The sequence below is a fragment of the Variovorax sp. Varisp46 genome (assembly GCF_059491885.1).
On sequence record NZ_CP168515.1, the window covers coordinates 5744032 to 5800414 of the forward strand.

47 protein-coding genes and 2 pseudogenes (2 of these 49 running past the window's edge) are annotated in these 56383 nt (G+C 67.8%); 22 read left to right on the top strand and 27 right to left on the bottom strand.

The annotated features are described in order from the left end of the window. Positions 1-474 carry the 3' portion of an RNA polymerase factor sigma-54 gene (rpoN, locus tag ACEN9N_RS27160; RefSeq protein WP_413315469.1) on the top strand. Its footprint begins 1104 nt before the window's first position, so 474 of the gene's 1578 nt are visible here — the last part of the coding sequence; its start codon lies beyond the left edge, outside the window; its stop codon occupies positions 472-474. A gap of 19 nt (positions 475-493) precedes the next feature. After that, positions 494-2179, top strand: a complete 1686-nt coding sequence (locus ACEN9N_RS27165) for a phospholipase D family protein (RefSeq protein WP_495654953.1) — start codon at positions 494-496, stop codon at positions 2177-2179. A gap of 37 nt (positions 2180-2216) precedes the next feature. On the opposite strand, the gene ACEN9N_RS27170 is transcribed toward ACEN9N_RS27165, so the two are convergent. The 4 genes from ACEN9N_RS27170 to ACEN9N_RS27185 form a co-directional block, all read right to left on the bottom strand. Then, positions 2217-2861, bottom strand: a complete 645-nt coding sequence (locus tag ACEN9N_RS27170; protein ID WP_007829878.1) for a YceI family protein — start codon at positions 2859-2861, stop codon at positions 2217-2219. 56 nt (positions 2862-2917) lie between these two features. Further along, positions 2918-3511, bottom strand: coding sequence for a YceI family protein (locus ACEN9N_RS27175; protein WP_007829880.1), 594 nt, complete (start codon positions 3509-3511; stop codon positions 2918-2920). Then, on the bottom strand, positions 3508-4092 hold the full coding sequence (locus tag ACEN9N_RS27180) for a cytochrome b (RefSeq protein ID WP_478179959.1): 585 nt from the start codon (positions 4090-4092) through the stop codon (positions 3508-3510). Before ACEN9N_RS27180 ends, ACEN9N_RS27175 begins: the two co-directional genes overlap by 4 nt. Before the next feature lie 91 nt (positions 4093-4183). Further along, positions 4184-5974, bottom strand: coding sequence for a sensor histidine kinase (locus ACEN9N_RS27185; RefSeq protein WP_495654954.1), 1791 nt, complete (start codon positions 5972-5974; stop codon positions 4184-4186). An 82-nt stretch (positions 5975-6056) separates the two neighbouring features. Between ACEN9N_RS27185 and ACEN9N_RS27190 the strand changes: the two genes are divergently transcribed. Then, positions 6057-7295, top strand: a complete 1239-nt coding sequence (locus tag ACEN9N_RS27190) for a THUMP domain-containing class I SAM-dependent RNA methyltransferase (protein ID WP_413315300.1) — start codon at positions 6057-6059, stop codon at positions 7293-7295. Here the strand turns inward: ACEN9N_RS27190 and ACEN9N_RS27195 are convergent. After that, positions 7281-7748: a surface-adhesin E family protein gene (locus ACEN9N_RS27195; protein ID WP_495654955.1), complete on the bottom strand. Its 468-nt coding sequence runs from the start codon at positions 7746-7748 to the stop codon at positions 7281-7283. The two genes, ACEN9N_RS27190 and ACEN9N_RS27195, sit on opposite strands and share 15 nt — an antisense overlap. 112 nt (positions 7749-7860) lie before the next feature. On the opposite strand from ACEN9N_RS27195, the gene ACEN9N_RS27200 reads away from it, so the two are divergent. After that, entirely contained in the window at positions 7861-8289 is a 429-nt protein-coding gene (locus tag ACEN9N_RS27200; RefSeq protein WP_495654956.1) for a PIN domain-containing protein, read from the top strand. Here the strand turns inward: ACEN9N_RS27200 and ACEN9N_RS27205 are convergent. Both ACEN9N_RS27205 and ACEN9N_RS27210 read right to left on the bottom strand, forming a co-directional pair. Then, the gene (locus tag ACEN9N_RS27205) at positions 8286-9203 is read right to left on the bottom strand and encodes a BUD32 family EKC/KEOPS complex subunit (RefSeq protein WP_056588688.1); all 918 of its coding nucleotides are present in this window, start codon (positions 9201-9203) and stop codon (positions 8286-8288) included. The genes ACEN9N_RS27200 and ACEN9N_RS27205 overlap by 4 nt on opposite strands. Next, complete coding sequence (locus tag ACEN9N_RS27210) at positions 9200-10897, bottom strand: FMN-binding glutamate synthase family protein (protein WP_007829896.1); 1698 nt, start codon at positions 10895-10897, stop codon at positions 9200-9202. The genes ACEN9N_RS27205 and ACEN9N_RS27210 overlap by 4 nt, the downstream gene beginning before the upstream one ends. Before the next feature lie 55 nt (positions 10898-10952). Between ACEN9N_RS27210 and ACEN9N_RS27215 the strand changes: the two genes are divergently transcribed. Then, positions 10953-11744, top strand: a complete 792-nt coding sequence (locus ACEN9N_RS27215) for a UPF0149 family protein (protein ID WP_007829898.1) — start codon at positions 10953-10955, stop codon at positions 11742-11744. Positions 11745-11876: 132 nt separating this feature from the next. Here the strand turns inward: ACEN9N_RS27215 and ACEN9N_RS27220 are convergent, their stop codons facing one another. Genes ACEN9N_RS27220 through ACEN9N_RS27235 form a run of 4 tightly spaced genes read right to left on the bottom strand, consistent with a single transcriptional unit; the run spans position 11877 to position 13775 of the window. Then, the gene (locus ACEN9N_RS27220; RefSeq protein WP_007829899.1) at positions 11877-12194 is read right to left on the bottom strand and encodes a GNAT family N-acetyltransferase; all 318 of its coding nucleotides are present in this window, start codon (positions 12192-12194) and stop codon (positions 11877-11879) included. Beyond that, positions 12191-12685, bottom strand: coding sequence for a nuclear transport factor 2 family protein (locus tag ACEN9N_RS27225; RefSeq protein WP_007829901.1), 495 nt, complete (start codon positions 12683-12685; stop codon positions 12191-12193). The genes ACEN9N_RS27220 and ACEN9N_RS27225 overlap by 4 nt, the downstream gene beginning before the upstream one ends. A gap of 29 nt (positions 12686-12714) precedes the next feature. After that, complete coding sequence (locus ACEN9N_RS27230; protein WP_495654957.1) at positions 12715-13254, bottom strand: CinA family protein; 540 nt, start codon at positions 13252-13254, stop codon at positions 12715-12717. Beyond that, a complete protein-coding gene (locus ACEN9N_RS27235; RefSeq protein WP_007829904.1) occupies positions 13248-13775 on the bottom strand; it encodes a phosphatidylglycerophosphatase A family protein in 528 nt (175 codons plus the stop codon). The genes ACEN9N_RS27230 and ACEN9N_RS27235 overlap by 7 nt, the downstream gene beginning before the upstream one ends. Positions 13776-13947: 172 nt before the next feature. Here ACEN9N_RS27235 and ACEN9N_RS27240 point away from each other — a divergent pair, with 172 nt between their 5' ends. Both ACEN9N_RS27240 and ACEN9N_RS27245 read left to right on the top strand, forming a co-directional pair. Next, positions 13948-15399, top strand: coding sequence for an MFS transporter (locus tag ACEN9N_RS27240; protein ID WP_495654958.1), 1452 nt, complete (start codon positions 13948-13950; stop codon positions 15397-15399). Positions 15400-15435: 36 nt separating this feature from the next. Next, positions 15436-16146, top strand: coding sequence for a DUF3053 domain-containing protein (locus ACEN9N_RS27245; protein WP_495654959.1), 711 nt, complete (start codon positions 15436-15438; stop codon positions 16144-16146). A 20-nt stretch (positions 16147-16166) separates the two neighbouring features. Here ACEN9N_RS27245 and thiL read toward each other — a convergent pair whose 3' ends face one another. Beyond that, entirely contained in the window at positions 16167-17123 is a 957-nt protein-coding gene (gene thiL, locus ACEN9N_RS27250; protein WP_007829915.1) for a thiamine-phosphate kinase, read from the bottom strand. 122 nt (positions 17124-17245) lie between these two features. Here thiL and ACEN9N_RS27255 point away from each other — a divergent pair, with 122 nt between their 5' ends. Then, positions 17246-18199, top strand: coding sequence for a hypothetical protein (locus ACEN9N_RS27255; RefSeq protein WP_495654960.1), 954 nt, complete (start codon positions 17246-17248; stop codon positions 18197-18199). Beyond that, positions 18196-18420, top strand: a complete 225-nt coding sequence (locus ACEN9N_RS27260; RefSeq protein WP_007829918.1) for a hypothetical protein — start codon at positions 18196-18198, stop codon at positions 18418-18420. Before ACEN9N_RS27255 ends, ACEN9N_RS27260 begins: the two co-directional genes overlap by 4 nt. Positions 18421-18460: 40 nt before the next feature. Here the strand turns inward: ACEN9N_RS27260 and ACEN9N_RS27265 are convergent, their stop codons facing one another. The 3 genes from ACEN9N_RS27265 to apaG all read right to left on the bottom strand — a co-directional run bounded on the left by ACEN9N_RS27265 (position 18461) and on the right by apaG (position 21487). Then, positions 18461-19675: a YbdK family carboxylate-amine ligase gene (locus tag ACEN9N_RS27265; protein ID WP_007829920.1), complete on the bottom strand. Its 1215-nt coding sequence runs from the start codon at positions 19673-19675 to the stop codon at positions 18461-18463. Then, positions 19672-20943, bottom strand: a complete 1272-nt coding sequence (locus tag ACEN9N_RS27270; protein ID WP_007829922.1) for a cation:proton antiporter — start codon at positions 20941-20943, stop codon at positions 19672-19674. The genes ACEN9N_RS27265 and ACEN9N_RS27270 overlap by 4 nt, the downstream gene beginning before the upstream one ends. 148 nt (positions 20944-21091) lie before the next feature. Beyond that, positions 21092-21487, bottom strand: coding sequence for a Co2+/Mg2+ efflux facilitator ApaG/CorD (apaG, locus tag ACEN9N_RS27275; RefSeq protein WP_007829924.1), 396 nt, complete (start codon positions 21485-21487; stop codon positions 21092-21094). A gap of 59 nt (positions 21488-21546) precedes the next feature. On the opposite strand from apaG, the gene rpe reads away from it, so the two are divergent. Continuing rightward, positions 21547-22242 (top strand): ribulose-phosphate 3-epimerase, encoded by a 696-nt coding sequence (rpe, locus tag ACEN9N_RS27280; protein ID WP_495654961.1) that lies wholly within the window; start codon positions 21547-21549, stop codon positions 22240-22242. On the opposite strand, the gene ACEN9N_RS27285 is transcribed toward rpe, so the two are convergent. Then, positions 22232-22504, bottom strand: coding sequence for a hypothetical protein (locus ACEN9N_RS27285; protein WP_007829926.1), 273 nt, complete (start codon positions 22502-22504; stop codon positions 22232-22234). The two genes, rpe and ACEN9N_RS27285, sit on opposite strands and share 11 nt — an antisense overlap. Before the next feature lie 149 nt (positions 22505-22653). On the opposite strand from ACEN9N_RS27285, the gene ACEN9N_RS27290 reads away from it, so the two are divergent. The 3 genes from ACEN9N_RS27290 (at position 22654) to ligD (ending at position 27256) form a co-directional block, all read left to right on the top strand. Continuing rightward, positions 22654-23655: a succinylglutamate desuccinylase/aspartoacylase family protein gene (locus ACEN9N_RS27290; protein WP_495654962.1), complete on the top strand. Its 1002-nt coding sequence runs from the start codon at positions 22654-22656 to the stop codon at positions 23653-23655. A 73-nt stretch (positions 23656-23728) separates the two neighbouring features. Continuing rightward, entirely contained in the window at positions 23729-24697 is a 969-nt protein-coding gene (ku, locus tag ACEN9N_RS27295) for a non-homologous end joining protein Ku (RefSeq protein ID WP_495654963.1), read from the top strand. A gap of 15 nt (positions 24698-24712) precedes the next feature. Next, positions 24713-27256: a DNA ligase D gene (ligD, locus tag ACEN9N_RS27300; protein WP_495654964.1), complete on the top strand. Its 2544-nt coding sequence runs from the start codon at positions 24713-24715 to the stop codon at positions 27254-27256. 7 nt (positions 27257-27263) lie between these two features. Here the strand turns inward: ligD and ACEN9N_RS27305 are convergent, their stop codons facing one another. After that, positions 27264-28082, bottom strand: coding sequence for a transglutaminase-like domain-containing protein (locus ACEN9N_RS27305; protein ID WP_007829931.1), 819 nt, complete (start codon positions 28080-28082; stop codon positions 27264-27266). A 229-nt stretch (positions 28083-28311) separates the two neighbouring features. Here ACEN9N_RS27305 and ACEN9N_RS27310 point away from each other — a divergent pair, with 229 nt between their 5' ends. The 3 genes and pseudogenes from ACEN9N_RS27310 to ACEN9N_RS27320 form a co-directional block, all read left to right on the top strand. Continuing rightward, positions 28312-28461, top strand: coding sequence for a hypothetical protein (locus tag ACEN9N_RS27310; protein WP_007829937.1), 150 nt, complete (start codon positions 28312-28314; stop codon positions 28459-28461). A 35-nt stretch (positions 28462-28496) separates the two neighbouring features. Next, a complete protein-coding gene (locus ACEN9N_RS27315; protein ID WP_495654965.1) occupies positions 28497-30692 on the top strand; it encodes a catalase in 2196 nt (731 codons plus the stop codon). 195 nt (positions 30693-30887) lie between these two features. Further along, positions 30888-31145: pseudogene (locus ACEN9N_RS27320) on the top strand (helix-turn-helix domain-containing protein); the annotation flags it as partial. 189 nt (positions 31146-31334) lie between these two features. On the opposite strand, the gene ACEN9N_RS27325 reads toward ACEN9N_RS27320, so the two are convergent. The 4 genes from ACEN9N_RS27325 to ACEN9N_RS27340 form a co-directional block, all read right to left on the bottom strand. Beyond that, a complete protein-coding gene (locus ACEN9N_RS27325) occupies positions 31335-32000 on the bottom strand; it encodes a tetratricopeptide repeat protein (RefSeq protein ID WP_495654966.1) in 666 nt (221 codons plus the stop codon). Positions 32001-32028: 28 nt separating this feature from the next. Next, positions 32029-33567 (bottom strand): RHS repeat-associated core domain-containing protein, encoded by a 1539-nt coding sequence (locus tag ACEN9N_RS27330; RefSeq protein WP_495654967.1) that lies wholly within the window; start codon positions 33565-33567, stop codon positions 32029-32031. Between the two features lie 390 nt (positions 33568-33957). Next, complete coding sequence (locus tag ACEN9N_RS27335; RefSeq protein WP_495654968.1) at positions 33958-34113, bottom strand: hypothetical protein; 156 nt, start codon at positions 34111-34113, stop codon at positions 33958-33960. Positions 34114-34204: 91 nt separating this feature from the next. Beyond that, positions 34205-34564, bottom strand: coding sequence for a hypothetical protein (locus tag ACEN9N_RS27340; protein WP_495654969.1), 360 nt, complete (start codon positions 34562-34564; stop codon positions 34205-34207). Positions 34565-35044: 480 nt separating this feature from the next. Here ACEN9N_RS27340 and ACEN9N_RS27345 point away from each other — a divergent pair. Both ACEN9N_RS27345 and ACEN9N_RS27350 read left to right on the top strand, forming a co-directional pair. Continuing rightward, positions 35045-36147 (top strand): IS3 family transposase gene (locus ACEN9N_RS27345; protein ID WP_495654336.1). Its coding sequence is split into 2 segments (ribosomal slippage): positions 35045-35303 and positions 35303-36147, totalling 1104 coding nucleotides; the frame shifts between segments, so codons are not numbered across the junction. A gap of 52 nt (positions 36148-36199) precedes the next feature. After that, complete coding sequence (locus tag ACEN9N_RS27350) at positions 36200-36376, top strand: hypothetical protein (protein WP_495654970.1); 177 nt, start codon at positions 36200-36202, stop codon at positions 36374-36376. A gap of 58 nt (positions 36377-36434) precedes the next feature. Here ACEN9N_RS27350 and ACEN9N_RS27355 read toward each other — a convergent pair whose 3' ends face one another. Both ACEN9N_RS27355 and ACEN9N_RS27360 read right to left on the bottom strand, forming a co-directional pair. Continuing rightward, positions 36435-36638 carry a hypothetical protein gene (locus ACEN9N_RS27355; RefSeq protein WP_413334873.1) on the bottom strand — a complete coding sequence of 68 codons (204 nt, stop codon included), beginning with the start codon at positions 36636-36638 and terminating at the stop codon, positions 36435-36437. Positions 36639-36646: 8 nt separating this feature from the next. Further along, positions 36647-40915, bottom strand: coding sequence for an RHS repeat-associated core domain-containing protein (locus tag ACEN9N_RS27360; RefSeq protein ID WP_495654971.1), 4269 nt, complete (start codon positions 40913-40915; stop codon positions 36647-36649). 856 nt (positions 40916-41771) lie between these two features. Between ACEN9N_RS27360 and ACEN9N_RS27365 the strand changes: the two genes are divergently transcribed. From ACEN9N_RS27365 to ACEN9N_RS27375, 3 genes are all read left to right on the top strand, one after another. Continuing rightward, positions 41772-43796, top strand: coding sequence for a CHAT domain-containing protein (locus ACEN9N_RS27365; protein WP_495654972.1), 2025 nt, complete (start codon positions 41772-41774; stop codon positions 43794-43796). A gap of 139 nt (positions 43797-43935) precedes the next feature. Continuing rightward, on the top strand, positions 43936-45645 hold the full coding sequence (locus ACEN9N_RS27370; protein WP_495654973.1) for a ShlB/FhaC/HecB family hemolysin secretion/activation protein: 1710 nt from the start codon (positions 43936-43938) through the stop codon (positions 45643-45645). A 7-nt stretch (positions 45646-45652) separates the two neighbouring features. Next, entirely contained in the window at positions 45653-51460 is a 5808-nt protein-coding gene (locus tag ACEN9N_RS27375; protein WP_495654974.1) for a two-partner secretion domain-containing protein, read from the top strand. Positions 51461-51470: 10 nt separating this feature from the next. Here ACEN9N_RS27375 and ACEN9N_RS27380 read toward each other — a convergent pair whose 3' ends face one another. After that, positions 51471-52103 (bottom strand): cysteine hydrolase family protein, encoded by a 633-nt coding sequence (locus ACEN9N_RS27380; protein WP_495654975.1) that lies wholly within the window; start codon positions 52101-52103, stop codon positions 51471-51473. A gap of 100 nt (positions 52104-52203) precedes the next feature. On the opposite strand from ACEN9N_RS27380, the pseudogene ACEN9N_RS27385 reads away from it, so the two are divergent. After that, positions 52204-53158, top strand: a pseudogene (locus ACEN9N_RS27385) (GlxA family transcriptional regulator). Between the two features lie 26 nt (positions 53159-53184). Here the strand turns inward: ACEN9N_RS27385 and ACEN9N_RS27390 are convergent. From ACEN9N_RS27390 to ACEN9N_RS27400, 3 genes are all read right to left on the bottom strand, one after another. Then, positions 53185-54054 (bottom strand): FkbM family methyltransferase, encoded by an 870-nt coding sequence (locus tag ACEN9N_RS27390; RefSeq protein ID WP_495654976.1) that lies wholly within the window; start codon positions 54052-54054, stop codon positions 53185-53187. A gap of 132 nt (positions 54055-54186) precedes the next feature. After that, complete coding sequence (locus tag ACEN9N_RS27395; protein ID WP_495654977.1) at positions 54187-56160, bottom strand: ATP-binding response regulator; 1974 nt, start codon at positions 56158-56160, stop codon at positions 54187-54189. After that, a protein-coding gene (locus ACEN9N_RS27400; protein WP_495654978.1) for an ABC transporter substrate binding protein crosses the window boundary here: on the bottom strand, positions 56157-56383 show its final stretch. It continues 841 nt past the right edge of the window; 227 of the gene's 1068 nt are visible here — the last part of the coding sequence; its start codon lies beyond the right edge, outside the window; it ends in the stop codon at positions 56157-56159. Before ACEN9N_RS27400 ends, ACEN9N_RS27395 begins: the two co-directional genes overlap by 4 nt.

Consider the following 56383-nt stretch of genomic DNA (forward strand, 5'->3'; position numbering starts at 1 on the left):
TCGCAGCGGCTGCAGGAGGCGCGCTGGTTCATCAAGAACATCCAGCAGCGTTTCGACACCATCCTGCGCGTGAGCAACGCCATCGTCGAGCGGCAGAAGAGCTACTTCGTGCATGGCGAACTCGCGATGCGCCCGCTGGTGCTGCGCGAGATCGCCGACGAGCTGGGCCTGCACGAATCGACCATCTCGCGCGTGACCACCGCCAAGTACATGGCCACGCCGTTCGGCACCGTCGAGCTCAAGTACTTCTTCGGCTCGGCGCTGGGCACCGAGACGGGCGGCAATGCGTCGAGCACCGCGGTGCGCGCGCTGATCAAGCAGTTCGTGAGTTCCGAGAGCATCAAGAAGCCGCTGTCGGACAGCCAGATCTCCGAGATGCTGAAAGAGCAGGGCATCGAGTGCGCACGGCGCACCGTGGCCAAGTACCGCGAGGCGCTGCGCATCGCGCCCGCGAACCTGCGCAAAGCCCTGTAACTTGGCACACCCCCAGGCTATGCGCACTTCGTGTCGCTTCGCCAACCCCCTTGCAGGGGGCAACACCTGCGGCCCGGCGGAGCCGGTTCCGCGGTGTTCCCCGAACGGACCTGGACCGTATTGGCGCTGGGGCCTGGCGCTGTTGTTCGCGGCTTTCGCACTGCTCGCCACCGGCTGCGCCACCCTGCCCGACGAGGCCCCGCGCGCACCCACCAAGGCCATGGCCGTCTCGGCCGACACCGCCCTCGGCAAGCTCGCGCTGGCCTCGCAGCCCGACCCCGACCTGAGCGGTTTTCGCCTGATGCCCGGTGGCGACTTCGCCTTCGACACCCGCATCCAGCTGGCCCGCCGTGCCCAGCGCACGCTCGACGTGCAGTACTACCAGATCGAGAACGACGAGACCGGTCGCTACCTGCTGCGCACCCTGCGCGACGCCGCCCAGCGCGGCGTGCGTGTGCGGGTGCTGATGGACGATCTCTACACCTCGGGCGAGGACGAACTGCTGCTCGGCTTTGCCGCCACGCCCAACGTCGAACTGCGCCTGTTCAACCCGTTCCCGGCCGGGCGCGCGAGCATCCTGAAGCGCTTCACCGCCTCGCTGTTCGACTTCAGCCGCGTCAACCGGCGCATGCACAACAAGCTGTTCATCGCCGACGGCGCGATGGCGGTGGCGGGCGGGCGCAACATCGGCAACCAGTACTTCACGCGCACCGCGGGCGAGAATTTTCTCGACCTCGACACCTTCGTCACCGGTGCGCTGATCCCGCGGCTGGGCAGCCTGTTCGACCAGTACTGGAACAGCATCTACGTGCGGCCGATCCAGTCGGTGGTGCGCAGCGAGTTGTCGGCCGAAGAGCTGCAGCGCCGCTTCGACGCGGTCACCGGCCCCGACACCACTCCACCGCCGCCGAAGCCCGCGCCCAACGACCTGCTCGGCTACAGCCCGATGGTGGAAGACCTGAACGCCGGCAAGCTCGGCCTGATCTGGACCACCGCCGAGGCCTATGCCGATTCGCCCGAGCGCGTGATCGGCAAGACCGCCTCCTACGGCGGCGTGCCGCTGCTCGACGTCGACAGCGTGCGCTACAACGTGGTCGAGCAGATGCGCCGCGCACGCTCCGAAGTGACCATCGTCTCGCCCTACCTGATCCCGGGCGCCACGGGGCTGGAGGTGATGCGCGAGATCCGCAACCGCAACGTGAAGATCAGCGTCGTCACCAATTCGCTGGCCGCCACCGACGAGCCGCTGGTGCACACCGCCTACCGCCGCTACCGGCCCGACATGCTCAAGCTCGGCGCCGACCTCTACGAGCTGAGCTCCACGCGCACCCGGCGCAGCGTGCGGCTGGGCCTGTTCGGCACCTCGGTGGGCAGGCTGCATGCCAAGTCGGCCGTGATCGACCGGCGCACGCTGTTCGTCGGCTCGATGAATTTCGACCCGCGCTCGGAGTCGGCCAACACCGAGATCGGGCTGATCATCCACAGCGCCGAGATGGCGCAGCAGGCGCTGAAACTCATCGACGTGCTCAAGCAGCAGGGCGCCTACCGGCTGCGCTTTGCCGAAGGCAGCAACGAGTCACGCATCGAATGGGTCAGCGAGGATGCCGGCAAGCTCACCGTGCTGACCGAGGAGCCCGACTCCAGTTTCTGGGGCCGGGTCATGCTCGAATTGCTGGCGCCGCTGACGCCGGAGAGCCTGCTCTAGCTGGTGCTCGTGGCGCCGGCGAGGCCGGGCAGCGGTGTCATTGCACGTTGACCGCTTCGACCTGCACCAGCAGCTTCACCTTGTTCTCGAAGCCGAAGTTCAGCCCCCAGGTGATGCCCCAGTCGCTGCGCTCCACCGTGGTCTCGAAGTCGCCGCCGCACACCTGGCGGTTGATCAGCGGGCTCAGGTAGCAGTTGAAGCGCACGGCCTTCAGCGTCACAGGCCTGGTCTGGCCCATCAGCGTGAGCGTGCCGGGCACGTCGGTCACCTTGCCGCCGCTGAAATCGATGCGGTCGGCCACGAAGCGGCCGATCGGAAACTCGGCCACGTTGAAGAAATCCTTGCTCTGCACATGGCGGTTGAGCAGGTCGACGCCGGTGTTGATGGAGCTGATGTCCATCGTGATGTCGACCTTGCCGCTGGCGCCGGTGCCGTCAATCTGCACGGAGCCGTCCTTGGTGCTGAAGCGCCCGCGGTTGGTGGTGGTGCCGTAGTGCCCCATCTCGTACATCACGAAGGTGTGAGTCGGATCGATCACGTAGTTGGCGTTCTTCGCCGGCCCGCCCGCGGGCTTGGCGGCCACGGCCGGGGCGAATTCCGTTGGCAGTTGCTGTTGCTGCGCCGTGGCGCTGCCGGTGAATGCGGCGGCCGACAGGGCCGCGGCGAGAAGGAGCTTTTTCATGGCGTTGGATGCGGGAGGAAAGAGGAAAGTGAGTGAAGGGCGGACAGCCTGGCGCTTCACAGCGGCCCGAAGCCCGTGAGCGTGAACCTGAAGCGCACCTGCACGTCGTTGCCGACCGTCGAGGTGTCGGTCCATTCGCCTTCGCCCACCTTGTAGTCGAGCCGCTGGATCGTGAAGCTCCCCGTGGCAACCGCCTCCTTGCCGCCGGCCGCGGCGATGCTGACGGGCACCGTCACGTATTTGGCGATGCCCTTGATGGTGAGCTTGCCCGCCATCTCGAACTTGCCGTCGCCCAGCGCCTTGATGGCGCTCGACTGGAAGCTTGCCTGCGGGAAGTGCGCGGCGTCGAACCACGGCTGCTTGGGCAGTTCCGCATCGCTCATCGGGACGCCGAAGCCGGCGCTGGCCGTGTCGATCTGCAGCGCGACGGTGCCGCCCTCGGGCTTCTTCGGGTCGAAGGCCACCTGCGCGTCGAATTTCTTGAACGTGCCTTCCACGGGCACGCCCATCTGCTTGCTGACGAAGACGATCTGGCTCTTGTCGGCCACGAGCTTTGCCGCTGCGGGCTCGGCGCCGGCCGGCAGCGCCAGGGTGGCGAAAGCCAGCGCCGCGAGCGACGGCGCGAGACGGAAAAACAGGCGCTTGATCATCGAGCAGGTTCCTTGCGTGGCCGGGGCCACATGCGTTTGAGAAGACCGTCGCGGTCGATCCAGTGGTGCTTGAGCACCGCCGCCACGTGCAGCAGCGTGACGCCCGCCAGCACGAAGGCGCAGTTGCGGTGCAGCGGCTGCAGCACCGCCTCGGCGAAGGCGTGGTCGACCGGCACGAAGTCGGGCAGCGGCAGCACGCCGAACCACGCCACCGGCATGCCCATGGCCGAGCTGTAGGCCCACCCGGACAGCGGCACCGCGAAGAACAGCAGGTACATCAGCGTGTGGCTGATGCGGTAGCTCGCCAGCTGGAGCGCCGACATGCCCGGCGGGAGCGCCGGTGGACGATGCCCGAGCCGCCACAGCAGCCGCAGCGCCGACAGCGCGAGGATGGTGACGCCCGCCCACTTGTGCCAGCTGTAGATCTTCAGGCGCAGCGGCGAGAACGGCAGCCCCGTCATGTAGAGCCCTACGCCGAACGAGCCCACGATCAGGGCCGCAAGCAGCCAGTGCAGCGCCATCGTGAACGGGTCGTAGCGCGCGTCGGCTGCGAGGGGGGATGAGGATGTGTCGGAGGACATCGTGAGCAGGACAGGCGGCCTGTGCGCGGAGCATATATCGGAAGCGATGACATCACCGCACGGCCCGTGCCAGCCCGTCGCCCTGCCGGCCTCAGCCCTGCGACGGCTGTTGCGCCCTCAGCAGCACCCCGCGCAGTTCGTCCGGCTGCACCGGCTTGCGCAGCGCATGCCAGCCACGCTCGGTGGCGAGCCGCTGGGTGGCTTCGTTGATGTCGGCCGAAATCAGCGCGATCGCCAGCGACGGCTTCTGCCGCTGCAGCTTGTCGGCCAGCGCGATGCCGTCGAGCGCACCCGGCAGGCGGATGTCGCACAGCGCCGCGTCGAGCGCGCGCAGGTCGGCCAGCGCCAGCGCCTCGGCGGCGCTGGCATAGACGCGCGGCTCCACGTCCCATTGCCGCAGCAGGGCACTGAGACTGTCGGCCACCACCGTGTTGTCTTCCACCACCAGCACTGCGAGCCCGGGGCGCAGCGTGTGCGTTGCATCGGCGCCGTCGCCCTGCGGCACGGAAGCAGGGCGCGCCGCCACCATCGCGCCGTCGGGCGCGGCAGGCAGCTCGAAGCTGAACACCGACCCCCGCCCCGGCGCCGAGCGAAGCGACACCGCAATGCCGAGCTGCGCCGCCAGCCGCCGCACGATCGCCAAGCCCAGCCCGTGGCCGCGCTGCAGGTTGCGCTCGACGTTGCCGATCTGCTCGAAGTCGTCGAACACGCGCTGCTGCGCGTCGGCCGCGATGCCGATGCCGCTGTCGCGCACCTCGACGCGCCAGGCCCGACCGGTGCCGCGCCGGCGCGCCCGCACCGCCAGCAGCACGCGTCCGCGCGGCGTGAACTTGACGGCGTTGTCGACCAGGTTGGCGAGCACGCGGCGCACCGACACGGTGTCGCTCCAGGCGATGGCGTCGTGCGGGCAGCGCACCAGCACCCGGCCGTCGCCTGCCTGCCGCGCCAGCCCCAGCAGCAGCGGCGCCAGAGCCACTGCCGCCGGACGCAGCGGATCGACCGCGGCCTCGATGCGGCCGATTTCGAGCAGCTGGTTGGTCAGCCCTTCGAGCGCCTGCTGCGCGCGCGCCAGCGAGCCCACGGTGTACTGAACCGCCTCCATGTCCGCGCCGCTGTTCAGCTGCTGGCGCAGCACTTCGGCCTGCAGGCCGATGGCCATCACCGGCTGGCGCAGGTCGTGGTTGGCGGCAGAGAAGAAGCGCAGCCGCTCGGCCTGCGCCTGCTCGGAGGCGCGCAGGCCGGCCAGCGCCTGTTCGCGCAGCGTGCGCTCGTTGAGCCGCAGGCCGATGTTCTCCTCGAGCTGGCGCGAGCGCTCGGCCACCAGCTTCCACATCATCGCGATCAGCCCGATGCCGATGACCGCCACGGCCATCATCACCGGCGCACCCAGCCAGAGGCCTGTGACGATGATCGGCGCCAGCAGCAGCGTGATCGCCAACTGCGTGGCCGGCGTATAGAACGACACCGAGAAGGCCGACGACAGCGTCATGCCCATCAGGATCAGGCCCAGCAGCAGCTGCAGGTCGGCGCGCGCAGGGTCGAACAGCAGCACGCCGGCCAGCCCGTGCGCCAGTTCCCAGATGGCCGTGCGCAGCGTGTGCGTGCGCTGTTCCTCGCGCAGGGTTTCGGGCGTGAAGGGCTCGGGCAGGCGCTGCGGGAAGAAGCCGCGCATCACCGTCACCCCGGTGACCAGTGCGATCCACACCAGCGCGCGCGGCACCGAGTATTGCCAGGCGAAGAGCGCCGCCACGCCGCAGTTCAGCAGGTATTGCACCAGCAGCACCGGGCCGATGGGCCGGATGGACAGCCGCAGCACCTCGCACTGGATCGCGAAGCGGTCGCTGCTGCCGGTGGGGGCCGGGGATGCGGGGGTGGGAGTCATCGGCAAATCGACTATATAGAGAAGGTGCGTGACGCGGCGACAATGGAGTCCCCTAGTCGGGCTTCCCGATGGCCAATTTTTTGTGAACGATCTCTCTCTTTTCCTGCCTTGCGCCGCCGGCGTCGAGGAATTCCTCGCCCAGGAGGTGCACGCCCTGACCGGCCGCGCCGGGCAAGACCTGCTCACGCTGCGCGGCGGCGTGCGGGTTCGCGCCGACTGGCGCGACGCCCTGAAGCTCAACCTGCACAGCCGGCTCGCGCAGCGCGTGCTGGTCGAGCTGGCCCACGCGCCCTACCGCAACGAGAACGACCTCTACGCCATCGCCAACGGCGTGGCCTGGGAGATCTGGTTCACGCCGAAGCAGACCTTCAAGATCGAGACCACTGCCCAGCACAGCCCGCTGCAGAGCCTGAACTTCGCCACCCTGCGCATCAAGGACGCCATTGCCGACCGCTTCCGCGCCAAGGCGAACGGCGTGCGCCCGAGCATCGAGACCCAGTGGCCCGACTGCCGCGTGTTCGCGCACCTGACCACCGACACCTGCACGCTGTACATCGACACCTCGGGCGAGCCGCTGTTCAAGCGCGGCTGGCGCCAGGACAAGGGCGACGCCCCGCTGAAGGAAACCCTGGCCGCCGCCATGCTGGCCGCCAGCGGCTGGTGGAACCCCGAGACCGGCGAAGTGTCCACGCAGCCGCTGTACGACCCCTGCTGCGGCAGCGGCACCATCGCCATCGAGGCGGCGCAGATCGCGCGCGGCATCGCGGCCGGGTCGCTGCGGCGCTTCGGGTTCGAGAAACTGTTGCCGTTCCAGGCGCATGTCTGGAACGCGATCCGGCAGGAAGCCGAGACCGCCGTGCGCGAAGGCAGCGTGGCGATCTTCGGCTCCGACGTGTCGCACCGCATGGTCGACTTCGCCGAACGCAATGCCGAGCGCGCCGGTGTGGCGCAAGCGGTCGAGTTCCGCGGCGGCGATGCCTTGCAGCGCATGCCCCCGGCCGAAGGCGGCGTGATCGTGCTCAACCCGCCGTACGGCGAGCGCATCGAAGTGGGCGGCGTGGCCGGCACGGGCCGTTCCGGCGCGCGCGAATCGGCGCAGACCGCGCAGGGCGAGGGGGGCGACGGCGGCGAGTTCTTCCCGCAACTCGCCACCCACTGGAAGAAGAACTACGCCGGCTGGACCGCCTGGGTGCTGACGCCCGACCTGAAGCTGCCCAGGCAGATGCGGCTGAAGGAGTCGCGCCGCGTGCCGATGTGGAACGGGCCGATCGAGTGCCGGCTGTTCCGCTTCGACATGGTCGCGGGCTCAGCGCGGAAGTAGCGCGCCTTCGGGCCGCGGCTGCTCCCTGGCGGCTTCCTTGGGCCGGACGGCGCAGGCCGCGTTGACCGTGCGCATGACGATATCGCGCGCGCCGGCCAGCGTCAGGGGATGGATGTCGTCCTCTTCGAAATGCCTCACCGCGACGGGCTCGCCGACGAAGTCCGGATGGCCGAAGTAGGTGGTGCTCACGTAGCGCGCGCTGCGGGTCTCGCAATCGACCTTGGCACGGGCCTGGAAAGAGCGGAACCGGATGCCCTCGCGTTCCGTGCGGTCCTCCGGCAGGCTCATGCGCAGGCTCACGAGCCGGTTCGATCCTTCCACCTCGACGCTGGTCGGCTCCACCTGCACGTAGCTGCTGGCGGCATCGCCGGGCGTGCCCGACAGGGTCAGCCACTCGGCCCGCACTCCCGTGGATGCGAGCACGACGAGACAGAGCAGCGGGAGACGTTTCATGAAGGAAGGGCGGGGGTGGGCAGGCAACGGCCCATTTTCGCCGGGCGGGCCGACAAGGGCCTGACTCCGGCCCTGCATGGTGCAACATCGGCGATATTCCCCCGCACATTCCATGACCCTGACAGAATCCGGCCCCGTCGTCATCGACACCAACATCACGCTCGACCTGCTGGTCTTCGAAGATCCCGCCTGGAGACCGCTGACCGTGCGGCTTGCCGCAGGCGAACTGCACTGGCTGGCCTCGGCCGCCATGCGCACCGAGCTCGAACGCGTGCTGGGCTACCCGCTGATCGCCCGGCGCATGGCGCAGCGCGGGCTGGAAGCGCCGGCGGTGCTGGCCGATTTCGATGCGCGGGTGCGGATGGTGGAAGGCACTCCGCCGCGCGCGCCCTGCGTGTGCAGCGACCCCGACGACCAGGTGTTCATCGACCTGGCCGTGGCGCACGGCGCACTGCTGCTGAGCAAGGACCGGGCGGTGCTGTCGATGAAGAAGCGGCTGGCACTGCGCGGTGTGGCGGTGCAGGCGGCGTTCGCACCTTAGTTCGGGAGCGCGGGCGGCGCCAGGTGCCACTGCCCCAGCAACCGCGCCACCGCCCGCACCCGCTGCGTATCCCGTCCCCATCGCCGGCTCGCCGGCAGCTTCTGCGCCCACTTCATGCGCCGGGCTGCATTCGCGATGCGCTCGCGCACCTCTTCGTTCACGCCGGCCAGCGCCGCATGCCAGTGCTGCCCCGCGGCCTGCGGCGCGGCGGCTTCCAGCATCATGGCCGTGGAGTGCAGGTAGCTCAGCCAGTCGCGCGCCTGGCATTCGGCCAGCGTCATGACCTCGGCCGGGTCGTCCTCGAAGTCGATGTAGCCGATCACGCCGTCGGGGCACTGCACGAGGTTGCGGTCGAAGGCCTGGCTCAGGTGCTGGCCGCGCATGTGCACGGCGGCAATCGCGGCAAGGCCTTCGCGCCACACGGCCAGCAGCGCGGCTGGGCCGGCGGCGGCGGCCTGGTCGAGCCGCTCCTGCAGCACGACCGTCGCGCGGCCGCTTTCGCCCAGGTCCGAGATCAGCAGGCCATCCGGCTGCTGCGCCAGCACCACCGGCACGCGCAGGCCCGCGGCCGCGAGCTGCTTGAGCCGCCGAGCCTCGGTCGCGATGGCCGCCTCGCCGCCCGGGTTGGGCACCGGCTTGATGATGTCCAGCCCCGCCATGCGCGCGACGGCCGCCATCACGCGGTAGCCCCATTTGCCGTGCCGGGGCCCGGCCTTCTTGAGCCACACGCGTTCGCTGCCGAAGCGGTGGCTCGCCACGTTCTTCTCCTGCCGCGGCAGGGTGGTGCGCAGGAACTCTGCGTAGTCGCCGGGTGCCGGCGGGTTCGGCAGGAGCGCGTCCAGGGGCGCGGGCGCCGAAGCTGCGCCCTTGCGCGATTGCAGGCGCCCATTGGCGCCTCGTCTCAAAGGATTCATGCGGCCAGTGCGAAGCCCGCCACCAGCCCGTGCGGGGCCTGCGTCACGGGTTGGAAGCTCTCTGCGCTGGCCAGCGGCCAGTAGGTTCGGAAAACATTGTGCTGCTCGTCGAGCGGGCCGAGCAGGGCGCCCGGCTGCACCTGCATCACCAGGTTGCTCAACAGGCGCACCTCGGTGTCGGAGATGCGGCGCACGATGTGGTGCGCGGTGATCTGCTGTGGATGGTCGAGGCCCGCAGCCTGCACCAGCTCCTGCAGCGCATGCAGCGTGCTGCGGTGGAAGTTGCGCACCCGGTCGGCCTTGGTGGGCACCACCAGCGCCTGCTGGCGCAGCGGGTCCTGCGTGGTCACGCCCGTGGGGCAATGGCCGGTGTGGCAGCTCTGTGCCTGGATGCAGCCCAGCGCCATCATGAAGCCGCGCGCCGCGTTGCACCAGTCGGCGCCCAGCGCCATCATGCGGGCCACGTCGAAGGCGGTGATCACCTTGGCGGCGCAGCCGATCTTGATGCGGTGGCGCAGGTTCACGCCGATCAGCGTGTTGTGCACCAGCAGCAGGCCTTCCTGCAGCGGCGCGCCCACGTGGTCGCTGAATTCGACCGGTGCCGCCCCGGTGCCGCCCTCTGCGCCGTCGACCACGATGAAGTCGGGCGTGATGCCGGTGGCCTGCATCGCCTTGACGATGCCGAACCATTCCCAAGGGTGGCCCAGGCAGAACTTGAAGCCCGTCGGCTTGCCGCCCGACAGCTCGCGCAGCCGGGCGATGAAATGCATCATCTCGGTCGGCGTGGAGAACGCGCTGTGCGAAGAAGGCGAGATGCAATCCACGCCCACCGGCACGCCCCGCGCCGCCGCAATCTCGGGTGTGACCTTGGGGGCGGGCAGCACGCCGCCGTGCCCGGGCTTGGCGCCCTGGCTCAGCTTGATCTCGATCATCTTCACCTGCGGGTCGCGCGCGTTGGCGGTGAAGCGTTCCTCGTTGAAGCTGCCGTCGTCGTTGCGGCAGCCGAAGTAGCCCGAGCCGATTTCCCAGATCAGGTCGCCGCCATGCACGCGGTGGTGCTGCGAGATCGAGCCCTCGCCGGTGTCGTGCGCAAAGCCGCCCATCTGCGCGCCCTTGTTGAGCGCGAGGATCGCATTGGCCGACAGCGCGCCGAAGCTCATGGCGGAGATGTTGAACACACTGGCGCTATAGGGCTGTGTACAGAGCTGCTCCGGATTGGCGCCGACCGGCTGCGGCGTGCCGCCGATCACGATGCGGAAGTCGTGGTTCGCGAGCTTCGTGGGCTGCATCGAATGGTTGATCCACTCATAGCCCGCGATGGTCACGTTCAGCTGGGTGCCGAAGGGCCGGTTGTCCGGGTCGCCCTTGGCGCGCTGGTACACCAGCGAGCGCTGGGCGCGCGAGAACGGCGCGGCTTCGGAGTCGCTCTCGATGAAGTACTGCCGCATCTCGGGGCGGATGAATTCCAGCAGAAAGCGCAGGTGGCCGATGACCGGGTAGTTGCGCAGGATCGCGTGGCGCGCCTGCCGCAGGTCGTGCACGCCGGTACCCGTGAGCACCGCGAACACGGCCACACCGGTCCAGGCCAGCCACAGGTGCGGCGACACCAGCACGAACGCCAGGCAGGCCGCCAGACCGGCCACGCACAGGGCGAAGGCGCTGTAGCGCGCCGGAAACGGAATAATCGTGGGCATAGAAGTAGTCTCGACCGGAGCCTGCTGCATCATAGAGGGCTGCCCCGAACTTGCCATGACGACCATTCCCGACTCCATTTCGCCTTCCGAGGCCCCCGCCGCAGCCCGTACACCCCTCGGCCCCGACGATTTCGACGCTCTCGACCAGGCGCTCGACGCCATGCGTGAGCACGACGAGGAAATCCCCCAGTGGGAGTTCTGCGAAGGCTTCATGGCCGCGCTGATCTGCACCCGCCGGCCCATCATGCCCTCCGAATACTGGCCCGTGCTGCTGGGCGACAGCTTCTCCTCGGCGCAGCACATGGAGTTCGTCTGGAACTGGAAGCGCCGCTGGATCGAGATCGAGGAGGGCCTCGACGCCCCGGTCGAAACCCTCGACGACGAACGCAGCTGGCAGCCCGAGGTGCTCGACACCCGCGGCGCCATTGCCTCGCTGCCCGAGGAAGAACGCGCCGAAGTCGCCGGAGAAGCCATTCCGTCCTTCGCGCAGGTCTGGGCGCTGGGCTTCATGTACGCGGTCGAGAACTGGCCCGAAGACTGGGCCACGCCGCGCGACAAGGACGCCGCGCGCATGCTCGACGACGCGCTCGACAACATCGTCGCCCTGACCGAGGACGACACCGCCAAGCCCACGTTGTCGATGTACAGCGACGACGCCCCGCCCAGCGTGAGCCAGCAGCGGCTCGACGATTTCGGCGCCGCCATCTGGGCCGTGTACGACCTGCGCCAGCTCTGGAAGAGCCTGGGCCCGAAAGCCGAGACCATCCGCAAGGAAGCCACGCCCGGGCGCAACGATCCGTGTCCTTGCGGCAGCGGCAAGAAATACAAGAAATGCCACGGTGAATGACCTGGGGCTTTTGACGGGGCGTGTTCCTCGGGGCGCGATCGTTCAGAGCACCCGGTGCCCTGCGCACGCGCGCTGAACAAGAACTCCCGGAACACAAACAGAGCAGCCCGGGAGCCCGGGAGCGGGCCCCGTTCAGATCTTGAAGGCGCGCTGGATGTCCGGCCGCACGAGGTCGGCGTACTCGCGGTGCTTGCGGATGTAGCCCGCGATGAACTGGCACACCGGGATCACATGCAGCCCCTTCTCGCGCGCCTCGTCGAGCACGTGCCTCGCGATGCCCGAGCCCACGCCCTTGCCTTCGTGCTCCGGCAGCACCTCGGTGTGCGTGAACATGATCGCGTCGGTCAGCAGGTTGTATTCGGCGTAGGCGGCGAGCTTGCCGTCGAGCACGGCCTCGTAGCGGTGCTGCGCTTCGTTGTTGGAAAAGGCGATGGCGGTGTTGTTGCTCATGGCTGGCGTGCAAGAAAAGTGGCGAGATTGGCCGCGGCGGTGGCGCGCACCTTGTTGCGCAGCATGGGCGTCCAGCCCAGCAGCAGGCCCGGCGTGCCGAGCGCCTGGCGCGACCAGGTCCAGAACGGGAAGCTGTCGCGGTGCGTCGCGATCAGCCCCTCGGGCGTGAAGGTGAAGTGCGCGTCGATGCTGTTGTCGACGAGGCGGCCGGTGGCGCCGAAGCGGTAGTGCGCATCCCAGTGGGCGCTGCCGCTGGTGTCGTCGGCCTTCACGTCGCGCCAGCTCAGGCGCCACACGTCGGCGCCCTTGGCCTTCGTGGCCGAGGTCAGCATGCGCCACATGCCGCCCACCTCGCGCTGCCCGCGCAGCGAGAAGGCCTCGTCGTCGAACACCGCATCGCTTGCGTAGCAGGCCTTCATGGCGGCGCCGTCGAGCTTCGCGAAGGCGCTGTAGAAGCGCTCGATGGTCTGGGCGTTGGTGGCTGCTGTCATGAGTCCTCTCGGGTTTGTGAAAAATCGGGTCAGCGGCCGAGCAACTCGACCAGCGTCTGCAGTGCGTACCGCACCGTGGCCGCGCGCACCGTGGCGCGGTCGCCGTCGAAGCGGCGGCGCTCGGTGCGCACGTCGCCATCGACCGACCAGCCGAACCACACCGTGCCCACCGGCTTGTCGGGCGTGCCGCCGGTCGGCCCTGCCACACCGGTCACGGCCAGTGCCACGCGCGAAGGCGACGAATGCGCGATCGCGCCCGTGGCCATCGCGCGCGCCACCGGCTCGCTGACCGCGCCGTGCGCCGCGATCACCGCCGCGTCCACGCCCAGCAGTTCGGTCTTGGCCTCGTTCGAATAGGTGATGAAGCCGCGCTCGAACCACGCGCTGGAACCGGCCAGCTCGGTGCAGGCCGCGCCGATCAGCCCGCCCGTGCAGCTTTCGGCGGTGGCCAGCATCCAGCCTTTTTTCTGCAGCAGGCCGGCCAGCGCCACGACCAGCGCGGGCGTGTCGTGGTCCGCGAGCGTCGGCAACGTTGAAGAAGAAGAGGAAGAGTCCATCGGGTTCACCATGCGCGCCAGAGTGCAATGACCAGCAGCGTGCAGAACGCCGCCACCAGGTCGTCGAGGATGATGCCGAAGCCCGCGTGCCACCAGCGCACCTGCGCCGCGTCGCGCTGCTTGAACAGCGCATCGGCCCAGGCCACCGGGCCGGGCTTGGCGGCATCGAAATAACGGAACAGCGCGAAGGCGACGGCCTGCGCGAGGAGGCCGGCCGGCGTCACCAGCCAGAGCACGATCCAGAAGGCGATCACCTCGTCCCACACCACGGCGCCGGGGTCGGCCACGTTCATGTCGCGCGCAGTCACGGTGCAGGCCCACCAGCCGATGGGCAGCGAGGCCGCGATGATCCAGCCGATGGTGGCCGGCGTGAACCACAGCTGCATCACCGAGAACGCCGCCCAGGCCCACAGAGTGCCCACGGTGCCCGGCGCGATGCGCGGCAGGCCCGAGCCGAAGCCCAGCGCGATGAAGTGCGCGGGATGCGAGAGCAGAAAGCGCAGCGTGGCGCGGCGCATCGAGGGTTGGGGCATGGCGCCGGAGGTGGTGGTCGTGGAGGAAGAAGAAGCGGCTTGCATCGGGGCAGGAGTGTCGCGCATCCGGGCCGGCACGGTTCGGCGCAGTTTTTATTTATCAAAGCAATAGCTTGTTTAATTGACCGTGCGCGCCTAGCATCCAGGCTTCTTTCCGACTTCGTTGCTTGCCATGTCCTCCTCCTCCTCCTCCGCACTGCGCTCCCCACCTCCCATCGCCGCATGGAGCGAGCTGTTCAGTGGCCGCAACGGCTGGCGCGCGCTCGCGCTGACCGGCGGCGTCGCGCTGCACGCCGTCAACGTGCACATCGTGACCACGGTGCTGCCGTCGGTGGTGCGCGAGATCGGCGGGCTCGACTGGTATGCCTGGAGCACGACGCTCTTCGTGGTCGGCTCGATCCTCGGCGCCACGCTGTCGGTGCGGCTGCTCGCGGTGCTGGGCCCGCGCGGAGCGTGCCTGGCGGCGCTGGCGGTGTTCGGCGCCGGTTCGGCAGGCTGCGCGCTCGCGCCGGCCATGCCGTGGATGCTCGCGGGGCGCGCGGTGCAGGGGTTGGGCGGCGGGTTGCTCGCGGCGCTGAGCTACGGGCTGATCCAGCTGGTGTTCGAGCAGCGGCTGTGGCCGCGCGCGGTGGCGCTGGTGTCGGGCATGTGGGGCGTCGCCACGCTGTGCGGGCCGGCCGTGGGCGGGCTGTTCGCGCAGGCCGGGCATTGGCGCTGGGCCTTCTGGTTCCTGCTGCCGGTGGCGGCGGCGCAGGCATTGCTGGTGCTCGTGCAATTGCGGCCCGAGATGGGTGTGAAGTACGCGCGGCCCGCCACGCCGCCGCGTGTGCCGATGCTGCAGATCGGCCTGCTCGCGGCTTCGGTGCTGGTGATCGCAGCCAGTGGTTTGTGGGCCGACCTGCTCCGGCAGGCCGCCGGCCTGGCACTGGGCCTGGCCATCGGCTTCGCGGCCACCCGCATCGACAGCCGCGCCGCCGTGCGCGTGCTGCCGCGCGGCGCGTATGCGATGAGCGCGCCGCTGGGCGCCATCTACGCGAGCGTGGCGCTGCTGCTGATCGGCACGGAAACCGAGATCTTCGTGCCGTACTTCCTGCAGCTGCTGCACGGCCATTCGCCGCTCATGGCGGGTTACCTCGCGGCCGCGATGGCGGGCGGCTGGAGCGCGGGTTCGCTGCTGTCCTCGGGCCGCAGTGGCACGGGAGCCGACCGCATGCTGCGCGCCGGCCCGGTGATCTGCACGCTGGGGCTGTTGGCACTCGCGTGGCTGCTGCCGTCGCAGGAATTCTTCGGTGCCGGTTTCGAGACCCTGCTGATCGCCGTCGCGCTGGCGGCCGTGGGGCTCGGTGTGGGCATCGGCTGGCCGCACCTGATCACGCGCGTGATGTCGCTGGCGCCCAAAGGTGACGAAGGCCTGGCCTCCGCTTCGATCACCACCGTGCAGCTCTACGGCATGGCCGTGGGCGCGGCCGTGGCCGGACTGGTGGCGAATGCGGCGGGGCTGGCCGTGCCGGGCGGTGTCGAAGGCGCGCAATCGGCGGCCCTCTGGCTGTTCGCGGGTTTCGCGCTTGCGCCGGCCGCCGCGGTGTGGCTCGCATGCCGCGCCGTCGCGAAGCGCTCCCTATAATTTTTGCCACCACAACACGCGGGAGGGCCTCTGCCCATGAGAACTTTCATTCGACGTCTCGGGGCCCTGTCGCTCCTCATGGCCTTCGGCCTTGCACTGGTCGCCTGCGGCAACAAGGAAGCCGAGCAGCGCAAGGCCTTCACGGCCTTCCTGCAGACCCGCGTGCTCGACAAGCCCGGCCTGCGCGTGCCGATGCCCACGGAAGAAGAGAAAGCCTCTTTCGGCGACTACGCGAAGCACTACGCGGTGATCACCGATTTCAACGAAGGCATGAACAAGTCGGTGAGCCAGCCCATGACGCAGATCATGGCCAAGGGCGCGCTGCGTTCCATCGCCGACCTGGCCTCGCGCCGCGACGACCTCAAGGCCGCGAAGGACGGACTGAACGGCCTGCGCAGCGCGCTCGACCAGCAGACCGCCAAGGCCGATGCCGCGCACGCGCAGCTCAAGCAGCCCGACGACCTGAAGCCGGTCTACGACAAGGCCTTCGACAAGACCGTGACCACGCCGGCCGGCACCTTCAAGGAAGTGTTCCCCGCGCTCGACACGGTGTTCGACAGCGCGCTGGCCATTGGCGACTTCCTCGAGAAGAACAAGTCGAAGATCCAGGTTTCGGGCACCACGGTCACCGTGGCCGACCCGGCCGTGCAGGCCGAGCTCAACAAGATGCTTCAGCAGCTGAACGGGCAATCGGCTGCGATCAATGCGGCACAGCGAAAAATGCAGGCGATGGTGCAAGGCTCCTGAGCCGCGCGCGGCTCAGGCCTTCAGACGAAGTGGTCGAAGGAGCCGAAGCGCTGTGACACCGGCGCGCCGGCTGCATCGACGATGCGCAGGCCGGCATCGGCCTCGATGCGGCCGATGCGCGTGACGCAGGTGGCGCTGTCTTCTCCGGCTTGCTCTACTGCGGCGCGCGCCGACGGCGCAGCGGTGAAGACCAGTTCGTAGTCGTCGCCGCCCGAGAGCGCGCAGGTGCGCAGGATCTCGGTGCTCAGGCTGGGGACTTCGGCAGCGATCAAGGCCGTCGCCGCATCGGCATCGAGCGTGGCACCCACACCGCTCGAAGCGAGGATGTGGCCCAGGTCGCCGATCAACCCGTCGCTCACGTCCACCGCCGACGAGGCGATGCCGCGCAGCGCCAGCCCGAGCGCCACGCGCGGCGTGGGCTGCTCCATGCGCGCGCGGGCCGACTCGAAGGCTTCGGCCGGCAGCGCGACCGTGCCGCGAAAGGCTTCGAGCGCCAGCCGCGCGTCGCCCAGCGTGCCGCTCACCCAGATGTCGTCGCTCGCACGCGCGCCCGAACGCAGCAGCGCCGCGCCGGCCGGCACCTCGCCGAACACCGTGATGCAGATGTTGAGCGGCCCGCGCGTGGTGTCGCCGCCCACCAGCTCGCAGCCGTGCGCGTCGGCCAGCGAGAACAGGCCGCGCGAGAAGCCTTCGAGCCAGGGCTCGTCGACACCCGGCAGTGCCAGCGCGAGCGTGAAGGCCAGCGGCTTCGCGCCGCAGGCCGCAAGGTCGCTGAGGTTCACCGCCAGCGCCTTGTGGCCCAGTCGCGCCGGATCGACGGTCGAGAGAAAGTGCCGGCCCTCGACCAGCATGTCGCAGGACACCGCGAGCTGCATGCCCGGTGCCGGCGCGAGCAATGCGCAGTCGTCGCCCACGCCGAGCGGGGAGCGCGTGGCGGGGCGCTTGAAGTAGCGTGTGATCAGGTCGAATTCACCCATGCAGCGAGCATAAGCGGTGGCCGTGGCGCTGGCCTGCAGGCACGGCGGCGGCGTTCGGGTAGATTCGCCGTGGCGCCCGCCTTTCACTGCCGAAGTCTTCTTGAAATAGAAAGTTCTCGACCATGGCTGAAACCGTTTCCGTGTCACCCGCCACCATGTCCACGACCGAGCGCGTCGGCGAGGCGATGCGCAGGGCCCTGCCCCTGCTGCCCGGCGAGGCGCGCCAGACCGTCGAGGCCATGCTGGAGCCGGCCGCGCTGGCCATCGTGGCCGCCACGCTGGTTGTGTGGGCCGGCTCGCACTTCTTCGGTGTCGGCGAAGTGGTCGACGTGATCCTGCTCGTGGTGGGGTTCGCCGCGCTCGGTACGGCGGTGTTTTCGGGCGCCAGCGAGCTTTACGACTTCGCGCAGAAGTCGGTCAACGCCGGCTCCGACGCCGATCTCGACGAGGCCGCGAAGCACTTCGCCAAGGCGGTGATGCTGCTCGGCATCTCCACGATCCAGGCCCTGCTGCTGCGCGGCGCGGTCAAGCCGGTGGTGGCCCGCGGCATGCCCAGGATCGAGCCGCTGCCCGATGTCGGCCTGCCGCCGCCGCCCGGAGGCCCTCGCTTGCAGCTGAGTCGCCCGCGCTCGATGGCGGGCGGCGCGCTCGGCGGCACCGACATGTACGGTGCCGTCACCGTCGCGCGCAACCAGAGCCTGACAGAGCAGCGCATCACGCTGTTCCATGAACTCGTGCATCGCTACTTCGCGCCGCGCACCGGTCCGCTGCGGCAATTGCGCGCGCAGCTGCGATGGAATGCCTATTCCAAGTCGGCGCTGCTGCGCTACCTCGAAGAGGCGATGGCCGAGGGCTACGGCCAGCTGCGCGTGCACGGGCTGGCGCAGGCGCTCGGGGCCTATCGCTTTCCGGTCCAGTTCGGCTATGTGACCGTCTCGCAGATGCAGGTCGAAGGCATGGCGATCGGCACCATCATCCTGGGCGGCACCAGCTTCTGGGTCAGCGTGAGCGACGGGCCGATCCCGCCGAACGCTGCGCTGCCACCGCTGCCACCGCTGCCGCCGGGGTCGCGATGATCGACGAGAAAGAGGCCGTCGCTCTGGCGCGCGCCGCCGCCACTGCGGCTGGCTGGGCCTTCGTCGAGCCGGTGCAGGCGCGGCTGCGCAAGCCCTGGTTCGGCAAGGGCGCGGGGCGTTGGGAGATCAACAGCAACGCGATGGCGTTCGGTGCGCGCGCGCGCTTCGTGATCGACGCGGTCGACGGCCGCATCCTCGACAAGGGCTACATCCCGCGCTGAAGGCCGCGCGGCCGCCGCTCCAGGTGCAGCGGGCCCGCGCTCAGGCCGCCGCGCCCCTGAACCGCAGCGCCGCCTGCCGCACCACCTCCGCCAGCAGCCGCTCCTTGCCCTGCTTCTCGCGCAGCCACCGCGCATCGTTGCGGTTGGCCTCCACGCTGGTGCGCAGCTCGCCCAGCGCCTGTGTGGCGTTGAGCGCCTCGCTGTGCCATTCGAGCTGCGTCATCGTCATCAGGATGTGGTCGCGCAGCGGCATGTGCTGGCCGGTGGCCGGGTCGACGTACACCGCGTCGAGGCCGAAGCGGCAGGCCTGGAAGCGGTTGTAGGTGTAGACGAGGTAGTCGTCCTCGGTCGGCGCGAAGGGCTGCTCCTGCAGGAACCATGCGGCCAGCGACTGCACGTAGCCCGCGAGCGCGGCGGCGCGCTCGATGGTGAGCGGCGTGTCGAACACGCGGATCTCGATGGTGCCGAACTCGGGCTTGGGGCGGATGTCCCAGTAGAAGTCCTTCATGCTGCGCACGACGCCGGTGCGGGTCATGCGCTCGAAGTAGGCCTCGAACTCCTTCCAGCTCGTGGTGAAAGGCGCGCGGCCCGACAGCGGGAACGCGAACACCGAGTTCAGCCGCGCCGAGTCGAACTGCGTGTCCTGCCCCTGCACGAACGGCGAAGACGCCGACAGCGCGATGAAGTGCGGGATGTAGCGCGACATGCGGTGCAGCATCAACAACGCCGCATCGGCGTCGGGGCAGCCGATGTGCACGTGCTGGCCGAAGATGGTGAACTGCTTGCTCAGGTAGCCGTACAGCTCCGACAGTTCGCGAAAGCGCGGCTTGTCGTAGATGCGCCGCTCGTGCCACTGCTGGAAGGCATGCGTGCCGCCGCCGACCACCGCGATGTTGAGCTTGTCGGCGTTCTTGATGAGCGCCTCGCGGATCGGCGAGAGCTGCGTGATCACGTCCTGCGCCGAGTGGCAGATGTCGGTCGAGATCTCGATCATGCTCGAGGTCATCTCGGGCACCACGCTGCCGGGCAGCGGGGTCTGCGCCATCAGCCGCAGCATGTCTTCGGCGTACGGGGCAAGGTCGTAGTCGTGCGTGTTCACGAGCTGCAGCTCCAGCTCCACGCCGAGCGACAGCGCCTCCGACTTGTTGAAGGGTTCGAGCTTGACCGCGCGGCTTTCGGGGTCCGATGGCAGCGGCGCCGAGCGGACGTCGTCGCTGTCCGGGTCGACAGGGGTGTTGCTGGCTGCGGCGCTCATCGCTGGGTGTCCTCCGTGATGCTGAAGGCCTGGGGCGCCCAGGGCACCGAACTCTCGCCCACCGCGTGGATGGCCACCGTGGCGAGCACCGCGCCCACCACCTCCATCAACAGGATCGAGGGCAGGGCCACCTGCGTGATCATCGTGCCCAGCAGGGGCGAGGCGGTGGCGAAGTTGGAGGCGATGAGCAGCGCGATCGACGACAGCGGCGACATCGCGCAGCCGACCCAGAAGGCCTGCTTCCAGCTCGCGCCGCTGCCCGGGTTGGCAATGGCCACGCCCGAGATCTTGGCCAGCAGGCGCACGCCGATCACGGCCACCACCACGCTGGCCACCGGCAACGTCCAGTCGGCCTGGGCCGCCACGATCGACACCAGCACGAACATCAGCATGGTGAGCAGCGAGGCGGCAGTGCCCAGCTGCCGCTGCCAGGCCCACGGCTTGGGGTTGAGCGTCTTCAGCAGCACGCCGCCGATCAGGGCCGCCAGCGGCGCCGAGCCGCCGATGTGCGCGGTGAGCGCGGCGCCCGCCGCGATGATCGCCAGCAGCAGGATCGACGTGTTCTCGCTCGATGGGCTCATCACCCGCAGCGCCGAGCGCAGCGCCAGCGCCATGACCCCGCCGACCACGAACGAGAGGCCCAGCACCACCGCCACCGGATAGAGCTTCTGCAGCATCGTCTGCGGCGCGCGCTCGATCAGCCCGGCCTGCGCGTAGCCCAGCGCCAGCGCATAGAAGGTGTTGAGCGTGGCCAGCGTCATCGCGCGCTCGGTCACGGGGCCGGCGGCGCGGGTGTCGATGATCACGCGGCTGAGCACCGCGGGCGAGGCGACGATGGCCATCAGCGCGATCGGGTTGGCCACCGGCTCTGGCAGGCCCAGCAGCGTCAGCACCCAGTACACGCCGAAGTAGGTCAGCGTGGCTTCGAGCAGGCTCTGCACCAGCACCATTGGGTTGTGGCGGAACCAGCGCAGCGGCAGCCGCCCGCCGGCCTCGAACAGCACCACGGCCACGCCGAGTTCGAGCAGGAAGAGGCTGATGCCGCGCAGCGGCCAGATCGCGCCTTCGAAGCCGGCGAAGCCCACCACCGCGCCGACCAGCGAGTAGCCGATCACCTTGGGCAGCCCCAGGTAGCGTTGCACGAGGTGGCCGGAAGCCGCCGCCACCGCCAGCAGCAGCGACCATAGAACGGTGGGCAGGCCCGCCGAGGGGCGCACCCATTCGGACCAGAAGCCCAGCAGATCGTTGAGGAAGCTAGTCAAATTCATCCAGAAGAAGGAAAAAGCCCTGCGGCGCCGAGGAAGGCGCCGATGCGGGGTTGTAACGCATGGTCGAGTCCATGGGGTGCAGGACAAAGGCGTTTTCTGTCCATCCGGCGATTTGATCGCCGGAGAACGCCGCGGCGCAAGAGGTTACCTAGTGCAGCACGCGCGATACGGGGGCGCCGCCGATGTCGGCTTCGAGCACGAACATCGGAATGGGCACGTCGAAACGCTCGCCTTCCTCGGTCACCACGAAGTAGCTGCCGTGCATCGTGCCGCTCGGCGCCTGCAGGCGGCAGCCGCTCGTGTAGCGGAAGGATTCGCCGGGCGCAAGCAGCGGCTGCTGCCCGATCACGCCCAGGCCCTTGACCTCCTGCGCATGGCCAGAGGCATCGTTGATCAGCCAGTGGCGGGCGATCAGCTGGGCGGCCACCGAGCCCGTGTTGGTGACGGTGACCGTATAGGAAAAGGTGTAGATGTTGTCCTTGGCGGACGACTGGTCGGCCAGGAAGCGCGGTTCGACCTGTACGCTGAAGGGGCTGTGCGGCATGGGCGCATGGTAACGGAGGCCGTTGGTCGGACTTGCGGCGGCTGCGAGAATCAAGGGTTATGAGCATCCCGTTCCGCATCGCGCCCTCCATCCTGTCCGCCGATTTCGCGCACCTCGGCAAAGAACTCACCGACGTGATCGCGGCCGGCGCCGACTGGATCCACTTCGACGTGATGGACAACCACTACGTGCCGAACCTGACCTTCGGCCCGATGATCTGCCAGGCGCTCAAGCCCTACGCCAAGACCGCTGCCGGCGCACCGGTGCCCATCGACGTGCACCTGATGATCCAGCCGGTTGACGCACTGGCGGCCTCTTTCGCGCAAGCGGGCGCCGACTACATCAGCTTCCACCCCGACGCATCGCCGCACACGCACCGCAGCATCCAGGCCATCAAGGCGGCCGGCTGCAAGGCGGGGCTGGTGTTCAACCCCGGCCTGGGGCTCGAAGCGCTCGACTGGGCCATCGACGACATCGACCTGATCCTGATCATGAGCGTGAACCCCGGCTTCGGCGGCCAGAGCTTCATCGACTCGGCGCTGCGCAAGATCGAACTCGCGCGCAAGCGCATCGAGCAGAGCGGACGCGACATCCGCCTCGAGGTGGACGGCGGCATCAAGGCCGACAACATCGCGCGCGTGGCCTCGGCCGGCGCCGACACCTTCGTGGCCGGCAGCGCGATCTTCAACGCCAAGGACTACGGCGCGGTCATCGCCGACATGCGCAGGCAGCTGGCCGGCGTCGTCAGCGCCTGACCTTTCCGCCGCCTTCGACGCTGTCCGCCTCCAGCGCGCGGTCGGTGTCGACCAGTCCGCGCTCGACGTCTTCTTGGGCCTGGCGGCCCACCCTGGGTGGCTGGCCGTCCTGTGTCTGCTGGCTGTCGGACGACTGGTCGCGCTCGTGCGGCAGGCGCGGCGCCGATTCGCCGCCTTGCTCCACCTTGGTCTTGCCGCCGCCGGCGTCCTTCAGGGGGTCGGCCGGCGTCGTCTTGCTCTTGCTGCTCTTGCTGGGGGTCATGCGTGGCTCCTTCGATGAGGAACGAGCCTGCGCCGCCGCCGCCGCCGGGGCGGTAGGAAATACGAGGCTGCCCCTGTAGGTGTCCGCTCGGCGCTATGAAATGGGTAGCGCCTTTGCACGCATGGAAGGGCCTCCGCAATAATCCCCCGATGTCCTCCGATCCTTTTGCCGGCGTGGCCACCGACAGCTTGCGCATCCACGCCTTCGCCTCGTTGAACCCCGGTCCCCGGCTGCTCGTGATGGGTGGCGTGCACGGCGACGAAATCTCCGGCACCCTGGGCATCGAGCGCATCCTGGCCGAGTTCGATGCCGGCACGCTGCAGCTGCGGCGCGGGGAACTGACGATGGTGCCCGTCGCCAATCCATTGGCCCGGCGCCGCTTGCAGCGCGAGGGCGAGCGCAACCTCAACCGCCTGTTCCGCCCGACCGAGGCGCCGGTCGACTACGAAGCCCGCGTCACCAATGTGCTGGCCCCGCTGATCGCGCGCCACGAGGTGCTGCTCGACCTGCATTCCTTCCAGAGCGAGGGCGAGGCCTTCGCGATGATCGGCCCGCGCGACAACAACGGCGCGCTGGAGCCCTTTGCACGCGCATACGAGGAAGGCCAGCTCGCGCTGCACATCGGCACGCCCATCGTGGTGGAAGGCTGGCTCGACATCTACGCCGCCGGCCTCGCGCAGCGCGCGGGCGGCGTGCCGGCCGACGAGGCCGCGCTCGACTTCGGCCGCGGCACCAACGAATACATCCGCAGCCGCGGCGGCTACGGCGTCACGCTCGAGTGCGGCCAGCACCTGGACCCGCAGGCGCCCGAAGTGGCATGGCGCGCCATCCGCCGCACGCTCGCGCTGCTGGGCATGGCGGCGCTGCCCGAAGGGCTGTCGGGCGGGCCCGCGCAGCCGCCGAAACTGCTGCGCCTGGCCAGCGTGACCGACCGCCTGCACGAAGAAGACAGCTTCGTGCGCGACTGGGCCACCTTCGACGAAGTGCTGCGCGGCGAGCCCATCGGCATGCGCCACGACGGCACGCTGGTGAGCGCGCCCGACGACGGCTTCATCGTGTTTCCCAACGCGGTGGCACTGCCGGGCGCCGAGTGGTTCTACTTCGCGCGCCCGAGCGAGCGCCAGCTCGGACCCGTGGCCGGCGCGGCCTGACGGCGCCTGGGGCCGCGCTCCTACACCGCCCGGGCAGGGGCGGCGCACATTCCCAGCCTGAAGGAGTGCGTCCATGTCCATCTCGAGAAAAGCCCCCGCGCCGCGCGTCCTGTGGAAGGGCGCCATCAGCTTCGGCCTCGTCCACATCCCGGTTGCGCTGTACTCGGCCACCACCGACCACGGCATCGACTTCGACTGGCTCGACAAGCGCACCATGGACCCGGTCGGCTACAAGCGCATCAACAAGAAGACCGGCAAGGAGATCGCGCGCGAGCAGATCGTCAAGGGCATCGAGTACGAGGACGGCGAGTACGTGGTGCTCAGCGACAAGGAGATCGCGGCCGCCTATCCCAGGACCACGCAGACCATCGAGATCGAGACCTTCGTGCCGGCCAACGGCATTCCCTTCGTGTACCTGGAGCGGCCCTACTACGTGGCGCCGATCAACCGCGGCGCGAAGGTGTACGCGTTGCTGCGCGAAACCCTTCAGCGCAGCGGGCGTGTGGGCGTGGCCCGTGTCGTGATCCAGACCAAGCAGCACCTGGCGGTGCTGGTGCCCGTGGGCCCCGGCCTCGTGCTGAACCTGCTGCGCTGGGGCGCGGACATCCGGCCGTGGACCGACCTGCCGCTGCCTTCGGAAGACGCGAAGAAGGCCGGCCTGAGCGAGCGTGAGCTCAAGATGGCCACGCAGCTGGTCGACGACATGAGCGCCGACTGGGACCCCGACGAATTCAAGGACGAGTTCAAGGACGAGATCATGCGGCTGGTGGACAAGAAGGTGAAGGCCGGCCAGACCGAGACTGTCACGCAGCCCGAGCCCGAGGAAGAGCAGCGCACCGGCGAAGGCCGCGGCGCCAAGATCCTCGACCTGACCGAGCTGCTGCAGCGCAGCCTGCGCAAGGGTGGCGGCAAGCCCACCAAGGAAGAAGAGGAGGAAGAGGACGCAGAACCGGAACCGCCGCCCAAGGCCGCCGCGAAGAAGCGCAAGCCGGCCGCGAAAGCCGCGCGCAAGACCCCCGTCCGCCACCGCCGCGCCGCCTGAGTGAGACCGGCCGCGATGGGCTCCACTGCATCGACCGCGCGCAAGGCCCTGGCGCGTTACCACGGCAAGCGCGATTTCTCGCGCACGCCGGAGCCCGAGGCCGGCGGCCGGCCGGGCAAGGGCGTGTTGTCCTTCGTGATCCAGAAGCACCACGCGAGCCATCTGCACTACGACTTCCGGCTCGAACTCGACGGCACGCTCAAGAGCTGGGCAGTGCCGAAGGGCCCGTGCCTCGATCCGTCCGTGAAGCGCATGGCCGTGCACGTCGAGGACCACCCGATCTCGTACGCGGATTTCGAGGGCACGATCCCGCCGAAGCAGTACGGCGCGGGCACCGTGATCGTCTGGGACCGCGGCGACTGGCTGCCCGAGGGCGACGCGCGCAAGTCGCTCGCCGCCGGCAAGCTCAAGTTCGAACTGCGCGGCGAGAAGCTGCACGGCCACTGGACGCTGGTGCGCATGCACGGCAAGGGCGACGACAAGCATGAGCCCTGGCTGCTCATCAAGGAACGCGACGGCGAGGCGCGGGCGATCGGTGAGTACGACGTGGTCGAAGAACAGCCGGCGAGCGTGATCACCGGGCGTGGCGTGGACGAGGTGGACCAGCCGCCGAAGAAAGTCGCCGGCAAGGCGCCCGCAAAAAAGCTTGCAGGAAGAACCGAGAAAAGGACCGCGAAGAAATCCCCGCTGCCGGCCACTTTCCAGCCCCAGCTCGCCACGCTCGCGGCTTCGCCGCCTTCATCTCCCGGCGACTGGCTCTACGAGCTCAAGTTCGACGGCTACCGCCTGCTGGCGCGCATCGACCGCGGCAAGGTCCGCTGTTTCACCCGCAATGGCCACGACTGGACCGCGAAGCTGCCCGCGCTCGAGAAGGCGCTGGCGAAACTGCCCACGGCCGGCGCATGGCTCGACGGCGAGATCACCGTCGAAGGAGAGAACGGTGCGCCCGACTTCCAGGCGCTGCAGAACGCCTTCGATCGCGGCAAGACCTCGTCCATCGTCTACTGGCTGTTCGACGCGCCCTTCCTCGATGGCGAAGACCTGCGCGACATGCCGGTCGAGGAGCGCCGTGCCCGGCTCGCGCAGCTGCTCGGCCGAAAGCCGCCCGCGCCGCTGCGCCTGAGCGAGGCCTTCGACGCTTCGCCGCGCGACCTGCTCGCGTCGTCGGCGCACATCGGTTTCGAGGGCATCGTCGGCAAGCGCAAGGGATCGCCGTACGTGTCGCGCCGCTCACCCGACTGGATCAAGCTCAAGAACCAGCAGCGGCAGGAGTTCGTGATCGGCGGCTTCACCGCGCCGAAGGGCTCGCGCACCGGCTTCGGCGCCTTGCTGCTGGGCGTGCACGACGAGGCTACCGGCCGGCTGCGCTACTGCGGCAACGTGGGCACGGGCTTCGATGCGGGCCGCCTCGCCGATGTCAAGGCCCGCCTCGACAGGCTGGCCACCGACGCCTGCCCCTTCGAGCCTGCGCCGCGCGGCGTCAGGGCGCAATGGGTCAAGCCCACGCTCGTGGCCGAAATCTCGTTCGGCGAATGGACGCGCGAAAACCGCGTGCGCCAGGCCGTGTTCCAGGGGCTGCGCGCCGACAAGCCCGCGCGCGACATCCGGCGCGAGCGGCCGCAGCGGATCAGGGAGATCGAGGCCGCACCAAAGCCGAAGAACCAGGAAGCAAAGACACCCATGATCCCGAAGATCACCCACGCCGACCGCGTGATCGACAAGCACAGCGGCATCACCAAGGGCGCACTCGCGGCCTACTACGACAGCGTGGCGAAACTCATGCTGCCGCACCTGCGCGGCCGGCCGGTGTCGCTGGTGCGCGCGCCCGAGGGCGTGGGCGGCGAGCTGTTCTTCCAGAAGCACCTGCAGAACAGCGAGATCCCCGGCGTGCGCCTGCTCGATCCCGCACTCGATCCGGGCCACGAGCCGCTGCTGCAGATCGACACGAAGCAGGGCCTGCTCGGCGCCGCGCAGATGAACGTCATCGAGCTGCACACCTGGAACGCCACCTCGCGTGCCATCGGCAAGCCCGATCGCATGGCCTTCGACCTCGACCCCGGCGAGGGCGTCGCATGGCCGCAGATCCAGGAGGCCGCGACGCTGGTGCGCACGCTGCTCGACGAACTGGGCCTGCCGTGCTTCCTCAAGACCAGCGGCGGCAAGGGGCTGCACGTGGTGGTGCCGCTGCGGCGGCAGTACGACTGGGACACCGTCAAGGGCTTTTCACAGGCCGTGGTGGCGCACCTGGCCGAGACCATTCCGTCGCGCTTCGTGGCGAAGAGCGGCCCGCGCAACCGCGTGGGCAAGGTGTTCGTGGACTACCTGCGCAACGGCTTCGGCGCAACCACCGTCAGCGCATGGTCGGCGCGTTCGCGCCCGGGGCTGGGCGTGTCGGTGCCGCTTGCGTGGGACGAATTGCCGGCCTTGACCAGTGCCGCGCAGTGGACTGTCGCCAACGCGGCCGAACGCTTCGAGACCGGCAACAAGCCCTGGGCCGCCATGGAGCGCAGCCGAAAGGGGCTTGCCGCGGCGATGAAGCTGCTGGGCTATGGCAAATAGGTCGACGCTACTGAAGCACTTCCTCGGTCGTCACTTCAAAGCGCTCCAGCGTGTTCGCGCCGAATACCATCGTGATCGGCACGTCCGCCGCGTCGCGCCCGCGCGCGATCACCACGCGGCCGATGCGCGGCGTGTTGTGGCGCGCGTCGAAGGTGTGCCAGCGGTTGCCCAGGTACACCTCGAACCATGCGCTGAAGTCCATCGGAGAAGGCACCGGCGGAATGCCGATGTCGCCGAGATAGCCCGTCACGTAGCGCGCCGGAATGTTCATGCAGCGGCACAGGGTGATCGCGAGGTGCGCGAAGTCGCGGCATACGCCCGTGCCTTCGCGAAAGCCTTCCGTGGCGGTGCGCGTGGCCCGCGCGTTCCCGTAGTCGAAGCGCAGGTGCCGGTGCACGAAGTCGCAGATCGCCTGCACGCGCGACCAGCCCGGCGCCACGTTCGAGAAGTTGGCCCAGGCGAACTCCAGCAATTCGCTGTCGACCTCGCAATATCGGCTCGGCAGCACGAAGGGCAGCGTGTCCACCGGCAGGTCGGCCGCCATGTGCCCGACGGCGCCGAAGTCCACCGGGTCGGGCCAGCCGGTGTCGTACACCACCGCGCGGTTGCGCAGGCGCACGCTCTTCACTCCCGGTGGGACGTGCACGCGCGCGCAGTGGTTGCCGAATCCGTCCAGGTAATGGTCGGTGGCCAGTGGCGGGCTGAGCGTGATGTTCTCCTCCCCTTGCAGGTCCCGGGCGCGCGAGGGATGCACCTGGAGCATGTAGATCACGGCCGTGGGGGCGGTGACGCCGAGTTCGATGTCGAAACCGATTCTGATCAGCATGGTTCTTTTCTTCTTTCTTTCTTCCCTGTGTTGGACCCATGCTATGCGACGGCGCTCCCCGATCCCACGGCCAGGGCGCGCGAAGCTTCGTAGGCGGGCAGGAGGTGCTGTCGGTGCGCTCCTACCTCGTCCGCGTGCCTTCTCCCACAGCGGTGGAAGGGCGGCCACTACGGGGTCCGGGCGCCGCGAAACATAACCTTGCATTTCGCTTGCAGCCCCGGAGTGGTCCATGGAGTTCTCATCGCTTTTCGACTCGTTCATCGGCACCTGGGGCGCTGAAATCCTGTTGTGGACCGTCGCCGCCGCGGCAGGCAGCATTTGTCTGATCGCCCTGGTCAACGTGCTCGACATGTTCCTCGACAACAACGAAACGGGCTGAACGCCCACCCCATGAAAGACTCCAGCAGATCCACGATGACGCCGCAGAACAAGGCTGCCGCAGGCCGCCGCGCCAGCGCCGCCAAGGCGGGCGGCGGCAGCAACGCCAAGCAGCTGCAGCTCGAAGGCTTCACCGTCGAGCATCCGACGACCCTGACCACCAACCAGGGTCTGCAGGTACCCGACAACCACAACTCGCTGAAAGCGGGCGTGCGCGGTCCGACGCTGCTGGAAGACTTCATCCTGCGCGAGAAGATCACGCACTTCGACCACGAGCGCATCCCGGAGCGCGCCGTGCACGCGCGCGGCTCGGCGGCGCACGGCTACTTCCAGGTCTACAAGTCGATGTCGCAGTTCACCTGCGCCGACTTCCTGCAGGACCCGGACGTGAAGACGCCCGTCTTCGTGCGCTTCTCGACCGTGGCCGGCTCGCGCGGCTCGGCCGACACGGTGCGCGACGTGCGCGGCTTCGCCGTCAAGTTCTACACGCGCGAGGGCAACTACGACCTCGTGGGCAACAACATCCCGGTGTTCTTCATCCAGGACGCGATCAAGTTCCCCGACCTCATCCACGCCGTGAAGCCCGAGCCGCACCACGAGATGCCGCAGGCCGCGAGTGCGCACGACACCTTCTGGGACTTCGCCTCGCTGATGCCCGAGAGCACCCACATGCTGATGTGGGCCATGAGCGACCGCGCCATTCCGCGCAGCCTGCGCATGATGGAAGGCTTCGGCGTGCACACCTTCCGCTTCGTCAACAGCCGCGGCGAGAGCCACTTCGTGAAGTTCCACTGGAAGCCCAAGCTCGGCATTCATGGCCTCGCGTGGGACGAGGCGCAGAAGATCGCCGGCAAGGACCCGGACTTCCATCGGCGCGACCTGTGGGAAGCCATCGAGAACGGCGACTTCCCCGAGTGGGAGCTCGGCGTGCAGATGATCGCGCAGGACAAGGAGCACTCGCTGGGCTTCGACCTGCTCGACCCCACCAAGCTGATTCCAGAAGAAATGGTGCCGGTGCAGAAGATCGGCAGGCTGGTGCTCAACCGCAACCCCGACAACTTCTTCGCCGAGACCGAGCAGGTGGCCTTCCATCCGGGCCACGTGGTGCCCGGCATCGACTTCAGCAACGACCCGCTGCTGCAGGGCCGCCTCTTCTCGTACACCGACACGCAGATCTCGCGCCTGGGCGGCGCCAACTTCCACGAACTGCCGATCAACAAGGGCGTGTGCCCGTTCCACAACTTCCAGCGCGACGGCATGCACAGGCAGACCATCGCGCGCGGCCAGGTGGCCTACGAGCCCAACACGCTGGGCAGCGGCACGGAGTTCCGCGTGGACGGCGGCAGCCACGGCTTCCAGTCGTTTCCGGAAGAGACCGAGTCGCCCAAGGTGCGCCGCCGCAGCCCCTCGTTCGACGACCACTTCACGCAGGCGCGCCTGTTCTTCAACAGCCAGAGCGCGGCCGAGAAGGAGCACATCATCGCGGCCTTCCGCTTCGAGCTGTCGAAGCTCGACGTGCCGGCCATCCGCCAGCGCATGGTCGACAACCTCGCGCACGTGGACGAGAAGCTGGCACGCCGCGTGGCCGAGCCGCTGGGCATCGGCGAGCCCGATGCCAAGGCGGCGGCGGGGCGCGCGGGCTTTCGCGACCACCGCATATCGCTGCCCATCGACGAGTCGCCGGCGCTGCGCATGGCCGACACGGGCGACGGCTCCATCCGCACGCGCAAGGTCGCGGTCCTCGTGGCCGATGGTGTCGATTCGGCTTCGCTGAAGCCGATCCGCGATGCGCTCGAGCAGGCCGGTGCGCAATGCAAGACAGTGGGCCCGAAGCTGGGCACCGTCGCCAGCGCATCGAAGCGCCAGATCGACGTCGACATGACCTTCGCCAACACGCCCTCGGTGATGTTCGACGCCGTGCTCGTGCCGGCCGGCAGCGAGAGCGCCGCCGCGATGTCGGGCATCGGCGATGCGGTGCACTTCGTGCTCGAGGCCTACAAGCACTGCAAGGCGATCTGCACGGTGGGCGAGGGCGTGCGGCTGCTGTCCACGCTCGGTATCGCCGCGGACACGCCGCCCGCCGATGTGCCGGCGGGCGTGGTGGTGGCGGCCACGCCGGTCACCAACCTGGGCGACACGACGGCGGCGATGCAGGTGGCGAACGATTTCATCGCGGCCATCGCCAAGCACCGGCACTGGGACCGTGCCAACGTCGACGCGGTGCCCGCTTGAGTTGGCCGGCCCGCGCGGGTTGACTGTGAGCGACGTCGACAAATGCAGCACTTTGGGGGTGTGGATTGGGTCCGATCAGATCTTCATAGTGTTGATTGCCGTCGAAAATTGACCCTCTAAACGCAGTAATTTCCGTCTAAGACTGACCCACGTAAAACTCTACCCTGCTCATTTTTAAAGCAGGGGATCCTAGGAGTGATAGACGTGGCGACATTGAGTGTCATCAGACGTTGGGCCCTGCGCGAGCAGATGTCCATCCGCGAGATAGCCAGGCGTACAGGCCTGTCTCGCAACACCGTCAAGAAGTATCTGCGAGCCGGCGACGAAGAGCCGCGCTACGCCAAGCGGGCGAGCTCGAGCAAGCTCGATCCCTATGCCGAGAAGCTCGCGACCTGGCTCGCGATCGAGGCCACCAAATCGCGGAAACAGCGGCGCAATCTGCGGCAGATCCACACACCCCAACCTAAAAAGGAGAACACCAAGCACTTATCCACATCGTGAGGCCTTCGGGCTCACAAAGCGGGTGGGTCAGTATTCAATGGAAATCTAGGGTCAGAGATCGGCGGAATCCAACACCTGACCAGAGATCGGCGGCATGTCACACGCCATCGCGAGATCCCAGAATTCGGCCAAGTTCGAGTGCTAAAGACCTTCCTCTTCCAGGCGCTGAGCAATCGCATCATGTACTGCGACTTTTTCTGGATCTACGGGATAGCCGTACCTCCCCTGGCGATGGAATGTCGCTAGGTATCTGTGAGCGGACGACAGGCCGCCCTCTGCAGCTGATGCTATCCACTTGGCGCCAGAGAGCTGCACGCCGGGATCATCGCTCAGGATAAGGTGGGCTCCAACGAGACACTGACTGAGCGGATCGCCGGCCTGCGCAGGTGCCAAGAGAAGATCAATCGCGCCCGCCTCGTCTTTCGGGACGAATTCGGAATGCCCACTCATCATCAGCATTCCCAGCGAAACCATCGCAGGAAGGTGCCCCGCCTCCACGAGCTCGGTAAGAATCGCTACTCCACGTCGAGGCTGCCGCTCCACTTGCCTGCCAGATATCAAATACGACGCCAGTGCACGTTTCGCGTCCTGGAAGCCACTGTTGGCAGCGATTTCACACCACTTAAAGGCTAACGTCTCGTTCCTTTGCCCCGTGAGTCCGATTGAGAAAAGTACGGACAAAACGCATTGGGCAACAACGTCGCCTTCTTGCGCGAGGCGTAAACACCATGCATGTGCGCCAGCTGATTGCTCGGGCAGCGAAAACCCTTGCCCGCGCAAATACGAGACGGCATGCTTTCGCGACATTGCATCTTTCACAGACGTGACCTTGCAATTAAGACGGACCAAGTGGCAATGGAGCTACCGGGTGAGCAGGACATCGCGCATTGTGAGCCTCAACGCTCTGATTGAACGCTGTCACCAGCCTTCGGTATTCGCCCATGTTACCGAGTACCCCATGGCCCCACATGCCGAGAATCAGAAGTCTGTTATTGAGCAGCTTGTCCTGCGCCCGCTTGCATCCATCGTCGGGCGGGCAGCTTTGGGGTGGCAGAGGAATCACGTTGTCATAGGTGGAATCGTTCGCGGCAGATGGCGGCGCGGCCGAGTTCGACCCGATGGCAGCAGCAATTCCCGCCCCGATCATTCCGAGCGTCAGCCCGCCGCCACCGCCACCAGCACCAGCTCCTCCACCGCCGCCGTCGAAGAGTTGGTTTTCAAACGGCCGCCCAAATCGCTTTTGTTGCAGCCCGTCAATGTCATAGAAGCGTAGAGAATCGCCGGCTGCGTACACAAATCGGTTCCATCCGCCACGCAAACCGATCGGATCCGGCTGGCTATACCGCCCCGTCCTCGCGTCATAGCTCCTGAAGTAGTTGTAGAACAGCCCGCTCTCCTCATCCGCATACTGCCCCGGATACCTCAGGTTGAATTTCACTTCCGAGAAGCTGGTCGTGCCCGGGGTCGGCGTGACATCCAGGTTGGCGAAGCGGTTCTTCGCGGTAGTCGGCTTGTCTTCCCCAAACGCGCTGTAGCTCCACTGCCAGACGGGTTGGCCGTCCGCATTGCTCAGGCGTCTCGGCGTGTTCAGGTGGTCGCTATGCACCGCGTAGGTGGCGCCATTGATCACGGCCGCAATCGGCATCGGGCCATTCACTGTGTGCAGGTAGATGTAGCTGGCCTGCCCCGCACTGTTCGCCCCGCCGCTGCCCGCCTCCGCGATCAGCGTGCCGTTCTCGTCGTAGACGTACGCATAACCCAATTGCTCAGATGGCGTCGTCGCCGGACTCCACAGCCGGGTGAAGAAAGCAATCAGCATCTGCATGAAGCCCGGGTCTGCTTCGTCGCCTGGGCCCGGCGGGTACAGCGGCTCGGTCTTGAACACCCGCTGGCCCAGCGCGTTGTGCGCGTAGCGCGTGGTCGGGCTCACGTCAGTGGCGCCGGTGGTGGCCGCGGCCAAGCGCCCTTCGGCGTCGTAGGTGTAGCTGTGCAGGCCATCGCTCACGAGGTCGCCGTTGGCGTTGTAGCCATAGGCCACGTTCGTGGTGGTGCCGCTCATGGTCTGAGAGAAGCCGCTGAGCTGGTTGCTCGTCGCGCCCACGGTGTAGGTGCGGCTGGTGCTCTGGCCGTTGAGCACCCGCGTGCTGCTCGAGCGGTTGCCGTTGGCGTCGTAGCCGAAGCTGGCGGTGTTCCCTGTGGCATTGAAACTGGTGATGCGCCCGACCGCGCTGTAGACCACACTCCAGGTGACGTTGCTGCTGGCGATGGTGCTGTGGGTCGGATCGGTGTCGCCCGGACCGTAGAGGCTCTGCGTCAGGCTGGCGATGCGGCCGGCGGTGTTGTAGACATAGCTGCTGAACTCGGTCGCGGTCATGCGCCCGGCGGTGTCGTAGCTGCGGCTGGCTGCGAGAGTTGGGCTGGCGAAGGCCCAGCTCCAGGCGGTGGGTTGGCCCAAGGGGTTCCAGGCGATGCCGGTAACGAGCGGATTGCCGTTCAGGCTCAGGGCCGTGAGGCGGCCGGTGCTGTCGTAGCTGTGCGTGAGCAGCCCAGGTCGTGACGAGACCGTTCGGTTCTGTTCTGCTCACGACACGATTGGCGGTGTCGTAGCCGTACTGCGTGACATGACCCAGCGCGTTGGTTTCCGTCAGAACATTTCCGGAACTGTCGTAGCTGTAGTTGGTGAGCGCTCCATTCGGGGCGGTCCGGGTGGCGACCAAACCTTGAGACCCATACGTCCATTTCGAGATGGAAACCGAGTGGTCAATCAGGCAGAGCCGGTGCGACCACAAAGCTCCAGACGTTGCAGATGGAGCGAGAGGACGGCCGTCACCGGCAGCTGATCGACAGCATCGACAACGTTGCGCACACAGTCGAGGATTCCAGTGCTTTCGCACATGGCAAGAAACTGGTCGAACGCCATCCGTTCCTGACAGGGCTACTGGGACCGTCGATTGTTCGGAAGCTGTTCGGCCGGTGATGGCACAAGGCCCAGAGAGGAAACCGGTGCCTTGTTAAACAGCTTCGACGATATCTCGATACCAAGTAGATGGGCATTGAGCTAGAAATGCCTGACGGCACTCTTCTGCTTCATCGGCCTTGTTTGCTTCCCTCAAGGAGTAGATCTCACTAACTGCATGTTGCGTCCGACGATTCCACAAAGTATCGGCGTGGGCAACTTGCATCACCAAGTCACCAAGGCGGTCGGCTGAAAAGGTCTCTGTTGGGAGCAAATCACTGCACAGCAGGCGCAGTAGCTCGACATGCTCGTCCGTCATGTCCTCGCCCGAAGCGAAGCTTCCCTGCTTGTACTCACGTATCAAAGTGAATGCTTTCTCCAAGTCATCCGGCTTCGCAGAGGGCTCTAGGGTCATTGAGGACACCTTTTTTCATCTTTGGTGGTGTACACAGATCGAACGGCCAGTCGCCGCTTCCTGATGAAATGCATTCATCGAGACAAGCTTGGCAATTGCCAGACCAACCGTAGTTCTTGCAATTTGCATAGGTACGGATACACGCATTTTTATCATCCTTTGGCCAAGGCTCTCCACGAGAGTCATCATCGCCACTACCCCAAGGCGGAGGCCACTTCGGTCTGCGATTCAGTAAGCCATCCAGCCAGTTTGGCACTGGAATGGGAATGCCATCGAGGTCGAGCAAGGGCGGTCGATAGACACACCCACCAGGCACGTAGCAATCCCAGTCGAGCCCATATCGATCTGAGATTCCGAGCGGATTTGCCCCTGCATAGATGCGGCGATTCCAACCTCCACGCAATCCGATTGGGTCTGACCTGCCCGGTTTCTCCGAGACATTGATTTCTAGGAAGATGGCTCCCGCCCGAAGAGGAGCCCATGAAGAAGAGTCGATTTTCAGAAGAGCAAATGGTCACGATCCTGCGCGAAGCAGATCGTACGACGGTGGCCGAGGCCGCCAAGAAGCACAAGGTCAGCGACGCCACCATCTATGCCTGGCGCAAACACTTCGGCCAGATGGAGGCGGCCGACGTCAAGCGTCTGAAGGCCCTGGAGCTTGAGAACAGCCGGCTGAAGAAGCTCCTTGCCGAGCGAGATCTGGACCTCGAGATCCTCAAGGAGATCAACGCAAAAAAATGGTGAGCCCGTTCGCTCGGCGCGAGCAACTGGCCTTCGTGCGCGCACGTGGCTTGAGTCTGCGCCGCGCCTGCGGGCTCATCGGCATGTCACGCGCCACGCCCAGCTATGAGCTGCGCTTGCCCGCCAAGGATGCGCCGGTGCTTGCGGCGATGAAGGAACTCTCGGCTCAGTATCCGCGCTACGGCTATCGCCGCATCCGCGTGTTTCTGCGCCGCAAGGGCTTCGAGCTGAGTTGGTCTCGCACGCACAGGCTGTGGCGCCAGGCGGGCCTGCTGGTGCCCCGAAAACGGCCGCGCAAGCGCATCGCCTCGGTGCGCCCGCGCGTTCACACGCCGTTCAAGGCCAACATGGTCTGGGCCTACGACTTCGTCTTCGACACCACGGCCAGCGGCCAGCAGATCAAGTGCCTGACTGTCGTGGACGAATACACCCGCGAGTGCCTGGCCATCGATGTGGCCGGGGCCATCCGCTCCAAGCGGGTGATCGAGGTGCTCTCGCGCTTGGTGAGCTTGCATGGTGCGCCGCTGTTCATGCGTTCGGACAACGGGCCGGAGTTCGTCAGCCAAGCCATCCTGGAGTGGATCTCAGGCTCGGGCATTGCCACCGTGCTCAACGATCCCGGCAAGCCTTGGCAGAACGGCACCGACGAGAGCTTCAACGGCAAGTTCCGCGACGAGTGTCTGTCCATCGAGTGGTTCCGTTCGCGCCGCGAAGCCGCTGTCCTGATCGAAGCCTGGCGCAATCACTACAACGAGGTACGTCCCCACAGCAGCCTGCAATACTTGACCCCGGCAGAGTTCAAACAGGAACTCCGCCTAGAACTGCAACCCGCCGTCTTCTAGGAAAAACTGTCTCGACTAAACCGAGCAGGTCACGACCACAAAGCTCCAGACGTTGCAGATGGAGCGAGAGGACGGCCGTCACCGGCAGCTGATCGACAGCATCGACAACGTTGCGCAGACCGTCGAGGAATCCAGTGCATTCGCACAGGGCAAGAAGCTGGTCGAGCGCCATTCGTTCCTGAGGGGGCTACTGGGACCGTCGATTGCTCGGAAACTGTTCGGAAGGTGATGAACAAGGCCCAGCGGGGAAGCTGGGCCGGTCGCTGTTCCGCCCTGACTAGGACGCCTCAATTCTCTAGGTCTGGGAACTGTTGATACAGAGGGACATTGACATGCATCTCAATCGCCCCGATTGACAGGCCAATACTCTTCTTGACCCTTTCGTATTCTTCGGGCGCGACCGCGTCCTTCACGATCTCTAGAACGGATACCAGTTCTTCAACGGCAGCAAGCGCTTTGGCTTGGATTTGGATTGCTTGGTCTCTTGTCATTTGTAGCCTCAATCGGGTGGAAGTCCAGGGTGTCCCTTGTCGAACATGCATCGACGGAAACATTTTCGATAGTCTGATGCCTGACGATCCTTACACGAGGGATCTAGAAGATGCGCACATTGTTCGTAGCATGCGTTTGCATCACGATCATATTTGTCGCTCTTAGAATTGTCGTCCGGAGGGTACGTCGGCCAACTGTTGCCGATCTTCGGCGTGACGATTGGGAGTTGATCACCACTGGCACCGCCAGAGCTGGCCGGTGGCGAAAACAAATCTCTGCATCCTTGTGAGAGGGCACAGCCAATACCCAGACTGAGTACTGGACCGACGATCGGAATCGCTTGTAACTGTAGCCCCTTGGGGTCGCTGTAGCTCAGCGGATTTCCACCAACGTAGCCGAACCGATTCCACCCACCTTCGAGACCGATGGGATCGCTCTGCGTATAGCGACCAACTCTCGGGTCATACGTCCTGAACCCGTTGTAGAACAGCCCCGACTCCGCATCCGCATACTGCCCCGGATACCTCAGGTTGAACTTCACCTCCGAGATGCCCGTCGTGCCCGGGTTCGGTATCGTCTCCAGATTGCCAAATCGGTTCTTCGCCAGCGTCGGCTTGTCTTCCCCGAACGCGCTGTAGCTCCACTGCCAAGCCGCCTGCCCGCTCGCATCGGTGAGCTTGCGCGGCGTGTTCAGGTGATCGCTGTGCACCGCATAGGTGTTGCCATTGACGATGGCCGCAATCGGCATCGGCCCGTTGGCCGTGGGCAGGTAGATGTACTGGCTCTGCCCCACACTGTTCGTGCCCCCACTGCCCACCTCTGCGATCAGGGTGCCCTGCTCGTCATAGACATACGCATAGCCCAATTGCTCGGCCTGCGTCGTTGCAGGACTCCACAGCTTGGTGAAGAACGCGATCAGCATCTGCATGAAGCCCGGGTCGGCTTCGTCGCCTGGGCCCGGCGGGTACAGCGGCTCAGTCTTGAACACCCGCTGGCCCAGCGCGTTGTGCGCGTAGCGCGTGGTCGGGCTCACGTCAGTGGCGCCGGTGGTGGCCGCGGCCAAGCGCCCTTCGGCGTCGTAGGTGTAGCTGTGCAGGCCATCGCTCACGAGGTCGCCGTTGGCGTTGTAGCCATAGGCCACGTTCGTGGTGGTGCCGCTCATGGTCTGAGAGAAGCCGCTGAGCTGGTTGCTCGTCGCGCCCACGGTGTAGGTGCGGCTGGTGCTCTGGCCGTTGAGCACCCGCGTGCTGCTCGAGCGGTTGCCGTTGGCGTCGTAGCCGAAGCTGGCGGTGTTCCCTGTGGCATTGAAACTGGTGATGCGCCCGACCGCGCTGTAGACCACACTCCAGGTGACGTTGCTGCTGGCGATGGTGCTGTGGGTCGGATCGGTGTCGCCCGGACCGTAGAGGCTCTGCGTCAGGCTGGCGATGCGGCCGGCGGTGTTGTAGACATAGCTGCTGAACTCGGTCGCGGTCATGCGCCCGGCGGTGTCGTAGCTGCGGCTGGCTGCGAGAGTTGGGCTGGCGAAGGCCCAGCTCCAGGCGGTGGGTTGGCCCAAGGGGTTCCAGGCGATGCCGGTAACGAGCGGATTGCCGTTCAGGCTCAGGGCCGTGAGGCGGCCGGTGCTGTCGTAGCTGTGCGTGAGCAGCCCACCGCCATTGGGGTAGCCGATGCTCGCCAAGGTGCCGTTGGGGTTGTAGCCGTAGCTGACCTGCTGGACGCTGCCGTTCGCGAGAGTCTGCTTCTTGAGGGTCACACGGCCGAAGGCGTCGCGGGTGTACTCGGTCGTGCCGCTGCGGTCGACGATCTCCGAGAGGTAGCCCTTGCTGTTCGCGCTCAGGTCGTAGCGCAGGGTGGTGGTCTTGCCGTCGGCGAAGACCAGGCCGGTGGGACGGCCCAGGGCATCGCGGGTGATCGTTGTGGCCTGGCCCAGGGCATCGGTGATTTGGCTGGGCAGGCCCAGGGCGTCGTACTGGGTGCTGGCGCCGCCGGTGTCGGCACTGCTCTCGGCCGTCGCATTCCCTTGGGCATCACGCGCGTAGGTGGTGGCCACACCCTTGAAGTCCTTGGCTTCGGTGACGGCATCCAGGGCGTTGTAGGTCAGGGTGGCGGTGACGTTCGCCGCGTCGGTCACGGACTTGATGCGGCGCAGGCCGTCGAGACCGTAGGTGGTGCTTTGATATGCGCCGTTCGTGTCTCGGATGAACTCGCCGTTGTAGTCGTAGCTGAGATAGTGGGCCTGGTTGGCGCCTTCTGTCTTGGCGCTGACCCGGTTGATGTTGTTGATGGTACGAACGACGGTCCAGGCCACGTTACCGGCGCCGTCTCGGATCTGCTCGGCCGTGCGATTGCCCATCGCGTCGAGCGTGTAAGTACCGGACTCGCCGCGGTTGTTGGACCAGGCCACGAGGCGATGCGCATCGTCGTAGGTATAGCTGACAACAAGACCGCTGGAAAACGATGCGGTTTCAAGCATCCCGGCGGCTTTGTAGGCGAAGGTCGTGGTTTGCTGGCCGCCGACAGTCTGAGCCACCAAGCGGTCACGGGCATCCCAGGTGAAGGTCGTGACGAGACCGTTCGGTTCTGTTCTGCTCACGACACGATTGGCGGTGTCGTAGCCGTACTGCGTGACATGACCCAGCGCGTTGGTTTCCGTCAGAACATTTCCGGAACTGTCGTAGCTGTAGTTGGTGACCGCTCCATTCGGGGCGGTCCGGGTGGCAACCAGGCCTTGAGTGCTATACGTCCATTGCCAGACCTTCGAGACGTTGGGCGAGCTCGCTGTGTCCGTGACGGTTCGACTCAGAAGATTGCCTTGTGCGTCGTAGGTCATGGCCGTGGTGCGGCCGGCCTCCGAGATCAAGATCGGCAGGTTGAAGCTGGCATGCCATTGCGTCGTGACCGTCTGGGCTTCGGGTGTCCCGACGGCGCGCGTGACTTCGGTGGGAAGGCGGCGGGTTGTGTCCCACGTCGTCGTGGTGACAGCTCCTTTGAAGTCGGTCTCTGACGTGACGAGGCCATTCGAATCCTGAATGCGGCTGGCGGCATCGGGTTCCCTTGTTTCCGATGGCTTCGAGCCGCCAGTGACGGCGAGCTTGCCGGCGCTGAATCCGTATGTATAGCTCCGCCAGTTGTTCAGTGGATCGCCGACGGAGCTGGACCCAGGGTTGACGTAGTTGACCTGGTATCGATTCACGGCGCCAGCAAGTTGAGTGCTCGTTGCGCGTCCGAGGGTGTCGTAAGCAAAGGAAGCCCAGCGTGTGCCGGACTCGTCAGCGATGCCCGTCAGGGCTTGGGGCAAGCTAGCGTTCTCATAAACATAGCTGCGACTTTTTCCATCGGCGTAGGTCACCTGGGACAGGCGGCTCTGGGCATCGTAGCCATATGTCAGTACCCGGGCGTCGGGCAGTGTCACGCTTGCGAGTTGGCCTGCGCCGTTGTAGCTCAACGCCAAGCTGCGGCCGAAAGGGTTGGTGATGCTCGCCAATTGACCCGAGACGTTGTAGGCGTAGGTGGTCGTCCGGCCATTGCGTTGGCGGCGAGACAAGACTTTGCCGTCCGGGCCGAAGTTGAGGGTTGCGTCGTCTTCGGCGTGGCCATAGGTCCATGCCCCGCCGGCAAGCTGCATCAGGGTGTCGGTACTAGCGGTGGTCGCCCAGGCGGCGGTGCCAGCGGTCTTGGCAAACTTGCGCACGGTGCCGTCGGCATTGACGATCGTGACGTCGGTGGGATCGCCGATCGGCGTCGCATCCAGGCGAGCATAGTGATTGTGGGACCAGACAAGGCCCAGGCCCGCTTGTGGTCGAGTTGGATCGTAAGCCCATCCGCTTCGATACGTGCGAGAGAACGAAATGGGTGCTTGCCCAGTGTCGGTCCAGTCGTTCTGAAAACTGAACTTCTCGCCTGTGGCCGGCATGATGGGCTGTCCTTTGAACAGCCCATCAGGATTCTTGCAAGAGTTGGACGCCGCGGGCGCTATGTCGGGCCTGACGCAGCTGCTTGCCTGCTCAACAAATCCCACATCGCAGGTACACCAATTTCCGGTGGCATCGGGGACGCTGTTCGCTGGGCATGCGGTCGATGTTTGCGAAAGGGTGACGCTTTGAAAAACTTTGCTGAGGCCGAATGGCCTGATCGCGTAGTAGGAGCATTGATAGGGGATAACTCCGCTGAAGCCGGCGTACTCCACCCCCAAGATATAGAAGGCCCCTGGGTTAGATTGAATCTCCGCATTCCAATCGGCGAACATCACGATGCACGCATTGGCGTCGGGCATCGGCCCCGGACCCCATACCACACGGTCATAGTTGATGCTACGTGCTGTGTACAGGCCTGTTGCTGCAAAAAAAGCGTGAACGTTTGCCAAGAGCAGGACATGGCAGACCAACAGAGCGGCCGAGAAACGGCCAACGAATTTAGCCGTGGCCCGGAACGTCTGTGCCAGGCGAGCCTCGAACCCACGCCCCGGAAGTTTCACTTTTCCCTCGCAGTGCTGGCCAACAGTCTTGGTTGATGCTCTGCCTTTAGCGATTGGCCTTTCGCTGTGTCGTCGCCCGGCGCCGACGAGCGGCAGTCTCCACGAATCAGGCTCGGCTGTGCATCCCCCATTTTGGGGAGATCGTTTGGCTCGCTCGTCTGAGGTGCGGCGAAGGGGATTCACGCTTACTTAAAAACCGACAGATCGGCATATCCGCACTTACTTAATAAAGTGCGTTCTTTTTTCTTGACCGCACGGACACCGATGCCACTTTGCATTGACATCGTGCGGGCGAAGCCGGGCTCTTGCGTTAAGCGGGCATCCCCGCGCCGGTCTGCGGAGTTGGCGCCATGGCCTGCTCCGTAGTCCATTTGCGCTAGACCGTATTGCGAATAGGCGCGGCAGGAGGCCGCTCCTAGACTTTCCCCCCGAGGCCTGAACGGCGCGCACTCTCGCGACGTCGATGGTCCGCTGACCGCGGGCTCACAGGGCTGCGCACGGGGGTCCAATGGCTTGGTTTTCGAGATGGGGATGGCAGCGCCCGGCACGTTGTCGTGCAGCTGTCGCGAGTGCTCTCGGTCTTGCAGGCATTCTTTTCCTGGGCTTCGGCCCTTCGGCATCGGCACAGCAGCAGCAACGTCCAGCAGTGCCGGCGGTGTCGTCGAATGCCGAAGCCGCAGCCAGCAAGATGGAGCAGGCCCGCCTGGACGACACCGACACCTTGCTGGCATTGACCAGCGAGGGCGCGGTGCTCTACGGGCAGGACGCGGTCAAGCTCTCGGGTTACCAATACTGCAGCCAGGCCGTCGCACTGGCGGAGGCCGGCGAGTTCCGCCAGAGCGTGCGCGCCGCGAGCAAGGCGCTGCACCTGGCCAACGCCACCAACGATCCGAACCTGATGGCCATGGCCAACCGCGACCTGGCCATCGTCTACAGCTACTCGGGCCAGCTCGAGAAGGCCGAGGAGTTCGCACGCGAAGCGCTCAAGCACCCGGCGCGCGATCCCAAGCTGGTGGTCGGCCCGGTGCAGAAAGTGATCGGCGACGTGCGCACGCGCCGCGGCGATTTCTCCGGCGCGGTGCTCAGCTACGACGAGGCATTGGCCAACAGCTCGCCGCGCTATGCACCGCTGGTGCAGGCCTCGCTGGTCAATGCGCTGATCGAATCGGGCGACCCGGCGCGGGCACGCGAAGTGCTTGGTGCCATGGCGCCGCCGAAGGACGCACCGCTCACCGCGCAGCTCGACCGCACCCGCGCGCGGCTGCTGCTGGCCGAGAACAAGCCCGCCGAGGCGCGCGACATGTACCGCGCACTCACCGCGCGGCAGGTCGGCGCCGACACCGAGTACTACCGCCTCTGGGCCTGGGACGGCGTGGCGCGCAGCGAACTCGCGCTGGGCCAGAAGCAGGCCGCGGCCGAAGCCGTGGGCCGCGCGCTCGGCGACGTCGACAAGGTGCGCGCCAAATTCCGCAGCGAGGAATTCAAGATGGGCCTGTTCTCGGACCTGCAATCGGTGTTCGAGCGCGGCGTGGCCATCTACAGCGACGCGGGCGATGCGCGCCAGGCCTTCGAGGTGAGCGAGCACAGCCGCTCGCGCGCATTGCTCGACGCGGTGCGCGGCCGAGCCAAGATCAACGAGCAGGCCGCCAACACCGTCGATCTCGCCGCGCTGCAGCGCATGCTGGCACCCGACGAGCGCGTGGTGCAGTTCCACTCGCTGCCCGACCGCCTCGTGGTGTGGGTCGTGAGTTCCGGCGACATCACCGAGAAGACGGTGGCCGTGAAGCGCGACGACCTCAACGAGCTGGTCGAGACCTTCCGCAATTCCATCGTGCGCGGCCGCCGCGCCGCCATCACCAACGCAGACAAGCTGGGCGCCGCGCTGCTCGGGCCGCTCGGCCTCGCGCCGGGGCAGCGGCTGATCGTGGTGCCGCACGGGCCGCTGCACTACCTGCCGTTCCAGGCGCTGCGGCTGGATGGCCGTTACGTCATCGAGAAGCATCCGGTGGCCGTGGCGCCGTCGATCAGCATCGCCGTGCAGCTCGCGCAGCGCACGCCGCGCGTAAACGCGTCGCTTACCGCCTTCGGCAATCCGCGCATCGAGGACAAGTACGACCTGCCCGGCGCCGAGACCGAGGTGAAGCAGCTCGCGCAGCTGTTCCCGCGCAACACCGTGTACATGGGCGCGGCCGCCACCAAGACGCAGTTTCGCGACGTGGCCACGCGCTCGCCGCTGATGCATGTGGCGGCGCATGCCGAGGCCGACGCGGTCGATCCGCTGTACTCGCGCATCCTGTTGGCCAACGAAGGCGGCAAGCAGAATTTTCTGGAAGCGCACGAGATCCTCGGGCTGCCGATGGACGGCACCGCGCTGGTCACACTGTCGGCCTGCGAGTCGGGCCTCGGGCGCATCGCACAAGGCGACGAGGTGCTGGGCTTCACGCGCTCGTTCCTTTCGGCCGGCAGCTCCAGCCTGATCGCCTCGCTGTGGCCGGTGTCGGACGACGCGACCGCGGTGCTCATGAGCACGCTCTACGGCGAGCTGGCCAAGGGGCGCGACATCCAGAAGGCCATGCAGGCCGGACAACTCGCGGTGTTGAAGGACCCCAAGATGTCCCATCCCTTCTTCTGGGCGCCGTTCAACCTGATCGGCAACTGGCGTCTTACGGTGGGGGGATGAGATGACGTGCCTTGTTTTTGAAGAGCGCTGTTTGGGGGGCGATCACGCCGACGGTGGACATTCGCGGAGGGGAGTACCCGGTGGCCTGTGCACGCACCCCGAACAGCCAGCAACGCAACGCGCAACGGAGCACTGACATATGCGCGCCAGTCAACGCCCCACCCCGATTGCCTTCGCAGTCACAGCCTTGGTCAGTGCAACCTTGCTGGTCGCAGCCGAGCGTACGCACGCGGCCGATACCAACACTTTGCTGTCGACCCAGGACCCCTGCGGCACCTGCGACCGCCCGCTCGCGCAAGCCCCCACCGGTGCCGTCGCACCGCAGAGCCTGCCCGCGCCGCCGCGCCCCGCCGGCTCGACGTTCAGGCTCAACGACTTGCGGCTCAACGGCGTGAAAGCGCTGAGCAACGAAGAACTGCAATCCATCACCGCCCCCTACATCGGCCGCGACGTCACGCTCGGCGATCTCGAAGAACTCGCAAAGGCCATCACCGCACGCTACAAGGAGCGCGGCTACTTCCTGGCGCAGGCCGTGGTGCCGGTGCAGACCGTGCGCGACGGCATCGTCGAGATCAGCGTGATCGAAGGCCGCCTCGGCAAGGTCGACGTGGTGGTCGCGCCCGATGCGCCGACCAGCGAATCGCGCGTGCGCGGCTTCCTCGCGCCGCTGCAGCCCGGCGAGGCCGTGAGCGCGCCGGCTTATGAGCGCGCCATGCTGCTGCTGTCCGACCAGCCCGGCGTCAAGGTGTCCTCGGGCTTGCAGGAAGGCTCGCAGCCCGGCACCACCGACCTGTCGGTGGAAGTGGTCGCCGCGCCGCGCTGGGCCTTCACGGCCGAGGCCGACAACCACGGCACGAAGGAGTCGGGCCGCTACCGCCTCGGCGGCACGCTGCGCTGGGCAAGCCCCTTCGGCATCGGTGACAACCTGGACCTGCGCGCCATGGTCTCCAACGGCAATGCGCTGCAGTTCGGCCGCGTCGCCTACGAGGCGCCCATCGGCAGCAGCGGCCTGCGCGTCGGCGTGGGGCTGGCGCGCGTCAATTACGAGCTGGGCGGCGAGTTTTCGGAGCTGGGTGCACAGGGCAAGGCCGACGTGTTCGACGTCTCGCTGAGCTACCCGCTCATCCGCCAGCGCCAGCAAAACCTCTTCCTGCGCCTGTCGGCCGACAGCAAGAAGCTCACCGACGAGTACACGGCGGTCGACTTCTCGGCGCGCAAGCGGGTGCGCGGCTTCGGCCTGGGCTGGACCTGGGAGCGCCGCGACGACTGGCTGGGCGGCGGCTACTGGGCCAGCACCGGCACGCTCTACCACGGCAGGCTCTCGATCCGCGATGCCGACAGCCTGCAGACCGACCAGGGCCTGGGCGGCCACCGCACCGAGGGCGGCTTCACCAAGGCCACCTTCCAGTTCTCGCGCCTGCAGGGGGTGCTGCCCCGGCATTCGCTGTACCTGGCGCTGGGCGGCCAGTGGGCCAGCAAGAACCTCGATGCCTCGGAGAAGCTTTCGCTGGGCGGCGCGCGTGCCGTGCGCGCCTACCCCTCGGGCGAATTGCTGGTGGACCAGGGCCTGATCGCCACCGTGGAATGGCGCTGGTCGCTCGACGCCGAGTTCACGCCCTTCGTGTTCTACGACGCGGCGCACGGGCGCCAGATCAAGAACCCCACGATCTTCGACGCCAGCCCCAATTCGCGCAGCCTGCGCGGTGCGGGCATCGGCCTGAGCTGGACGCGGCCCGGCAACTTCACCATCAACGCCACGCTGGCCTGGCGCGCCGGCACCGACCCCGCGCGCACCGACGGCGGCGGGCACAACCCGCGGCTGTACGTGCAGGCGCAAAAGACCTTCTGAGGGCACCATGAGAAACCGTGATCTTTCCGCGAAGGCCCTGCCGCGGCACTGGCGCCTTCAGCCGCTGGCGCTGTCGCTGGCCTGTGTGGGCATGGTGCCGGCCTGGGCGCAGCTCAGCCTGCCGACGGGCTTTCCCCAGAGCGGCGCCGTGGTGTTCGGCAATGTGAACGTCGGCCCCAATGGCACGGCGACCAGGCAGACGCTCAACCAGGCCACGATGAACGCGATCGTCAACTGGCGTGCGTTTTCGCTGGCCGGCGGCAATACGCTCAACATCAATCAGCAGATGGGCTCCGCGAGCGTGATGCTCAACCGGGTGGTGGGCACCGGCGGAGTGATCGAACAGTCGGTCATCAACGGCACACTGTCGGCCAACGGGCATGTGTTCGTGGTCAACCCCTCGGGCATTCTCTTCGGCAACGGCGCTCAGGTGAACGTCGGCGGGCTGGTGGCATCCACGCTGGACATCAGCGACAGCCAGATCGCCAAGGACGTCAGCGTGGTGGGGAAGGGCAGTCAACTGTTGTTCGGTGGTGGTGTCAACGATGCCACCAGCACCGCGCGCGTGATGGTGCAGGACGGCGCGGTCATCCAGGTCGGCCAGGGCGGCACGGCCGGGCTGATCGGCGCGCTCGTGCGCAACGAGGGCCAGATCAGCGTGGCGCAGGGTTCGGTGGGGCTGGTGTCGGCCTCCAAGGTGACGCTGGACTTCCAGGGCGACGGGCTGACCCGGTTCACCGTGCCCGCCGACGGGCTGATGCACATCGACCTTGGCGCGGTGCAAACCACCACGACGGGCCCGGATCCCCTTCTCGACGCCAGCACCACGGCACAGGTGATGAACGGCCCGGCCGTGGGCAGCGCGAACGCGAGGTCCGGCACCATCGCCGCCGACGGCGGCCGCGTGGTGCTGGTGGGCGCTTCCGACTACGGCCAGCTGGTGGTCAACCAGAGCGGCACCGTGCAGGCGCGTTCGCTGGTCAACCGGGGCGGCGAGATCGTGCTCGAGGGGATCGGCTCTGCCTTTGTCTCGCGCGCCGGCGTCGCGACGAGCGGCACGCTGGACGCCAGCGCGGCGGAGGCCGGCGCGGCCGGCGGCACGGTGCGTGTGAGCGGCGGCAACGTGCAGATTTCGGGCCAGCTCACGGCCCGCGGCCTGGGCAGCGGCGCCGGCGGCACGGTGACGACGGAAAGCGTGGGCGCCGGCCTCGGCGGCGACCGGCTGGTGGTGGACGAAAACACGGTCGTCGATGCCAGCGGCGGCGCCAGCGGCCAGAACGGCTTGTGGGAGGTGAAGTCCAGGATCGACCTGGCCGTGACGAACAACCTCGCGGCCTACACCGACGTCTCGGCGGTCAGCGACAAGGCCATCGGCGGCGCGCTCGGGCGGGGCACCGATGTGAGTGTCACGAGCGAGGCCATGCGGCTGAACACGGAGCCGGTGGGCTGGACCCGCAGCGGCAACGGCGTGAGCATCGATAGCGGGGCGCAGATCGTGAAGAACGGCGACAGCCGCGCCACCACGCTCGCGGTGAACTCGGGAACCAACATCGGGGTGTCCGGCAGCATCCTGTCGAACCAGAATGGCCCGCTGAACGTCGATCTCAACGCCGACGCCTTCGGGGGGCCTTTGCCCGACACGGCCACCACCGGCCGCGCCGGAACCATCGTCCTGAGCGGCGCGACTGTCCAGACCGACGGCGGCAACATCCGCCTCTATGGCCAGAGCGACGCGGAGAACGGACGCGCCATCGGCAGCCTGATGGTCGGAGGAATCTCCTCCGGCCTCGAAGTCGGCCCAAGTCCTGCCACGCAGCCCGTGGCAGCGATCCTGCTGGCCGACAGCAAACTCTCCACCTGCGCCGTGAGTCCGGGCGAAGCCTGCGGGGGCAGCGGCAGCATCACGATGCGCGCGCAGGGCGACACCAGCGCGGGCGTGGCCACCGGCGCCACCACGCTCCACGTCAGCCATTCGGGCATCGACATGGTCGGTGGTTCGATGACCACCGGCGCCGGCGCGATCAATCTCGACGGACGCGGCGGCATCGGCGCTTCCGGCCTGTCGCTGTCGCCCTCGGCGCTGGGTGGGGCGCCCACGCTGACCTCGGGCAGCGGCACCATCACGCTGGCGGGCAGTTCGCGCAGCCCGGCCGGCGCCAACCCGACGGGCGCCTACTACGGCTACGGCCAGGGCGCGGGCCAGGACCCAGGGCTGGGCGCCGGCACCGGCGTGGTGCTGTCGGGCGCGGCCATCAGCACCGGCGGCAGCGTGAGCATCGCCGGCCAGGGCGGCGATCTTTCCGGGCTGCGCAACGACCTGGGCCTCATGGGGGTGCTCGGCGGCGTGACGGACAGCGGCGGCACCGTCATCGGCTCGCACTTCGCGGCGGGCGACGGCACGGCCATCACCGACAGCAGCATCCAGGCCGGCCAGGGGCAGACGCTGAGCGTGACCGGCACCGCGGGCAGCCAGGGCTTCCAGGTCGTCAACGACGCCAACGGAACGCCCGTCATCACACCGGACACCTTCGATGCCTGGGCGGTCAACGTCGCCGGCGGCCGAAGCCTGGTGGCGCACGGAGGACAGGTGAGCATCGGCGCCGGCCTCGGCGACGTGCGCCTGGCGGCCACCGGCTACGACCAGCCGCTGGTCGACGTGTCGAACGACGCCGGTGCCGGCGGGACCGTCCACGTGACGGGGCGCAACATCCTGGTTGCCGCCCAATCCGACCTGCCCCGCGCCATCGACGCCAGCGGCTTGACCGGCGGCGGCAGCATCGACCTGCACGCGGTGGCCCAGGCGGACGTCATCCGCAGCGGCGTGGCGGTGGTCGAGGGCGGCGCCGTCCTGCAGGCCAATGCCCTGGGCAGCGGCAACGGCGGACGCATCACCGTCTTGGGCGACAACTCGATCCGGGCCCTCGGCAATTTCGAAGCCAGGGGCGGCAGCGCCGGCGGCAACGGCGGCACGATCGAAACCTCGGGCGGCTCGTTCGACCTGAGCGGCATCCGCGTCGATGCCTCGGCCCCTGCGGGCCAGGCGGGCCGTTGGATCATCGATCCCTACGACGTGACCATCGCACACGGGACGGCCAGCGGCTCGCTGCCCACCAATCCCTTCGAGCCGGTGGCCACCTCGACCATCCAGGACGGCGACATCAACAGCGCGCTGAACAGCGGCACGAGCGTGACCATCACCACGGGCAGCGGCGGCACGGACGCGGGCGACATCCGCTTCGGCAGCGGCATGCTGATCGAGCGAACGGTGGGCAGCGCGCCACTGGCGTTCGAGCTGGATGCGGCGCACTCGATCGGCGACCGTGTCTTTTCCAGTGCGTATGTGGCGCCCATCATCCGCTCGACGACGGGGCCGATGGACGTGATCTTCAACGCCGGTTCTGCCGGGGCGCTCGAGGGCTACGTCCATTACTTCGGCAATACGGGGGCCGATCAGGCCGTCATCTCCACCAACGGGGGCCGCGTGCTGGCGCACGCCACGGGCACGGGCTATGCCGAAGTGGTTTTCAATTCCGCCAGCATCGACACCGGCGGCGGCGAGCTGCGCCTGCTGACGGACGGGCCAAGCACCACCCAGTTCGTCGCGCTCAGCGGCGATGTGCACACGCGCGGCGGCGGCGTGACGCTGGACTCCGGCTTCACCGGCGGCAGCCCCGCGTTCAGCGACATCAACATCGATGTCGACGGCACCATCGACACGGGCGGCGGCGCGGTGTCCATCCACGCGCATGGCGTGGGCGGAATCTACGATTCGGTGACCAGCAGGTTCAACAACCGGATCATCACCAACGGCGGGGCGGTGTCGATCCTCAACGGACAGACCGGTGCGCCCTCGGGTTTTGTCCTGCTGCAGGGCACCCAGATCGACACGCGCGTCGGCCAGTCCGATGCGGGCGCCGGCGGCGCCGTGAGCATCGCCGGCGGCGGCGTGAGCATCAACGGAGCGCGCATCGACAGCGCCACCGGCGACGTGACCATCACGGGGACCGGCGGCACGGGCCAGAGCGGCAGCGCGGTGCAGCTGGACTCCCTCTTCCTGAGGGCCGTGGGTGTCCCGGTCTCCACCGCCATCTCGACCACCAGCGGCAACGTGCTGATCCGGGGCGTGCAGGACTTCGACCGCGGCTCGAACGCGTCCTTTGCGACGCACGGCGTGCTGGTCACCGGCGGCAGCAGCATCACCACCGGCGGCGGCAACATCGCGCTGCAGGGCCTGTTTGCCAGCGCGCCGGTCGACGGCACCGACAGCGGCGTGCGGCTGGAAGACGGCGCGCGCCTGGCCACCACCGGCGGCGGCAGCATCGAGCTGACGGGCAGCTCCCTGCAGGGCACCCCCGGCGTATCGATCCAGCCCGGCATCTCGTCGTTCACCGGCGATCCCGGCGCGGTGCCGCAGGTGCAAAGCAGCGGCAACCTGGTGCTGCGCGCCAGCAACGACGGCAGCGCGCCGGCCCTGGTAATCGATGCGCCGGTGAGCGCCGCCGGCGTCATCAACCTGCGGCCGGGCGGCATGGACGGGGCGCTCAACGCCTACGACGCCACGAGCACCGGCATCACCGTCGGAGGCGCGGCGGGGCCCGGGTTCACGCTGTCGGATGCGCTGCTGTCGCGGTTGAGCGCGCCGACAGTGGTGGTGGGCAGCAGCACGCACGACGGCACCATCACCGTGGCCGGCCCGGTGGCGACCGGCGGCGCACTCACGCTGCAGAACGAAGGCCAGGGCGACGGCACGGGCGGCATCGTGCTGAACGGCGCCGTCACGGCGGACCGCCTGGGCCTGCTCTCGGCCGGCGACATCACGCAGACGGTGAAAGCACCGATCACCGCCCAGCACCTGCTGGCGCGCTCCAGCCGCGGCAGCGTGCTGCTGGACCAGGCAGCCAACAACGTGAGCGAGAACACGCTGGGTGGCGGCGCTGCCGGCGCCTTCCGCTATCAGGACGTGGATGGCGTGCGCGTCGGCGCGCTCTCGGTCACCGGCTTCGACGCCGGGACCAACCAGCCGCAGGTGGTGTCGGCCACCTCGATGGCCGCCGACACGGTGTTCGTGCGCACGCTCTCGGGCGATCTCACGCTGGACACCGCCGTCACCAGCACCTCGGGCGCCGACCTGGTCGCTGCGTCACGCTTCCAGAATGCGGGCGGCGGCAGCGTCGGCGGCGCGCCCTGGCGCATCTGGGCCGACACCTGGCTGGGCGAGTCGCGCGGCGGCATCGCCGGCTCGGGCGCCACGCCCAACCTGTACCACTGCGCCTACCTGGGCCTGTGCACCGTGAGCATCACGCCGGGCGACAACCACTTCATCTACGCCCAGCAGCCGCGGGCCACGGTGGTCATCGGCGACGCCAGCCGGCCCTTCGGCATGGCCAACCCGCCCTTCGGCTTCACCATCGGCGGGCTGATCCTGGGCGACGGCGCGGCCGGCTTCCTGGGCACGCCCGCGAGCTCGGCGGGCGCCTTCAGCCCTGCGGGGCGCTATCCGATCACCGGCAGCTTCACTTCGGCGGCCGGCTATGCGGTGGACGTGGTGCCGGGGACGCTGACCGTGACGGCGAACCTGCGCCGGCCGGACTTTCCGAGCGCGGACCTGGTGCGCGAGCTGCCCAACACCAACACCTACACCTTCGACCGCAACCTCGGCGCGCCGCCGATCTGCTTTGCCACCGGGCCGCTGGAGGGCGACCGTGCGCAGCAGGGCGGCGACCTGCTGGCGCGCGAATGGTCCCGCGTGCGCTCTCGGCCCAACCTGCTGAACTGCGTGGACACCGAGAAGCGCAACGGCTGCGCGGACTTCTGAACGAAGCCGCTCAGACGCCGAGTGCGCGGCGGTTGGACATCACGACGTTGTCCTTCGGGATCGCCTGGCCTTCCTGCATCGCGGCGATCCATGCCGCGGTCGTGGTCACGGCCGCGAAGTTGCTGTGGAACACCACGCTGAAGACGCGATGGATCTCCTCGGCCGTGACCTTGCCCGCGGCGTTCTCGTACGGCAGCGCGCCGCTGGCGTCGGACAGGAACTCCACGTTCAGGCCGCGGTGCATGGCCTCGTACACGGTGGAGGCATCGCAGTTCTGCGTCATGTAGCCGGCCACGCTCAGCGTGTCGATCTCGTGGCGCGCGAGCCAGTCGGCGAAGTCGGTGCCGGTGAACACGCTCGGGAAGCTCTTGGTGACGAGGTGGTCGCGCGGCCGCTTCGCGATCTCGGGGTGCAGCTGGCCGTTGTGGGTATCGGCCTGGAACACCGGCGCGCCCTTGGGGGCATGGTGGCGCACCACGACGACGGGTGTGCCGGCGGCGAGTGCCGCGTCCATGGCCTTCGTCACGTTCGGCAGCGTGTCTTCGATGGGCGGGTACTCGATCGGCAGGCCGCCGCCTTCGAAGTATTCGTTCTGCACGTCGATCACGACGAGGGCGCGGCGCGGGGCGGTGTTGCTGCTCATGAAAGGCTCCTTCTCTTGTGTGGTTCGGATGGCCCGATTCTTCGCTGTTGCGCAGTCCGGAGAAAGTGGCCCGAAAGCCATTCATCGATAAGATCGGGCCATGCCAGTGCCAGCCACCGAAACCATCGCCGTCGTCGCCTTCGACGGCATCAGCCCCTTTCACCTGTCCGTGCCGTGCATGGTGTTTGGCGAAGACCGCACCGAGAGCGGCGCACCGCGCTTCCGCCTGCGGGTGTGTGCGCCAGAGCCCGGCCCGCTGCAGACCAACGCGGGCTTCACGCTCGGGGTGCCGCACGGGCTGGAGGCCATCCGCCGCGCGCAGATCGTGGTGGTGCCTTCATGGCGCGACGACGGCAGCGCGGCGCCGCCCGCGTTGATCCGCGCGCTGCAGGCTGCGCACCGGCGCGGCGCCACCGTGGTCGGCCTGTGCCTGGGGGCCTTCGTGCTGGCCGAGGCGGGCTTGCTCGACGGCCGGCCCGCCACCACGCACTGGAAGCTGGCTGCGGCCTTCGCGAAGCAGTACCCGCAGGTGCGGCTGCAGCCCGAGGTGCTGTACGTGGACGATGGCAGCGTGCTCACCTCCGCCGGTACGGCCGCGGGCATCGACTGCTGCTTGCACCTGCTGCGCGTGCGCTACGGCGCCGAGACGGCCAACCGCGCCGCACCGGCAGGGCGGGCAGGCGCAGTACATCGAGCAGCCCGTGCCCGCCGCGGCCGAGCGCGATCGCCTTGCGCCACTGCTGGAGTGGCTGGGCAAGCACCTCGATACGTCGCATGAGCTGGACGACCTCGCGCGGCGCGCGCTCATGAGCCGACGCAATTTCACGCGGCGCTTTCGCGAATCCACCGGCACGACCGTGGGCCGGTGGGTGCAGAACCAGCGCCTCGCGCTGGCGCAGCGGCTGCTGGAGACCACGGACCATCCGGTCGAGCGCGTGGCGACCGGCGCCGGCTTTGGTTCGGCGGTGTCGCTGCGCAAGCATTTCACCACCGCGTTCAAGGTGTCGCCGACGGCGTATCGCCGGCAGTTCTCGCGGGCCGAGACGACGGCCTGAGCCCTCGCTGCTTGCTGCTCAGCGCTTTAGTGGGCCGCCGGCGGCAGGGCCGCGCGCGCGGCCAGCCGCAGGTAGCGCGCCTGCGTGCCTTCGGCCAGCGCGCCGCGCTGCTCCAGCAGCAGCACGCAGCGCAGCGCCAGGTCGAAGGAGCGGAAGCACCAGTGCGCCAGCATGGCCAGGTGCTTGAGCTGTGCGTCGCTCATGGCGTCGGGCCGCGTGATGTCGCGCACGTAGACCAGGTCGGCTTCGAGCAGTTGGTGCAGCGGCTGGCACGGATCACCGTTGACCACGCACGGCGCCACCGGCCAGTGCTTGAGTTCGGCCAGGCAATGCGGCAGGAAGCCCTGGCGGCGCAGCTCGAGGTCAATGTCGCCGATCGATGCCTGCCCCTGGTAGATCGGCACGAACGACACCTCGGTCTGCACCGCGACGGCCTGCGCCAGCCGGACCGCGCCTGCGCGCAGCACCGCCAGCTCGCTGCCTTGCGCGTCGATCTTCAGGAAGTCGAGGTGCTCGACTTCTTCCATGTCGTCAAGCCGGCGCGTCTGCACCGCAACGCGCGCCACCACCTGGGCCATCGGCCGCAGCAGGTCGAACAGCGCGAGCGCGGCCGGGTCGGGTTCGAGCAGGCTGGTCATGCCGGGAGCGGCGCACACGTGGAGCGTGTGTGTCCGGCCGTCGCCCACGGCCCACGGGAAGTAGCGCTCCATCGTGCCCCGCCGCCGCCGCAATGCGCGCAGCGCGTCGGGCTGCGGCTCGAAGCCGGTCACGCGGCACTGGCCGGCCGCCAGCATCGCGCGGTAGGGCGGCTCGCCGTCGATCGGGTTCGCGCCGACGTCGACCACCTGGGTGGGGCGATCGAGCGCAAGCAGCCTGGCCAGTGCTTCGTCGTTCATGCCGGTGGACCGCCGCGCGCCGCCTCGGGCTTGAAGCCGATGTCGGCGTCGAGCCAGAACAGCGTCACGACGAAGGGACGGATGTCTTTCAGGGCGGCGAGTTCGAGCATCGGCAGGTTTCCTTGAAGGAGGTCAGTTCGCGTGCACGTGCCGCCGCGTGGTCAGCAGCGCGCGCAGCTTGGCCGGCGCAACCGGCTTGGTCAGCAGCATCACGCCGCCCTGGCGCAGCCGCTGCAGCACATCGGGCCCGGTGGCGCCCGACACCAGCACCGCGAGCGCATCGGGCTGCAGGCGCTTGGCGGCGTCGATCACGTCCACGCCGTCGCCATCGCCGGCCAGCTGCAGGTCGCACAGCACGGCGTCGTAGCGGATGTCGCCGGTACCCAGCCGCGCGATGGCCTCGGCGCCGGTGTTCACGCATTCGACCTCGCAGCCCCATTGCGCCAGCAGGGCGCGGCTGCCGTCGAGGATGGCGGGGTCGTCGTCCACCACCAGGCAGCGCAGGCCGGCCAGGGGCGCGGGGGCCTGCTGTGGCGCGTCGGGCGGCGTCACGTCGGCCAGCCGTGCCGCGGGCAGCGTGAAGGCGAAGGTGCTGCCCGCCTGCAGCGCGGAGCGCACGGTGATGCGCGTGCCCAGCAGCGCAGCGATGCGCGCGCAGATGGCCAGCCCCAGCCCGAAGCCGCGGCGCCGGTCGCGCTCGGTGTTGGCCACCTGGTAGAACTCCTCGAAGATGCGGCCCTGGTGGATCGGCGCGATGCCCACGCCGTTGTCGCGCACCTCGATGCGCACGCCGGCCGTGCTGCGCCGCGCGGCCACCAGCACCGTGCCGCCCTCGGGCGCATGGCGCAGCGCGTTGGCCACGAGGTTGCCGACGATGCGCTGCAGCATCGCCGCATCGGTGCGCACGGCCAGGCCGCGGCCGCTCCAGCGCAGACGTACGCGCGCCTGCGCGGCGATGGCGGCATGCTGCGCATCGAGCTGGTCGAACAGCGCGGACAGCGCCACGTTGGTGATCGCCGGGGTCAGCACCTGCGCATCGAGCCGCGAGATCTCGAGCAGGTCGTCGAGCAGCACGCCCATGAACTCCGTGCTCTCCTGCAGCCGCAGCACGGCCGGGCGCTGCGCGGGCGAGGCGCCGGGCAGCAGGCCGTCGATGAACAGGCCCATGGCATGCAGCGGCTGGCGCAGGTCGTGGCTCGCGGCCGCGAGGAAGCGCGCGCGCGACAGCGCAGCCTGCTCGGCTTCGGCCATGCGCTGCAGCGCGACGGCGGTGGCCTCGCGCACGCGCTCCTCGCTGAGCTGGCGGTTGCTCTGCAGGCGCTCGGCGAGGCGATCGATGTCGTGCGCGAGCACCGCGAGTTCGTGCGTGTCGCGCGTGCTGTCCTCGACCACGTCGCAGCGCGCCTCGAAGTGCCCCGACTCCAGCGCGGCGACCGTGCGCGACACGCGCCGCAATGGCCGCGTCACCGTGCGCGCCATGTGCCGCACCGAGGCCCACGCCGCCACCAGCGCGACGAGCGCGATGCCGATGCCCGCGAACAGCGAGCGGCTGCGCTCGCGCGTGTAGGCGGTGGTGTCGCGGAACGTCTGCACCAGGCCGATGGGAGTGTCGCCCCCCGCGGAGGATCCGGCCGGCGCGAAGGCGCTGGCGCGCGAGGCTTCGCGCAGCGTGACCGGCGCGGTGAACATGCGCAGCTGCGCCAGCGGCGGCGTCTTGGGGCCGGCCGTGACGTAGACGCCCGCGCTGTTGCTGATTTCCACGCGCGTCACCTGGCCGCCGCGCAGCGCGGCATTGGCCACGTTCTGCAGCGCCGGCAGGTCGCCGGCATAGAGGCTCAGGTCGGACATGGCCGCCACCTGCCGCGCCACGGCCTGGCCTTCGGCATCGAAGGCATCTTCGAGGGTGTGCAGCCGGTTGTGCGTGAACCAGCCGGTGAGCGCCAGCGCCACCGCCGCGCACGGCACCACGCCAAGGCGGAACAGGTCGTGCTGCAGGTTGCCGCGCACGGTCAGCGTGTGGGGAGACTGGAGCGGCGGCGGTGTTGGGGACGACACCGGCGTCCCCCGGGGTGCTACCGGACCGTGGGAAGGCGGTGCGGTGCTCATCGTGGGGGCGCGAGGCGGTCGGCCAGTTCCCGTTCCTCCGGCAGTCGCAGGCCGAGTCCGCGCGCCACGGTGGCGTTGACGCGCACAGTGGCGGGCGTTGCGGCTTCCACCAGTGGCACGTTGTTGCTGCTGCCGCCCGCACCGGCACCCACGCTCGCACCCGCCACCTTCTGGCCGAGCAGCCGCGCCTGCTGTGCGAGCTGCGACGGCGTCGAGACCGCCG

Bases quoted from the DNA above. Each gene is read 5' to 3' on its own strand.
- ACEN9N_RS27225 (WP_007829901.1), bottom strand. From the start codon at position 12,685: ATGACAGCAGCCACCAACGCCCAGACCATCGAGCGCTTCTACAGCGCC.
- ACEN9N_RS27165 (WP_495654953.1), top strand. From the start codon at position 494: ATGCGCACTTCGTGTCGCTTCGCCAACCCCCTTGCAGGGGGCAACACC.
- ACEN9N_RS27390 (WP_495654976.1), bottom strand. From the start codon at position 54,054: ATGAACGACGAAGCACTGGCCAGGCTGCTTGCGCTCGATCGCCCCACC.
- ACEN9N_RS27235 (WP_007829904.1), bottom strand. From the start codon at position 13,775: ATGCCCCAACCCTCGATGCGCCGCGCCACGCTGCGCTTTCTGCTCTCG.
- ACEN9N_RS27265 (WP_007829920.1), bottom strand. From the start codon at position 19,675: ATGAGCGCCGCAGCCAGCAACACCCCTGTCGACCCGGACAGCGACGAC.
- ACEN9N_RS27325 (WP_495654966.1), bottom strand. From the start codon at position 32,000: ATGTCGCGAAAGCATGCCGTCTCGTATTTGCGCGGGCAAGGGTTTTCG.
- ACEN9N_RS27210 (WP_007829896.1), bottom strand. From the start codon at position 10,897: ATGCCCACGATTATTCCGTTTCCGGCGCGCTACAGCGCCTTCGCCCTG.
- ACEN9N_RS27335 (WP_495654968.1), bottom strand. From the start codon at position 34,113: ATGGCGTTCGACCAGTTTCTTGCCATGTGCGAAAGCACTGGAATCCTC.
- ACEN9N_RS27180 (WP_478179959.1), bottom strand. From the start codon at position 4,092: ATGTCCTCCGACACATCCTCATCCCCCCTCGCAGCCGACGCGCGCTAC.
- ACEN9N_RS27260 (WP_007829918.1), top strand. From the start codon at position 18,196: ATGATCGACGAGAAAGAGGCCGTCGCTCTGGCGCGCGCCGCCGCCACT.
- ACEN9N_RS27360 (WP_495654971.1), bottom strand. From the start codon at position 40,915: ATGCCCGACGCCAATGCGTGCATCGTGATGTTCGCCGATTGGAATGCG.
- ACEN9N_RS27175 (WP_007829880.1), bottom strand. From the start codon at position 3,511: ATGATCAAGCGCCTGTTTTTCCGTCTCGCGCCGTCGCTCGCGGCGCTG.
- ACEN9N_RS27205 (WP_056588688.1), bottom strand. From the start codon at position 9,203: ATGAATCCTTTGAGACGAGGCGCCAATGGGCGCCTGCAATCGCGCAAG.
- ACEN9N_RS27220 (WP_007829899.1), bottom strand. From the start codon at position 12,194: ATGAGCAACAACACCGCCATCGCCTTTTCCAACAACGAAGCGCAGCAC.
- ACEN9N_RS27290 (WP_495654962.1), top strand. From the start codon at position 22,654: ATGTCCTCCGATCCTTTTGCCGGCGTGGCCACCGACAGCTTGCGCATC.
- ACEN9N_RS27375 (WP_495654974.1), top strand. From the start codon at position 45,653: ATGAGAAACCGTGATCTTTCCGCGAAGGCCCTGCCGCGGCACTGGCGC.
- ACEN9N_RS27195 (WP_495654955.1), bottom strand. From the start codon at position 7,748: ATGAAACGTCTCCCGCTGCTCTGTCTCGTCGTGCTCGCATCCACGGGA.
- ACEN9N_RS27285 (WP_007829926.1), bottom strand. From the start codon at position 22,504: ATGACCCCCAGCAAGAGCAGCAAGAGCAAGACGACGCCGGCCGACCCC.
- rpe (WP_495654961.1), top strand. From the start codon at position 21,547: ATGAGCATCCCGTTCCGCATCGCGCCCTCCATCCTGTCCGCCGATTTC.
- ku (WP_495654963.1), top strand. From the start codon at position 23,729: ATGTCCATCTCGAGAAAAGCCCCCGCGCCGCGCGTCCTGTGGAAGGGC.
- ACEN9N_RS27215 (WP_007829898.1), top strand. From the start codon at position 10,953: ATGACGACCATTCCCGACTCCATTTCGCCTTCCGAGGCCCCCGCCGCA.
- ACEN9N_RS27340 (WP_495654969.1), bottom strand. From the start codon at position 34,564: ATGACCCTAGAGCCCTCTGCGAAGCCGGATGACTTGGAGAAAGCATTC.
- ACEN9N_RS27305 (WP_007829931.1), bottom strand. From the start codon at position 28,082: ATGCTGATCAGAATCGGTTTCGACATCGAACTCGGCGTCACCGCCCCC.
- ACEN9N_RS27310 (WP_007829937.1), top strand. From the start codon at position 28,312: ATGGAGTTCTCATCGCTTTTCGACTCGTTCATCGGCACCTGGGGCGCT.
- ACEN9N_RS27370 (WP_495654973.1), top strand. From the start codon at position 43,936: ATGCGCGCCAGTCAACGCCCCACCCCGATTGCCTTCGCAGTCACAGCC.
- apaG (WP_007829924.1), bottom strand. From the start codon at position 21,487: ATGCCGCACAGCCCCTTCAGCGTACAGGTCGAACCGCGCTTCCTGGCC.
- thiL (WP_007829915.1), bottom strand. From the start codon at position 17,123: ATGGGTGAATTCGACCTGATCACACGCTACTTCAAGCGCCCCGCCACG.
- ACEN9N_RS27240 (WP_495654958.1), top strand. From the start codon at position 13,948: ATGTCCTCCTCCTCCTCCTCCGCACTGCGCTCCCCACCTCCCATCGCC.
- ACEN9N_RS27230 (WP_495654957.1), bottom strand. From the start codon at position 13,254: ATGGTGAACCCGATGGACTCTTCCTCTTCTTCTTCAACGTTGCCGACG.
- ACEN9N_RS27330 (WP_495654967.1), bottom strand. From the start codon at position 33,567: ATGACCGCGACCGAGTTCAGCAGCTATGTCTACAACACCGCCGGCCGC.
- ACEN9N_RS27185 (WP_495654954.1), bottom strand. From the start codon at position 5,974: ATGACTCCCACCCCCGCATCCCCGGCCCCCACCGGCAGCAGCGACCGC.
- ligD (WP_495654964.1), top strand. From the start codon at position 24,713: ATGGGCTCCACTGCATCGACCGCGCGCAAGGCCCTGGCGCGTTACCAC.
- ACEN9N_RS27255 (WP_495654960.1), top strand. From the start codon at position 17,246: ATGGCTGAAACCGTTTCCGTGTCACCCGCCACCATGTCCACGACCGAG.
- ACEN9N_RS27270 (WP_007829922.1), bottom strand. From the start codon at position 20,943: ATGAATTTGACTAGCTTCCTCAACGATCTGCTGGGCTTCTGGTCCGAA.
- ACEN9N_RS27355 (WP_413334873.1), bottom strand. From the start codon at position 36,638: ATGACAAGAGACCAAGCAATCCAAATCCAAGCCAAAGCGCTTGCTGCC.
- ACEN9N_RS27170 (WP_007829878.1), bottom strand. From the start codon at position 2,861: ATGAAAAAGCTCCTTCTCGCCGCGGCCCTGTCGGCCGCCGCATTCACC.
- ACEN9N_RS27315 (WP_495654965.1), top strand. From the start codon at position 28,497: ATGACGCCGCAGAACAAGGCTGCCGCAGGCCGCCGCGCCAGCGCCGCC.
- ACEN9N_RS27380 (WP_495654975.1), bottom strand. From the start codon at position 52,103: ATGAGCAGCAACACCGCCCCGCGCCGCGCCCTCGTCGTGATCGACGTG.
- ACEN9N_RS27200 (WP_495654956.1), top strand. From the start codon at position 7,861: ATGACCCTGACAGAATCCGGCCCCGTCGTCATCGACACCAACATCACG.
- ACEN9N_RS27245 (WP_495654959.1), top strand. From the start codon at position 15,436: ATGAGAACTTTCATTCGACGTCTCGGGGCCCTGTCGCTCCTCATGGCC.
- ACEN9N_RS27395 (WP_495654977.1), bottom strand. From the start codon at position 56,160: ATGAGCACCGCACCGCCTTCCCACGGTCCGGTAGCACCCCGGGGGACG.